The sequence below is a fragment of the Micromonospora citrea genome (genome assembly GCF_049629545.1).
Classification (GTDB): domain Bacteria; phylum Actinomycetota; class Actinomycetes; order Mycobacteriales; family Micromonosporaceae; genus Micromonospora; species Micromonospora citrea_A.
In genome coordinates this window covers 1-56,800 of the sequence record NZ_JBNADX010000028.1, presented here as the reverse complement: position 1 = coordinate 56,800, position 56,800 = coordinate 1, and the positions used below count along the sequence as shown (strand labels likewise).

Genomic DNA, 56,800 nt, shown 5'->3' with positions numbered 1-56,800 from the left:
CGCCGGGCCGGCACGAGCGGCTCTACGCGGCGGCGTTCCCCGGCAGCGAGACCTCCGGCGCCGACACCTGGGTGTTCGACGCCCCGGACCTGCCGACCGCCCTGGCGAAGGAGGGCTACCACACGCTCTGCCTGGGCGGGGTGGGCTTCTTCAACCGGCGCGGCCCGCTCGGGTCGGTGCTGCCGGGCCTGTTCGCCGAGGCGCACTGGGAGCCGGAGTTCGGGGTCACCTCCCCCACCTGCCTGGACGCGCAGCTCGACCGGCTGGCCGAGGTGCTGCCCCGGGTGCCGGCGCGGCAGCCGCTGTTCACCTTCCTCAACGTCGCCGCGCTGCACCAGCCGAACCGGCACCACCTGCCCGGCGCGCAACGCGACGACCGGGCCAGCCACGCCGCCGCCCTGGAGTACGTCGACGGGCGGATCGGTCGGCTGTTCGCCCTGCTCACCGGTCGGGGCCGACCGGTGTTCACGATCATCTGCTCCGACCACGGCACCGCGTACGGCGAGGACGGGCACACCGGCCACCGGATCGGCCACGACGTGGTGTGGACCGTCCCGTACGCCCACTTCACCCTGCACCCGGGAGAATGGTGACCAGCACCGACACGGGCCTCGACGGCTCCCCGTACCAGCAGTACCTGTACGCGTACCCGCACAAGACCTCGTACCGGGCGCTGCGGCCCCGGCCGCCGCTGGCCGACGTGTGGCGGACCGAGGCACGCGAGGCGCTCTTCCTCTACGTGCACCTGCCGTTCTGCGAGATGCGCTGCGGCTTCTGCAACCTGTTCACCCGCGCCCACGCGCCGCAGGAGCAGGTCACCGCGTACCTGCGGCAGCTGCGCCGGCAGGCCGAGCAGGTCACCGACGCCCTCGGCGGCGACGTCGGGTACGCCCGGACGGCCTTCGGCGGTGGCACCCCGACGTACCTGACGGCCGACGAGCTGACCGAGCTGTTCGACATCGCCACCACCACGGTGGGGGCCCGGCTGCCGGGCGTACCCCTGTCGGTGGAGACGTCGCCGGCCACCGCGACGCCGGACCGGCTCGCGGTGCTCGCCGCGCACGGCACGACCCGGGTGAGCATCGGCGTGCAGAGCTTCCTCGACGTCGAAGCGCGCGCCGCCGGCCGCCCGCAGCGCCGGGCGGAGGTGGAGGCGGCGCTCGGCGCGATCCGCGACGCGGCGGTCCCGGTGCTCAACATCGACCTGATCTACGGCATCGACGGGCAGACCGCGCGGACCTGGCGGGCCAGTCTCGACGCGGCGCTGGCCTGGCGACCCGAGGAGCTGTACCTGTACCCGCTGTACGTGCGTCCGCTGACCGGTCTGGGCCGGCGTGCGCACGCCCGGGCCGACTGGGACGCGCAGCGCCTCGCCCTGTACCGGCAGGCCGTGGAGACCCTCGGCGCGGCCGGGTACCGGCAGGAGTCGATGCGGCAGTTCCGCCGCGCCGACGCGCCCACCCCCGACGGGCCGGACTACTGCTGCCAGGACGACGGCATGGTGGGCCTGGGCTGCGGGGCCCGCTCCTACACCACCGCCCTGCACCACTCCTTCGACTACGCCGTCGGGGTGTCCCAGGTGCGGGCGGTGCTCGACGACTACCTGGCCCGGCCCGCCGACGACTTCCGGTACGCCGAGTTCGGCTACCGGCTCGACGACACCGAGCAGCGCCGCCGCTGGCTGCTCAAGTCGCTGCTGCGCGCCGAGGGCGTCGACGCCGCCGCCTACCGGGCCCGCTTCGGCAGCCGGCCCACCGACGACTTCCCTCAGCTCGGTCGGCTCGTCGAGCGGGGCTGGGCGACCGACGGGGGGCTACGGCTGACCGCGGCCGGGCTGGCCCGCTCCGACGCTATCGGTCCGTGGCTGACCTCCGCCGAGGTCCGCGACGCGATGACCGGGTACGTGCCGCGGTGAACCTGGCGATCCTCTACCGCGGGCCGCTGGCGAGCTGCAACTACGACTGCCCGTACTGTCCGTTCGCCAAGCGGCGGGACCCGCCGGAGCTGCTGCGCGCCGACCGGGCCGCGCTGACGCGGTTCACCCGGTGGGTGGCGGAGACCACCGACGTACGGCTGTCGGTGCTGTTCACCCCGTGGGGCGAGGGGCTGACCCGCAGCTGGTACCGGGAGGCGATGGTGTCGCTGTCGCACCTGCCGCACGTGCGGCGGGTGGTCATCCAGACCAACCTCGCCGCCCGGGTGGACTGGCTCGCCGAGGCCGACCGGGGCACGGCGGCGCTGTGGACGACGTACCACCCGGGGCAGGTCACCCGGGAACGGTTCCTGGCCCGCTGTGCCCGCCTGTCGGAGCTGGGCGTCCGGTACTCCGTCGGGGTGGTCGGCCTGCCGGAGCACCTCGACGAGGCGCGGGCGCTGCGCGCGGCGCTGCCGGCGCAGGTGTACCTGTGGGTCAACGCCGCCGAGGGGCGGCGGTACGACGCCGACGAGGAGGCCACCTGGACGCGGCTGGACCCGCTGTTCGGCTTCAGCGTCCGCCCGCACCTGTCCCTCGGGCAGCCCTGCCACGCGGGCGAGACCGCCATCTCGGTGCTCGGTGACGGCACGGTGCGGCGCTGCCACTTCATGCCCGCCCCGATCGGCAACCTGTACGACGGATCGTGGCGCGCCGCCCTGAAGCCCCGGCCGTGCGGCGTCGCGGTCTGCGACTGCCACATCGGCTACGTGCACCTCAAGCCGCTCGGGCTGCGCGACGTCTTCGCCGGCGGGGTGCTGGAACGCATCCCCGCCGCCTGGCCGTACCCGGGCCGGCCCGCCTCCGGAACGCCCTGACGTCCGCGCACGCGGAGGCGGCCCCGAGTCGGCTGTCGGCCGGCTCAGTGGGTGACGCGGATCGTGTCGGTGAACGGCGGGTACTCACACGAATCCTCGCCGCACACTTCGAGACCTCCGGTGACCAGCGTCTCGCCGTTACGGAAGATTTCGCCGCTCTCCTGCGCGGTCACCCGCGCCGTCACCTCCTGGGGCTCGCCCGTACAGTGCACCGGCGCCCAGCCGGACCCGTACGCCAGGCCGCTGCCCGACCGCTGCCTGAGGCTCAGCTCGATGGAGCCGGACGTGCTGGCGGGGCACACCACGGTGACCGTGACGTCCACGGCGACGCCTCGGGCGACCAGGGTGGCGGAGGTGACGTCGACGGTGTTCGCCGCGCTCGCCGGCGTCGGGGCCAGCAGCACGAACAGTGACAGCCCGAGCAGTGCGATGGTGGTCATGATGCGGCGCACGATGGTCCTCCTCCTGGTGCCGGTCGCCTACCTGTGCCCACCATAGACCCTTGTCGACACTCGCAGTGACCAACCGATGACAGAGTCCGGTGTGCGCCGCACAGCGACTCCCGCGCCGCCGGTCGGTGTCCGGGCCCCCGCAGGCCGGTCAGGGACGTCGACCCACGCCCTAATCGGCCAGCCAGGCGCGGATCTCGGCGCCGTGCTCGTCGAGCCGCGGCGGCGGCAGGTCGTGGCGCGGCGGGGTCCGCGAGAAGCCGATGGGGTGCCGGACGCCGGGCACGCCGCCCGCCGTGACCACCGGGTCGAGCCCGAGGTCGCGGGCCAGCGCGACGCCGTCGTCGACGGTGTTGATCGGGGCGCACGGCACACCGGCGGCGGTGAGGTCGGCGAACCACTCGTCGCGGCTCCGCCGCGCCAGCCGGTCGACCAGCAGCGGGCGCAGCACGTCCCGGTTGGCCGTGCGGTCCTGGTTGCGGGCGAACCGGGGGTCGTCGGCCAGGTCGGGCGCCCCGAGTACCTGGCACAGCCGGCGGAACTGGCCGTCGTTGCCGGCGATGACGACGAGGTCGCCGTCGGCGGTGGGCATCGGCTCGTACGGGAAAAGGCTCGGGTGGGCGTTGCCCATCCGGAACGGCACGCTGTCGGCGGCGACGTGGCCGCTGGTCTGGTTGACCAGGCCGGACAGGGCCGAGGAGAGCAGGTTCACCTCGACGTGCTGGCCGACTCCGTGCAGGTCGCGGTGCCGCAGGGCGGCGAGGACACCGACGGCCGCGTGCAGGCCCGCCATCACGTCGAACACCGCCACCCCGGCCTTGTAGGGCGGACCGTCCGGGTCCCCGGTGAGGCTCATCAGGCCGGAGGCCGCCTGGACCATCAGGTCGTACCCGGGCAGGTGCGCGCCCGCGCCGGCGCCGAACCCGCTGATCGAGGCGTACACGACGCGCGGGTTGACGGCGGCGACGCTGTCGTGGTCGAGGCCGAACCGGCGCAGGCCGCCGGGACGGAAGTTCTGGATCATCACGTCGGCGCGGTGGGCGAGACGCCGGGCGACGTCCAGGTCGTCCGGGTCGGTGAGGTCCAACGCGATGGACCGCTTGTTGCGGTTGACGCCCAGGTAGTAGGTGGAGACGCCGTCGCGCACCGGCGGCAGCCACGTCCGGGTGTCGTCCCCGCCGGGTCCCTCGACCTTGACGACGTCCGCGCCCAGGTCGGCCAGGAGCATCGTCGCGTACGGCCCGGCGAGGATCCGCGAGAAGTCGGCCACCAGGACGCCGTCGAGCGGTCCGGACCGCTGCCGATCCATCGGCGCTCCCCTCCCCCGGCGGGCCGGTCGACCGCTCGGGTCGGCGGGGACCGGTCCGGCGAGCATACGATCTGCGGATGGGAACCTTCGACGGCGCCGACGGCACCCGGCTGGCGTACCACTCCAGCGGCGACGGCCCAGCGCTGATCTGTTTGCCGGGCGGCCCGATGCAGGCCTCGGCGTACCTCGGCGACCTGGGCGGGTTGTCCGCACACCGCAGGCTGGTACGGCTGGACCTGCGCGGCACCGGGGAGTCCGCCGCCCCGGTGGACCCGGCGACCTACCGGTGCGACCGGCAGGTCGCCGACGTCGAGGCCCTGCGACGGCACCTCGGCCTGGAGCGCGTCGACCTGGCCGGGCACTGCGCCGGCGCGACCCTGGCCCTGCTGTACGCCGCCCGGCACCCCGACCGGGTCGACCGGCTCGTCCTGCTCAACCCCAGTCCCCGGCCGGTCGGCGTGGAGGTCACCGACCGGGACCGCCGGGAGCTGGCCGAACTGCGCCGGGGGGAGCCGTGGTTCCCGGCGGCGTTCGCCGCGTTCGAGCGGATCTGGGCGGGGCGGGCCACCGCCGACGACTGGGCGGCGATCACCCCGTTCACCTGGGGCCGGTGGGACGACGCCGCCCAAGCCCACCACGAGCGGGAGGCGAGCTGGCGCAACCCGGACGCGGCGGCCGGCTACTACGCCGACGACGCGTTCGACCCGGCGGCCGTCCGGTCCGCCGCCGGCGACCTGCGGGCCCCGGTCCTGCTCGTCGCGGGTGCATACGACGTCGCGCTCCCTGCGACCCGCGCGGCCGAGTACGCCGGCCTGTTCCCGAAGGGCGAACTGGCCGTGCAGCCCGGCGCCGGGCACCAGCCCTGGCTCGACGACCCGCAGTGGTTCGTGGAGACCGTGGCCCGGTTCCTGCGCTGAGCGCTCCCGCTACGGCGCCGGCGGGCACGGCCCCAGGGCGGTCACGCTCTCGTCGGCGACCCGCAGGACCTTCCCGTCGACGTAGTAGAGCGAGACGCCGGCGGCCCCGCCGAGCCGGGACACGCAGGTCGCCGGTGGGGGCAGGTGCGGCGGTGGCGACTGGCCGTCCACGGCGGCGAGCTGGACCCGGGTCACCTGCAGCGCGGGGACGCCCGGCGCCATCAGCAGCCGCACCGGCCGGCCGGCGCGCACGTCGGCGGCGAGGTGGTCGCTCAGCCGGTACGGCAGCAGCAGCAGGCTCACGCCGAGGAAGCCCAGCAGGGCGCCGGCGATCCCGCGCAGCCACAGGCTGGTGTTCCAGCCCAGTTGCACGGCGGGCGGTCGCAGCCACAGGATCAGCCCGGTGCTGACCGCGCCGCAGAGCAGGACGACGGTGACCGGGACGGCGTCGACGTCACCGCCGCGCGAGGTGGTCCACACCGCGAGGCAGAGCGCCGCCAGCCCCGCGACGCCCATGCAGGAGACGACCGTCATGAGCACGATCGCGGCGCGGCTCTGGACGATGTGGACGACGGGTGCGCTGCGCTCGGCCGCCTGCAGGAGGTGCCGGGAGACGACGAAGACGACCAGACCGGTGATGCCGATGAGGAAGGCGCGGATCGCCAGCCAGCCGAAGGTGATGCCGGCGTCCTCCGGGTCGACGCCGAAGGCGCCGAAGAACCGGGCGGTGACCACCCAACCGAAGGCGTACGAGAAGCCGGCGACGCCGGTGACGATCTGCGCCGCCTGCCCGAACCAGTGCGACACCTGCCCGGTGAGCGTGGTGGGTGGCCCATCGGACGACGGGCCGGCGGTGATCACAGCAGCCCCGTGAGCAGCACGACGGCCGCGACGGCGCCGATCACGAACCCGACCGTCACGGCCAACCTGCCCTTCAGCGCGTACGTCCAGGCGGTGCGCGGCAGGGACTGCACCGGCGACACGCTCGGCGTGGTCTGCAGTTCCGGCCCTTCCCCGGTCATCGCGTCGATCACGCCGTCGAGCGTCGTCAGCCACTGCGACAGGCGGGGCCGGGATCCCGACGCGCGCACGGAGGCACGGATCAGCGAGGTCAGCGCGGCGGGCACCTGGCCGCCGAGGGGCTCGTCGGTGTCGGTGCCGGACGGCCGCCAGGACGGCGCGACGAGCACCCGGGCGGCGATCAGGCCGACCGCGTAGACGGTCGAGGCGTGATCCGGTCGGGGCGTGTCGCCGGTCAGCACCCGCGGGTCCGTCCAGTCCGTGCTGGTGAGCAGCGGCTCCTCGACCTCGCTGTCCACCGGCCTGATCGAGTCGCAGTCGAGCAGCAGCACCGCGGGCTGCGGATGCAGCGTCCACAGCAGGTTGTGCGCCGCGAGGTCCTCGTGCACCAGACCGCGCGCCTCGAGCCAGCGCAACGCCTCCACCAGGGCACGGATCAGCCTGAGCTTCTCCCGCAGGCTCGCCGGATCGACGCCGACCCGGGCGGCCCGGGCCTCGTAGAGCAGGTAGTTGAGGTCCCTGACCCGGACCTTCTTGGTCGACAGGTGCGCCTGGTAGGCCATCCCCACCCGGGGGACGAGCACCCCGGCCACCGCGCCGTCGCCACCGGCGACGACCGCCAACGGCCACGCGTACCGACGCCGGACGACGGCAGCCTGGTCGTCGTCGAGACCACGGTAGAGCTGGACGAGCCGGTCGAGGTCGACCTCGGCACGGGGTATCGCGTACTTCTTGTAGAGGACCTTGTCGTCGTGGCCGAACACGTCGAAGACGGTGGACGAGCCGCCCCGGACTCCGGGTCCCCAGGTGCGCAGGGTGCGCTCCGGCACCCGGGGTGGCAGGTCCGGCCAGGCGTCGGCCGCTGGTGGGGTGGGCATGTCGCTCCAGGAGGGCCGGTCAGCGCAGGTCCGCTTCCCCGAGGGGCGGGTACGGCGGTGGAAGGTGCGGTCGGGTGTCGTGGCGGCCGGGCAGCATCACCGATGTGGTCAGCGTGCGGGCGAAGTCGCTCACGACGCCGAAGATCCGGGTGGCGAGCACGTCTTCGTGGTGGTCGTCCCACTCGTACACCGCCACGGGGCGCAGCCGCTGCCAGGTCTCGCTCCCTTCGGCACCGACGTCGATGGCGATCACGACGATCTGGGCCTTGGCGCGGCGGTCGAAGTCCTGGAACGCCCGCTCCCAGTCCCGGTCGACCGGGACGCCGTCGGTGACGAGGAAGACGAAGGGACGCATGACGGACGTGTCCTGGGAGCGCAGGACCCGCAGGTCATGGTCGATCACCCGACCGAGTCGATGGAACAGTGGACCGTAGCGGGTGGCCCCATGGGCGTAGAGGCGCGGCAGGGACGGCAGCGCGGTGAGGTCCGTCAGCGGCAGGACGAGTTCCGCGTGGTCGGCGAAGGCGACGATGCCCACCCGCACCTGGTCGCCGAGGGCGGGACTGGACAGCAGTTCGTCGACGAGTTGGATGAGCGCCTGCTGGACGGCCTCCAGACGATTCCCGGTAGCCGTGGACGCCGAGGTGTCGACCGCCAGGTAGATCGGCAGCACGCGCTGTGGCATGACCTGACCCCCTGGGTGCGCTCGCCGGTCCTGCGGCCGTCGCCCACGAAGTTAACCGGCTCACCGGACCACGTCGAGATCCGCCGTCCGATCTTGACTGTCGGACTTCGGCACCTCGCGCCGGACCGGGGCGGTCCGCTTGTCGGTGCCCCCTATCGTGATGGCGCTGCGGTCCCGGCGGCACGGCGGCGGGCGGCAGACCCCTCGAACAGCACGGACAGGAGGCCCCTTGTGGGAAGCAGGAGGAACGTCGCGACGGCGGCGGCGGTCGCCATCGCCCTCGTGGCGATCACCGGGTGCGGCGACGACGGCGACGCGGAGCGGGAGTACGTCGACAAGCTCAGCCGGGCGGGCTACGAGTCGGTGACGGTCTCCCCCGAGACCAAGACGTCCCTGCGCAAGAACCGCAAGCGCAGGAACACCGTCGCCTACGACTTCACCTGGCAGGTGAACACCGACTCGGATCCGGCCACCTGCGAGGTCACCCTCGAACATCCGGCGTACAACTCGACGGCGCTGCGCGGCGACCACTGGCACGTCGACGAGGTCGACGACGAGGACGTCGAGGGCTGGGGCGGCAACAGCCCCGGCCCCGACACGGTACGGAAGCTGCTGCGCGAGCACTCCTACGACTGCTGACCGCGGTCGCAGGTCCGCCGACGGCAGGGGGTGACCCCGCCACGCCTCGCGCAGGCCGGCGTCGACGGCCAGGAACGGCTCACCCGTTGGTCCACAGCCGACCGACATGGGCCCAGGAGACAGTCACCGGCCCAGTATCGAGGACGGGTGGCCGGCGCGCGCCGGGGCGTGGTCAGCGGGTGGACGGCCGGGCGCTGCGCCGGGTGCCGAAGGACTCCATCGTGGTGGCCTTCTTCGCGGGCGTACGCCCGGCGGTGCCGCGGGCGCGGGCGGGCGTCGCCCTCTTCGCGGGCGCCTTCTTCGCGGGCGCGCGGGTGGCCGGCGCCTTCTTGGCGGCGGCGGCCTTGGCGGTCGGCCTGCGGGTCGGGGCGGCCGTCGCGGCGGTGTCCGTCTTGCGGGCCACCCGCGCCGTCGTCGGGGTGGGCTTGCCGCCCGGCGTCTTGGCCGCGCTCGCCCCGGTGGCCCGCTTCGTGGCCGTCGCGACCTTCTTCGCCGCGGCCTTGCGGTTCATCGGAGCCTTGCGCGCCCCGGTGGCCTTCCGGGCGCCGGTGGGCCTGGCGGCCCCGGTGGTGCTGCGTCGAGCGTCGGCCATCGTCGCTCCTCCTCGGGGTGTGCTGCCGAGACCCGCACCGACGGGGCGGGCCGGGCCGACCGGCCCGCTCGGCGCCGGTGTCTTCCCCCGGCCCCGGCGGGCAAACGTCCCGCGCGGTCGCGGCGCCTACCGTCGGGCAGCCGTCGACCCACGCCGTCGAAAGGCGCGGCGCCCGGTACGGCCACGCGGGCGTCGTGCGTCGACGCTGCGTCACGCCCGGGCCCCGGTCCGCGACGGTCGGGCGCAGGCACCCGTTCGACTATTGACTGTGACCTGGCGCACATCATTAGATGTCGAGGTGGTGCGGTGCCTGGTCGGGCCGGCCACTGGCCGGCCCAGGCGACCGGTCGGGTGGTACGCCACCTCCAGCGATCGACGGGGTGCGGTGGGTGCGGTGGACACCGGGGTGAACGAGCGCCGCCGACGCATGCTGTTCAGCGCCGCGTTGCACGTCGGCTCGCACACCATCGCCGTCGCCTACTGCCTGCTGACCATCGGCGAGCCGAACCGGGGGCCCATGCTCGCGGCGTACGGCTGCGGGGTGGCGACCGGCCTGGTGGGCCTGCGGGCGGCGAAGCGGGTGACCTCGAAGGCCGCGGGGTACCGGATCTCGTTCACGATCCTGGTGATCACGTTGGCCATCGTCGCGTTCTGCGCGTACTGGGACGGCGGCGCCGCGTCACCGGCGGCGCTGGGCTTCGTCAGCACCACCGTCTTCGTGGCGAGCTACACGCCGCACCTGCGCCTGATGGTGGGGCTCGAGGCGCTCACCATCGGGGCCTATCTCGCCGTCGTCGCCGCCGGGCGGCCCACGCCCCCGGGCCACGTCTTCGTCTACGTCGCCGGCATGGTGGGGTTGGTCTCGGTCTGCTCCACCCAGACGCGGGCGCTGGCGCGGCAGCGGTCCCAGCTGCGCGCCCTGGCCGCGCTGGATCCGCTCACCGGCGCGCTGAACCGGCGCGGGCTGGCCGAGTACGCCCGGTACCTGTTCCGCAACGGCTGCCGCCCCGGCCCCTCCGTGCTCTGCCTGGATCTGGACGACTTCAAGCTCGTCAACGACCGCTTCGGGCACGCAGCCGGCGACGAGTTGCTGCGGCGGACCGTGACGGCCGCGCGGGAGGCGCTGCGCGCCGAGGACGCGATCGCCCGCATCGGCGGCGACGAGTTCGTCGTCGTCCTCGTCGACGCCGACGAGGCGACCGCCCGGGCGGTCGCGGACCGGATCGAGGTGGCGGTACGTCGGCACGCCGTCGTCAGCATCGGCACGGCGACCGCCCCCCAGGACGGTGACGCCCTCGACGCCCTGATGCGTACCGCCGACCGGCGGCTGTACCGCACGAAGCAGCAACGCCACCGCACGGCCGACCCCCTCCTGCGCGCCGGCCACGACCTGCTGTCCGGCAGCTCGGACACCTTCCGCGCGCCGTGACCGGGCCGTCGGTGCGCCTGTCGGGCGTCACGCCACCCCGGCCCGCGACGGCCACGGTCCGCAGCGAGCGGCGCGCGGGACGTGACCAACGGCCCCTGTCCGGAGGACCCCGCGTCGGGCATGGTGGTGGCATGACCACCCGCACGCGTGTCAGGCCGGACGCGAAGTGCCCGCTGCGCCCCGGGCAGCCGTGCACCCTGTGCCAGCTCAACGTCACCGGCCCGCAGGACTGCGGCCTGGTCCGCCTGGTGATGGAGGACGACGAGCTGCGCGAAGGGCTGCACCGCTTCCAGTTGGCCGCCCGGCGACGCGAGGGCGTCGACACCGGGGCCTGAGCCGGGCCGGGGCGGGGGCGGCCGGGGCGGCGACCACGCAGGGTGGCGCCGCCGCATACCCCCGGGGGTATGCTGGGGGGAAGAGGGTCGACGGTGAGGGCCACACGACGGCCCTGCCCTCGACCACCCTTCTCAACCCGGGAGGTCCGGTGACCGAAGTCCGGCATCACCAGGTGGTCATCGTCGGCGGCGGCACCGCCGGCATCAGCGTGGCGGCGCGACTGCGCCGCAAGGGCGTGACGGACGTCGCCCTGATCGAGCCCAGCGACAGCCACTACTACCAGCCGCTCTGGACTCTCGTGGGCGCCGGACTGGCCCGCGCCGGCGAGACCGTGCGCGCACAGCGCACGCTCGTCCCGAAGGGCGTGACGTGGCTCCGCGACCGGGCGGTGGACGTCGACCCGGGCAACCGCACCGTGTCGCTCGCCGGCGGCGACGTCGTCGGCTACGACCAGCTCGTCATGGCGCCCGGCCTCCAGCTCGACTTCGACGCCGTGCCCGGCCTCGCCGAATCGGTGGGACGCGACGGGGTGTCGAGCAACTACCGCTACGACCTCGCGCCACGCACCTGGGAGTTCATCCAGCAGGTGCGCGGCGGCACCGCGATCTTCACCATGCCGCCCGGCCCGATCAAGTGCGGCGGCGCCCCGCAGAAGATCGCCTACCTGGCGGCCGACTGGTGGCGGCGGCAGGGGCTGCTGGACGGCATCCGGATCATCCTGGTGCTGCCCACGCCGACCATCTTCAGCCAGCCGGACTGGGCCCGCAGCCTGGAGAAGGTGGCCGCCGGCTACGGCATCGAGGTCCGCTACGAGTCGCAGCTCGTCGAGGTCGCCGGGGACGCCCGGCGGGCGGTGATCCGCGACAACCGCTCCGGCGCCACCGAGACCCTCGACTACGACCTGCTGCACGCCGTACCGCCGCAGAAGGCGCCGGACTGGCTCGCCGCCGGCCCGCTGGCCGACCCGGCCAGCCCGTTCGGCTACCTGGAGGCCGACCGGCACACCCTGCAGAGCCCTCGCTGGCCGGAGGTGTTCACCCTCGGCGACGTGGCGAACCTGCCCACCTCCAAGACGGGGGCGGCCATCCGCAAGCAGGCGCCGGTGGTGGTGGCCAACCTGCTCGCCGCCCGACGGCGCCGGCCCCTGCCGGCCCGCTACGACGGCTACACCTCGTGCCCGCTGGTCACCGCGCACAACCGGATGCTGCTGGCCGAGTTCGACTACGCGCTGAAGCCGAGCCCGAGCTTCCCGCTCATCGACACGATGAAGCCCCGCTACGACATGTGGCTGCTCAAGCGCCACGGCCTGCCGGCGATGTACTGGCACGGCATGTTGCGCGGCCTGACCTGAGCGCGCCGACGAGGTTCGGCGGATCGCCTCCACCGGCCGGCGCCGGCCGGCAGCATGTGTACCTGAGGAGAGCAGACATGAGCTATGCGATGACCGTCCGGCTGCCCGCCGAATTCGCCCCGACCGTCGAGCGGGTCCGGGCCGCGCTGAAGGACCAGGGCTTCGGCGTGCTGACCGAGATCGACATGCGGGCCACGCTGCGCGAGAAGCTCGGCGTGGACCTGGAGGAGTACGTCGTCCTCGGCGCCTGCAACCCGCCGCTGGCCCACCGCGCGTTGGAGGCCGACCGCGGTATCGGCCTGCTCCTGCCGTGCAACGTCGTGGTCCGCGCCGACGGGCCCGACACCACCCTGGTGCAGGCGATGGACCCGCAGGTGATGGTGCGACTGAGCGACTCCGCCGACCTGCGCGAGGTGGCCGACGAGGCGACCCGGCGGCTGCGCGCCGCGTTGGACACGCTGACCGGCTGAGCGGCACCCGGGGTACGGGCTCGGGCCCGTACCCCGGGTGCCGTCGTCGCGGAAGCGCCGCCCGTCCGACTCCGTCGGCAGGTCCCGGCCGGGCCACGTCCCCCAGGTGCGCGGCGGCCGTTCAGAGCGCGACGAGCACCACGGCGAGGACGAGCAACGAGCAGACGATCTCGATCACCCCCACCTGCGCCGGCCGGAGCCGCCGCGCCGGCAGGAGCACGGCCCGGGCCAGCAGCAGCAGGAAGACCGGGGCGAGCAGCAGGTCCAGCCAGACCGCCGCGACCAGGGCGAGCAGGTGGAAGCCGACGGAGAGGCGCAGATAGCCGGCGTCGCCGCGCTCCCGGATCATGGTCTTGACGTACAGGACGGTGCCGACGAGGTACAGCAGCAGGGCCAGGAACGCGGGGGCCACGTCGGCGAGGGGCACCCCGGCGATGGTGGCCACGACGAAGACCAGCAGGCAGCTCTGCGCCACGGAGGCGAGGTCGTTGAGCAGGGCCCGCTCGCGCCGACGCCAGGCGTACCCGGCGTTGACCGCCAGCAGCAGGGCGTAGACCGGGGCGTACCAGAGCACCGCCGGCCGGGCGACCACCACGGCCGCCGCCAGTGGCGCGGTGACGAGGCCGTAGGCCAGCAGCTGGTCGGCGAAGCGGCCGGGCCGGCGGGTCTTGACGGCCTGGAAGACGTAGTACGACAACAGGTAGCCGGCCAGCCAGGCGCCCAGCAGCGGCAGGTGCGGCCAGCGCGGGCCGACCAGCGCGACCCCGACGGTGTACGGCAGCAGCAGCATCGCCCAGGCGCCGTGCTGCGGCGGCACGAAACGGCGCAGCCGGCGACGGGACCCGACCGGGCGCGCGGTCCTGACGGCGGTGGACATGGCGTCACCTCACCTCGAAGATGCCACGGGCGCCACGTTCGGCGTCGACCATGACGTGGCTGACGAAGGGGTAGTGGCCGGGCTCGGGGAAGACCATCTCCACGAAGCCACCGGCGGCCGGACCGAGCCCGAGCACCTGGGCCCCACCCGGGTCGGCCGGCCGGTTCTCCCACCGGCCCTCCCGGTAGACGGTGTCGAACTGGGTGCCGACGACGTGGAAGGAGCTGTCCCTGCTCGGACCGGCGTCGAGCAGCCAGACGCGGACCCGTTCGCCGGCGCGGGCGGGCAGCGGCCGGTGGGCGTACTGGGCGACGTAGCCGTTGAAGACCACGGCGTCGGGGCGCTCCGCCTGCATCTTGGCGAGGTCACCGGGCTCGCCGTCGGGGCCGAGGTACAGCTCGGACTGCACGAGGACGTACTCGCGGTCGACCCGGGGCAGGTCGGGCGGGTCGATGATGACCGCGCCGTACATGCCGTTGCCGATGTGGTGCAGCATCGGCATGGTCGAGCAGTGGTACATCCAGATCCCGGCCCGGGTGGCGGTGAAGCGGTAGGTGAGCCGCTGGCCGGGGTCGATCGGGCGCATCACCTCGTCCGGGGCGACCGCGCCGGCGTGGAAGTCGATGCCGTGGTCCACGGTGCCGTCGTTGACGAGGGTGATCTCGAAGGTGTCGCCGACCCGGCCGCGCAGCACGGGGCCGGGCACGGTGCCGTCGAAGGTCCACAGCCGCTGTCGTACGCCGGGCGCTACCTCCCGCTGGATCTCCTTGACGTGCAGTTCGCGCCGGTGCAGCCGGCCGGTCGGGGTGGCCGGCGCGACGGCGTCCCGGGCCACGAAGCCGTCGCCGGGGACGGCCATCGCGTCGAGCTGCGGCGCCGCCGCGGCGTGGGCGTCGCTCGGGTGGCCCGTCGCCTCCGGCCCCGCCGGGGCGGTCCCCGTCGGGACGATCCGCAGGGTCATGCCGGCCTGCCGGTGGCCGGGCAGTGAGCACCAGCCCTGGGTCTCGGCGCCGACCACGCCCGCGTCGAGCCGGGCGGTGCCGCCCCGCGCGATCGGCGGCGTCTTCGCCCCGGAGTCGAGCACGAGGTCGTGCCGGCGGTGGTCACGGTTGGTCAGCTCGATGACCAGCCGGTCGCCCGGCGGCACCTCGATCCGGTCGGGGTGGAAGCGCATCCCGTCGGCGACCACGGTGACCGTGGTGGTGTGTCCGGTGGGCGCCACGGCGGAGGCGGCGGCCGGGACCGGCGCGCCCTGCGAGACGCGCTGCGCGGCCACCCCGACGAGGACGGCGACGAGGACGAGGGCGAGACCGGCGGCGAACCCGCCGAGCGGACGGGCGGCGGGGGTCTCGGGGTGCGCGGACACGGGTTACCTCCGGGCGGTGAGCAGGACCCGGGCGGCCGGTACGAGGAACTGCACCAGCACGACGAGGACCAACAGTGAGGTGGTGATACGGACGAAGGGCGGGGTGGGCAGGAGGAACACCACCAGGGCGGCGTTGGCCGTCGCGACGCGCTGCGCGCCGTGCCGCTCCAGCAGGGCGGTGCGGCGGCGTACCGGTGCGGGACCGCCACCGAGCACCATGGGCAGCAGGTGGCTCAGCGACCCGACGAGGACCTGCGCGACGAAGCCGACCAGCAGTGGCAGCAGCACGGCGCCGAACCGGTCGGCGGCGGTGGCGGGATCGTCGGCGGACAGCAGCGTCACGGCGTCCGTGCCGAGGGCGACCAGGAGCCAGCCGGAGGCCGCCGCGAGCGACCAGCCGGCGAAGCCGGTCGGGGGCCGGACCCGCGCCACGGCCAGCGCGGGTCGCAGGACGACCAGCGCGGCGAGGGTGAACAGGGCCAGCCCGGCCGCGGCGACGACCCGCCACCAGGCGAGCACGCCGACCCCGAGCAGGGCCAGCCCGGTCGCCGCCAACGGGAGCGCGACGGTGGCGGCGCGGACCGCGCCGTCGGCCATCCGGGCGCGCAGCACGGTGGGCCAGAGGGTCAGCAGCGTGCCGAGGACGGTCAGCGTCACCCAGCCCAGCAGGTTGACGTGTGCGTGGAACAGCGCCAACCGGGGGCGCACGGCGTCGTCGACCACCAGCATCCAGGCGCCGACCGGCACCCCGGCGAGCAGGGCGACGGCCGCCGCCAGGTAGTAGTGGACGGTGACGGTGAAGCGGGCCGGCAGGGCGTGCCGCAGCCGGCGGGCGAGCCCGACGAGGTGGGCGGCCACCGCGGCGAAGACCAGCGCGGCCCCGCCCACGCCCAGCCACGGCCGGTCGGCGGTGCCGGCGACGAGCACCGCCAGCACCCCCACGTTGAGGGTGACGAGCCGGGCGGCCTGGGCGCGGCGGCGGTCCGGGGCGGACGCGCGCAGCACCGCCGCGGCGAAGTGGGCGCTCCACACCACGATGGCGTTGCTGACCGCGCCGAGCAGCAGCAGGTGGATGGCCGCCCAGCGCCAGGTCGGCAGGAAGGGGTGGACGAAGCCGAGCACGACGAGCGCGGCCAGGTAGGCCAGCGGCAGCGCCGCGACCCTGCGGTGCCAGCTCGCCCGCCCGGTGCCCGCCGCGGCCGGGCCGGCGGCCGGGGTGGGAGCGGCGGGTCCGGCCGGGTCCGGGTCGGTGGGGGCCGGCGCGGCGCCGATGGGGGCGGGATCGCCGAGTGTGCGGGCCATCACCGCACCGCCGCCACGGCCGGCGGGACGACCGTCGTGCGGGTGGGCCCCCGGGCCGCGCCGCGCGCGGCGGCGACGGCGCAGCCGACGAAGCCGAGCACCGCGAGGACGTTGCCCAGGCCGGCCCAGCGCCACACGGCCGGCACGCCGAGCGCGTCGCCCACCAGGACCCGGACGGCCAGGGTGGCGTGCAGCAGGGCCAGCGGGGCGTACAGCCAGGGTCGGTAGGGCAGCGGGCGGCGCAGCACCGCCGGCAGGATGACCGGAGCGTGCACGAAGATCATCGACATGGTGAACCCCAGGAAGACCAGGTGCAGGGTGGCGTCGTAGCGCGGGCCGTCGGTGACCGGGCCGGCGCCGGCCCAGAGCAGGCCGGCCAGCCCCAGCCAGACGTACCCGGTGAGCAGCCCGACCGCGACGTAGCGGGGCAGGCCGGTGGCGCGCACCGTGTGACGGGCGACGTCGTTGACCAGCAGCCAGGCCACGACGGCGAGCAGGCCGACCCCGAACAGGTGCGCCCCGACGGACGGCCACAGCGCGGTGGCGGTGACCCCGACGGTCAGCGCCGCGAGTGCGGCGAGGAACCAGCGTTCGCCGTGCCTCGGCAGGCTGAGGTGGGCCAGTTCGAGCCGCTCCCCGGCGATGGTGGCCACCACGAAGGTGGCGAGCCAGGGCACGATCTCCGGCACCCCGAAGCCGGCGAGCCAGAGCAGGGTGGCGGCGTACCAGGCCAGCGCGCCGGTGGCCTGGGCGAGCAGCGCCGGGGCCGGCTGCCGCCGCCACAGCTGCCGGTAGACCATCAGCAGCAGCACCGAGGCGGCCATGAGCAGCAGGCGGGCGGGCAGGCTCGGTCCGGTGAGCACCAGCGCCAGCCCGCCAGCGCCGGAGCAGGCGGGCGCGAGCAGGGCCCAGCGGGCGCCGAGCGCCACCGCCCGTTCCAGCGCCACCAGGGTGCCGACGAAGCCGAGCACCATCAGCGGGCCGTGCACCTGTTCCAGCGGCACGTCCGGCGCGGGCACCGGCAGGCCGAGCAGGAGCAGCGCGGCGTAGAGGCCGGTGACCAGGGCGAACGCGCCGGCGGCGAGGACGGGCAGCCGCCAGCGCACGGGGACCGCCCGGCGGCTCATGCCGGCTCCCCGGTCGTCCGCGGCACGACCAGCCGGACCACGCAGGCGTCGGGCGCGCCGAACGGCTCCAGCACGGCGCCGTTCGGCGGGGCGCCGGCGTGGTCGAGCGCGCCGCGGACCACGCCGACGTGCAGCGCGCAGATCGCGTCGGGGTTGCGGTTGACCAGCTCGAGGAACGGGCAGGTGTGCAGGTGCACCTCGACGGTCCCGTCGGCCGTCTCCTGCCGGCGGGGGCTGAAGCCCAGCCCGCGCAGGACGTCGAGCAGGGTGTCGACCGGGTCCTCGCCTCCGGCGGTGGCGGCGGCGAGGTGGCGTCCCCAGTCGTGGCCGGCGCGGGTGGCCTCGGCCCGGACGTCGCCGGGGTTGCGGCGCGACAGGTGGTCGAGCAGCGCGGCGGCGAGCGCCCGGTACGGCGCCGGGGCGGGGGTCTCCGTCTTGGCCACCCGGTAGCGCCACGCCGGCCGGCCGGGCTGACCGCCGCTGGCCCGCGCCTTGACCAGCAGCCCGGCGTCGACCAGGCGGTCGAGGTGGGCGCGGGCGGTGGAGAGGTGCAGGCCGGTGCGCTCCCCCACCTCGGCGATCGTCATGCCGGCGCCGGCGTCGCGCACCATCTCCAGGATCGAGGCCCGGCTGGCGGTGCCCAGTGCCCGGTGGCGGTGGGAGTCGATGGTCTCACCGGTAGGCCCTGTTCTCGAGGTTTCCACGTTAGATAACGTTACAACGTCGTTCACCCGCAAAACCCTGGAGGGTTCCATGTCCGCCTCACGCTCCCCGGCCGACCAGCAGGCCGCGCAGGCCGTCGTCCGGCACCACGCCCAGCTCGCCGCCGACCTCGACCGGCACGTCGCGGACCTGCTGGACGCGGCCGACCGGGGCGACGCCGCCGGGGCGCTCCGGCACCGCGACGAGCTGCTCGGGTGGCTGCGCGACGAGCTGCTGCCGCACGCGTACGCCGAGGAGGGGTCGCTCTACACCGCCGCCGGTGACCGGCCCGAGGCCGCGCTGCTGGTCCGGGGCATGCTCGACGAGCACCGGGCGATCACCGGCCTGGTCACCGAGCTGGAGACCGCCAACCGGCCGGTACGCCTCGCCGCCGCCGCCCGCGCCCTCGCCGCCCTCTTCGCCGTGCACCTGGCCAAGGAGAACGAGCTGATCGTCCCGGTGCTGGTGGACGCGGCCGACGTATCGCTGGCGACGTTGCTGGACGGTATGCACGATCTGCTCGGCTCCTCGGACGAATCGGGCAAGGGCGGTTGTGGCGGAGGCGGGGGCGGCTGCGGCTGCGGTGGCGATCAGGGCCCCGCCGACGCGCCGGCCGCGACGTTGAGCATCGACCCCCGGCTGGACGTCCGGCTGCTGCCGCACGGCCAGCGCCACGCGCGGGTGCTCGCGGCGCTGGACGCGCTGCCCGCCGGCGGCGCGCTGGTACTGGTCGCCCCGCACGCCCCCCGCCCGCTGCTGGCCGAGGTCGAGGCCCGCTACGGCGGCGGCATGAGCACCGAGTGGCTGCAGGACGGACCGGACGTGTGGCAGATCCGGCTGTCCCGCCAGCCGGTCGCGGTCTGAGCATGCCGGTCGCCGGGACGGCGGGGTCAGGGCCCGCCGTCCCGGCGCGCCGGGACGTTCGGCCCTGCCCGCGGTGGTAACCGCGACGCAGGCTGGAACCGTCACCAGGAGAGGAGGACCCCCGTGTGCAACTACTGCGGCTGTCGTGAGTTCCCGCTGATCGGCCGGCTCTCCGCCGAGCACGAGGCGATCGCGAACGCCGCCGGCCGGCTGCGCACGGCGGTGCAGGGCGGCGCCGCCGACACCCTGGACGCCCTCGACGACCTGCTCGCGCTGCTGATGCCGCACACCGCCACCGAGGAGGGCGGCCTCTTCGCGGAACTGCGCGCCGAGGGCAGCATGGCCGAGGCGGTGCGGCAGCTCTGCGCCGAACACGACGACATCCACGGCGTGCTGGGCGGCGTCGACCGCAGCGCGCCCGACTGGCCGCCGGTGCTGGCCGCCCTCGACCGGCTGCACCGGCACATCGACAACGAGGAGCACGGTCTCTTCCCGGCCGCGGTGATCACGCTGCCGATCCCGGCCTGGGACCGGATCACCCCGACGGCCGGGGCCGCCCGGTGAACCGCCCCGGGCGGTGGGTGCGGCCCGCGCCACCCGGCGACCGCCGCCGGCTGGCCGGCCGCCGCTTCAGCGTGCCGATGAGCGGTACGCACGTCCGCCGCGTCTTCGACGAGTGGTGTCGCCGGAGCTGATCCGGCCGTCTCCCGCGCGGTCCGCGTCCGCGGACCCGACCGGGGTGGCGCCGGCACGCCGGCCTGTCCTGACGGCCGGGCGCCCCTGCGCCGCCCGGCCCCTGTCCCCGGGATCACCATGCTCGACGACGTCCGCGCGGCCTATCGCCGTGACCCCGCCCTGCACGGCCTGCGCGCCGCCGAACTGCTGTTCTACCCCGGCCTGTGGGCGGTGTGGAGCCATCGGGCCGCCCACCGCCTGCACCGCTGCGGCGTACCGCTGCTGCCCCGCGCCCTCAGCCAGCTCACCCGTCTGCTGACCGGCATCGAGATCCACCCCGGCGCCCGCATCGGGCGGCGGCTCTTCATCGACCACGGCGCCGGTGTCGTCATCGGGGAGACCGCGCGCGTCGGCGACGACGTGACCATGTACCACCGGGTCACCCTCGGCGGCCGTGGCTGGTGGGCCGACGGCAAGGGCAGCCGGCGACACCCCACCATCGGCGACCGCGTGGTGCTCGGGGTGGGCGCCTCCGTGCTCGGCCCGGTGCGCGTCGGCGCGGACGCCCGCGTCGGCGCCCACTGCCTGGTCCTGCACGACGTGCCACCCGGCGCCCGGCTGCACAGCCCCCACGCCACGACGGCCCCTCCCGCCGGCCGCGTGCCCACCCTCATCCAGGAGCAGTAGATGATCGTCAAGGATGTGACCGCCCTCATCGGCCGTACCCCGCTGGTGCGGTTGGACCGCTTCGCCGAGCAGGTGCCGGTGACGCTGCTGGCCAAGCTGGAGTCCGCCAACCCCGGCGGCAGCGTCAAGGACCGGCTCGCGCTCGCCGTCGTCGAGGCGGCCGAGCAGAGCGGCGAGCTGCGACCCGGCGGCGCGCTGGTCGAGGCGACCAGCGGCAACACGGGCGTCGGGCTGGCCATGGTCGCCGCCGCGCGTGGCTACCGGGTCACCCTCACCATGCCGGAGAGCATGAGCGTCGAGCGCCGCGCCCTGCTGGCCGCGTACGGGGCACGGATCGTGCTCACCCCGGCGGCCGAGGGCATGGCCGGCGCGGTGCGCCGGGCCTGGGAGATCGCCGACGAGCAGGGCGCCTTCCTGCCCCGGCAGTTCGACAACCCGGTCAACCCGGAGATCCACCGTCGGACGACCGCGGAGGAGATCTGGGCCGACACCGAGGGCGCGGTCGACCTGTTCGTCGCCGGGGTGGGCACGGGCGGCACCGTGACCGGCGTCGGTCAGGTGCTCAAGTCCAAGCAACCGGACCTGCGGGTGGTGGCGGTGGAGCCGGCCGAGTCCCCGGTGCTCTCCGGCGGAACCCCAGGCCCGCACGGCATCCAGGGCATCGGGGCGGGCTTCGTGCCCGAGGTGCTCGATCCAGGCGTGTACGACGAGATCGTCCGGGTGGACGTGGGGCGGGCCCGGGCGGCGGCCCGGCGGGTGGCCCGCCGGGAAGGGCTGCTCGTCGGGGTGTCGAGCGGGGCGGCCCTGCACGCCGCGGTCACGGTGGCCGCCCGGCCGGAGCACGCCGGCGCGACGATCGTGGTGGTGCTGCCCGACACCGGCGAGCGGTACCTGAGCACGCCGCTGTTCACCGAGCCGGACGAGGCCTGACCCGGGTGCGGCGGGGGCGGTGCACGCCTCCGCCGCACCCGGGCCCGCGCCCGCTCATCCGAGGTGCGCCGCCAGGGCGAGGAAGACCAGGCCGACCAGCGCCACCAGCGCGCCGAGGCCGATCACCAGGGCGGTGACCTGCCAGGCCTGGTACGCCCCGAGCAGCGCGCCGCGCAGGGTCTCGCCCATGAACGCGGTCTGCCGCAGCCGCTCCAGCCGCGCGTCGTCGCGTCCGGCCGTCATGCACTCCTGGGCGATCTCGGCGTACGTGCGTCCCCCGGTGGCCTTGGCGACGTGCCCGGCGATCAGGTCGGAGTAGGCGCGGGCCTGGATGCCGGTGCGCACCGGGGCGTCGGCGTAGCGGGCCAGCGGGGCGGGCAGTCCGCCGGGCGGGAAGGCGATCTTCTGGTGGGTCAGTTCCCGGGAGACGTTGTGCCGTCCGAGCAGACCCTGCGCGACCATGACGGGACCGGCGGCGAGGAGGACCACCCCGGCGGCGGTGAGCAGTACCGTGATCATGCTCATCACCCTGCCCGGCCGGCCGGCCGCCGGGGAGAGCACCAGGTCCCGAACCCGAGCAGGTCTCAGGTCACCGTCCGGGTGGTTTCTGCGGGTCGCCCGCCGGGGCCGGAGCGCCGCCCGCCGCGACCGCTCCGGCGGTGAGGTCCACCTCGTGCGAGTACGGGAAGGAGCCGGGCCGGTAGCCGCAGCCGGGCTCCTCGGCGAAGACGTCGCCGGTGGTGGCGTACGCCCGGGCCCTCGACCCGCCGCAGACGGCCCGGAACTCGCAGGCGCCGCAGCGCCCACCGAGGCGGCCCGGGTCGCGCAGGCCGGTGAAGAGCGGGGAGTCACGGTAGAGGTCCACCAGCGACCGCTGCCGGACGTTGCCGGCGGTCACCGGGAGGAACCCGCTGGGGTGCACGTCGCCGCGGTGCGAGACGAAGACGAAGCCGTTGCCGGCGCTGACCCGCAGCGGTGGCCGGCGGGAACGGCTGGCCCGGCCGGTCAGCCCGCGCTCGTCGAGCGACGCGCGCAGCTCGTGGTAGAGCGGGCCCAGCCCGAGCACCGGCACCGGGTCCTCGCCACGCCGGGCCAGCACGTCGCGTTGCAGGCAGACCCGGCGGAAGTGGTGCGCCTCGGTGGTCTTGACCGGCACCGTCTCGCCGAGGTCGTACAGGACGTTGAGGACGTCCTCGGTCTGCGCCGCGTCGAGGCTGCGCAACGCCTGGCCCCGGCCCGTCGGCACGAGGAAGAAGACGCTCCAGAGCATGGCGCCCCGGTCGTGGACCTGCGCCGCGATGTCCGGCAGGTCGCGGACGTTGTCGCGGGTCACCGTGGTGTTGATCTGGACCCGCAGGTCCAGTTCGGTGGCGTCGCGCCAGGCCCGCAGGGTCAGGTCCCGTACCCCGGGCACGCCCCGGAAGCCGTCGTGCCCGGCGGCGGTGGCGGCGTCCAGGCTCAGCGACACCGCCCGGGCGCCGGCGGTGCGCAGCCCGGCGAGCGCCGCCCGGGTGAGGGTGGGCGTGCCCGACGGGGACACCGAGACGGCCAGGCCCAGCTCGGTGCCCCGCCGGACCAGGGTCTCCAGGTCCGGACGCTGGAACGGGTCGCCGCCGGTGATCACGAACAACGGGGCGGGCCGGCCGAAGGCGGCGACCTGCCCCATCAGCGCGACCGCCTCGTCGGTGTCCAGCTCGCCGGTGTCCCGGTCGGGGCGGGCGGAGGCCCGGCAGTGCAGGCAGGCCAGCGGGCAGGCCTGGGTCGCCTCCCAGATGACGATGAAGGGGCGCTCGCCGACGTCCTGCCGGGGCACCCGTACGGATCTTCCGGGCGCCCGCTGGGGCGCACCCGCCTGCTGCGTCACCGCTGTCCTGGTCACACAACGGACGTTCACGGGTCACAATCACCCCGGCAAGGGTCCACGGTCACCACCATGGCAGGACCTCGGTCCCGCCGATCGCGGGCGCGGGGAGCAGCGAAAATACCTGTTGATCTCAGGACCTTCGGCCCGGTTGGCGCAGGTAGTGCGGCGGCAGGCTGGCCGGGACGTCCCGCTCCGGTTGCACTGCGGCGCGACTGCCACGAACGTGGGGCATCACGGCAAAAGCTATCGAAGGAATGAGGCGTATGTCGCGAGCGACCGAGAGTGCGGGGCGGGCGCTGCTGAAGGTGGGTGGCCTGGTACGCCGGGCCGAGGTGTCCGCCGACGGCCGGACGCTGCACCAGATCGGCGGGCGGGAGGCCGACACCTTCTACCGGGACCGCTGGTCCTACGACAAGGTGGTGCGCTCCACGCACGGCGTGAACTGCACCGGATCGTGCTCCTGGAAGGTGTACGTCAAGGACGGCATCATCACCTGGGAGCAGCAGCAGACCGACTACCCGAGCGTGGGACCGGACCGGCCGGAGTACGAGCCGCGCGGCTGCCCCCGGGGCGCCGCCTTCTCCTGGTACACCTACTCCCCCACCCGGGTGCGCTACCCGTACGCCCGGGGCGTGCTGGTGGACATGTACCGGGAGGCCAAGGCCCGGCTCGGGGACCCGGTGGCCGCGTGGGCGGACATCCAGGCCGACCCCGAACGCCGCCGCCGCTACCAGAAGGCGCGCGGCAAGGGCGGCCTGGTGCGGATCTCCTGGGACGAGGCGCAGGAGATGATCGCCGCCGCGCACGTGCACACCATCGGGGAGTACGGCCCGGACCGGGTCGCCGCCTTCTCCCCCATCCCGGCGATGTCGATGGTGTCGCACGCCGTCGGCGCACGGTTCATCTCGCTGCTCGGCGGGTCGATGCTGTCGTTCTACGACTGGTACGCCGACCTGCCGGTGGCCTCCCCGCAGGTCTTCGGCGACCAGACCGACGTGCCCGAGTCCGGGGACTGGTGGGACGCCTCCTACCTCGTCATGTGGGGCTCCAACGTCCCGGTGACCCGTACCCCGGACGCGCACTGGATGGCCGAGGCCCGCTACCGGGGCCAGAAGGTCGTGGTGGTCAGCCCGGACTTCGCCGACAACGTGAAGTTCGCCGACGAGTGGATGCCCGCCCAGCCGGGCACCGACGGCGCCCTCGCCATGGCGATGGGGCACGTCATCCTCAAGGAGTTCTTCGTCCAGCGGCGCACCCCGCACTTCGTCGACTACGTCCGCCGGTTCACCGACCTGCCGTTCCTGGTGACGCTGGAGCCGGGCGCGGACGGGGCGTACCGGCCGGGCAAGTTCCTCACCGCCGAGGACCTGGGCGAGTCCGGCCGGGAGGCGGCCTTCAAGACCGTCCTGTGGGACTCGGCCACCGACGCCGCCGCCGTGCCGCGCGGCAGCCTCGGGCACCGGTGGGGCGAGCAGGCCGGGCAGTGGAACCTCGACCTGGGCGACCTGGAGCCGGCTCTGACCTGCCTCGGCGCGGGTGACGCGGTGCCGGTGGAGCTGCCCCGCTTCGACACCGACACGCCGCAGGTGCTGCGCCGGGGCGTGCCCACCCGTACGGTGGCCGGCCAGCTCGTCACCAGCGTGTTCGACCTGCTGCTGGCCCAGTACGGGGTGGGACGCGAGGGCCTGCCCGGGCAGTGGCCGGCCGGGTACGACGACGTGGAGGTGCCGTACACCCCGGCGTGGCAGGAGCCGATCACCGGCGTGCCGGCGGCCCAGGTGGCCAGGGTGGCCCGGGAGTTCGCCGACAACGCCGAGCGCTCCGGCGGCCGTTCGATGATCCTGCTCGGCGCCGGCACCAACCACTGGTTCCACTCCGACGCCACCTACCGGGCGATCCTCGCGCTGGTCACCCTGACCGGCTGCCAGGGGGTCAACGGCGGCGGCTGGGCGCACTACGTCGGGCAGGAGAAGTGCCGGCCGGTGACCGGCTGGCAGCAGCTCGCCTTCGGCCTGGACTGGGTCCGCCCGCCGCGCCAGATGATCGGCACCGCCTTCTGGTACGTGCACACCGACCAGTGGCGTTACGACACCTACTCCGCCGACGTGGTCTCCTCCCCCACCGGCTCGGGCGCCTTCGCCGGCAAGCACACGATGGACCTGCTGGCCCAGTCGGCGCGGTCGGGTTGGATGCCGTCGATGCCGACCTTCGACCGCAGCCCGCTCGACCTGGCCGACGAGGCCCTCGCGGCGTCCCCGGACGACCCGGGTGGCTGGGTCGCCGAGCAGCTCGGTCAGGGGCGGGTGAAGTTCGCCTGCACCGATCCGGACGCGCCGCAGAACTGGCCGCGGGTGCTCACCGTGTGGCGGGCCAACCTGCTCGGCTCGTCGGCCAAGGGCAACGAGTACTTCCTGCGGCACCTGCTCGGCACCGACGCCAACCTGCGCGCCGACGAGGCGCCGGAGGAGCTACGGCCGAAGGACGTCACCTGGCACGACGAGGCCCCCGAGGGCAAGCTCGATCTGCTGTTGAGCCTCGACTTCCGGATGACCTCCACGACGCTCTTCTCCGACGTCGTGCTGCCGGCCGCCACCTGGTACGAGAAGCACGACCTGAGCAGCACCGACATGCACCCGTTCGTGCACGCGTTCACCCCGGCGATCGACCCGCCCTGGCAGACGCGGACCGACTTCCAGGCGTTCCACGGCATCGCCAAGGCGTTCTCCGCGCTGGCCGGGCCACACCTCGGCGTACGGAAGGACCTCGTGGCGGCGCCGCTGCTGCACGACACGCCCGACGCGATGGCGACCCCGCACGGCCGGGTCGTCGACTGGGCGGCCACCGGCGAGACCCCGGTGCCGGGGCGCACCATGCCGAAGCTGGTGGTGGTCGAGCGGGACTACGGCGCGGTCGCCGACAAGATGGCCGCGCTCGGGCCGCTGATGGACACCCTCGGCACCAGCGGCAAGGGGGTGGCCGTCGATGTCCGCCCGGAGGTGGAGTACCTGCGCCGCAAGAACGGCGAGGTGCGCGGCGGCGCGGCCGACGGCCGGCCGTCGCTGGCGAAGGACGTGCACGCCTGCGAGGCGATCCTCGCGCTGTCCGGGACCACCAACGGCCGGGTCGCCATCGCCGGCTTCGAGGACGTCGAGAAGCGCACCGGGGTACGTCTGGCCGACCTGGCCGCCGAGCACGGGGGCAAGCAGATCACCTTCGCCGACACCCAGGCACGTCCGGTGCCGGTGATCACCAGCCCGGAGTGGTCGGGCAGCGAGCACGGCGGCCGGCGCTACTCGCCGTTCACCATCAACACCGAGCGGCTCAAGCCCTGGCACACGCTGACCGGGCGGCAGCACTTCTTCCTCGACCACGACTGGATGCACGAGGCCGGCGAGGCGCTGCCGATCTTCCGGCCGCCGCTGGACATGCACAAGCTCTTCGGCGAGCCGCGGCTGGGCCGCAACGGGGAACTGGAGATCACCGTCCGGTACCTCACCCCGCACTCGAAGTGGTCGATCCACTCCGAGTACCAGGACAACCTGCTGATGCTGACGTTGTCCCGGGGCGGTCCGACGATGTGGATGAGCGAGGCCGACGCGGCGAAGATCGGCGTGCGGGACAACGACTGGATCGAGGCGGTCAACCGCAACGGCGTCGTGGTCTGCCGGGCCGTGGTCAGCCACAAGATGCCCGAGGGCACCGTCTACATGTACCACGCCCAGGAACGGGTGATCGACGTGCCGAAGGCCGAGGTGAACGGCCGGCGCGGCGGCATCCACAACTCGTTGACCCGGCTGCTGGTCAAGCCCACCCACCTGATCGGCGGGTACGCGCAGCTGTCGTTCGCCTTCAACTACCTCGGCCCCACCGGCAACCAGCGCGACGAGGTCACCGTGATCCGCCGCCGCTCCCAGGAGGTGCAGTACTGATGCGGGTCATGGCACAGATGTCCATGGTGATGAACCTCGACAAGTGCATCGGTTGCCACACCTGCTCGGTGACCTGCAAGCAGGCATGGACCAACCGGTCCGGCGTCGAGTACGTCTGGTTCAACAACGTGGAGACCCGCCCCGGGCAGGGCTACCCGCGCACCTACGAGAACCAGGAACGCTGGCAGGGCGGCTGGACGCGGACCCGCTCCGGCCGGCTGAAGCCGCGCTCCGGCGGGCGGTTGAAGAAGATGCAGCATCTTCGCCAACCCGAAGCTGCCGTCGATGCAGGACTACTACGAGCCGTGGACCTACGACTACGAGCACCTGATCAACGCGCCGGCCGGCGACGACATCCCGGTGGCCCGGCCGAAGTCCCTGCTCACCGGCAAGGACACCAAGGTCACCTGGAGCGCCAACTGGGACGACTCGCTGGCCGGCGGCAACGAGATCGCCGCCGGTGACCCGGTGCTGGCCAAGGTCTCCGGCCAGGTCAAGCAGGAGTTCGAGAAGACGTTCATGTTCTTCCTGCCGCGGATCTGCGAGCACTGCCTCAACCCGTCCTGCGCGGCCGCCTGCCCGTCCGGGGCGATCTACAAGCGGGCCGAGGACGGCATCGTGCTGGTCGACCAGGACCGGTGCCGGGGCTGGCGGATGTGCGTCACCGGCTGCCCGTACAAGAAGGTGTACTTCAACCACCGCACCGGCAAGGCCGAGAAGTGCACCTTCTGCTTCCCGCGCATCGAGATCGGCCAGCCCACCATCTGCTCGGAGACCTGCGTCGGGCGACTGCGCTACCTCGGGCTGATGCTCTACGACGCCGACCGGGTCGCCGAGGCCGCCGCGGTGCGCGACGAGCACGACCTGTACGACGCGCAGCGGTCGGTCTTCCTCGACCCGCACGATCCGGCGGTGGTCGCCGCCGCCCGCGAGGCCGGCATCCCCGACGACTGGATCGATGCGGCCCAGCGCTCCCCGGTCTGGGATCTGATCATGAAGTACGAGGTGGCGCTGCCCCTGCATCCGGAGTACCGGACCATGCCGATGGTCTGGTACATCCCGCCGCTGTCGCCGGTGGCCGACGTGCTGCGCGAGACCGGCCACGACGCGGAGGAGGCCGGGAACCTCTTCGGCGCCATCGACGCGCTGCGCATCCCGGTGGACTACCTGGCCGAACTGTTCACCGCCGGCGACCCGGCGCCGGTGCGCGGGGTGCTGAACCGGCTCGCCGCGATGCGCTCCTACCAGCGCCGGATCAACCTCGGTGAGGCCGCCGACGAGTCGATCGCCGCCGCGGTCGGCATGACGGGCGCGCAGATGGACGAGATGTACCGGCTGCTCGCCATCGCCAAGTACGAACAGCGCTACGTCATCCCCGCCGCGCACGCCGAGGACGCCCACCGGCTGGAGAAGATCGCCACCGAGTGCAGCCTCGACTACGAGGGCGGCCCCGGCATGGGCGGTGGCGGCCCGTACGGCCAGGGGCCCTTCGGGGAGTCGTCCGGCACCCCCGTTCCGGTGCAGGTGGAGACCTTCCACATGCAGCGCGACCGGCAGACCACCGACGCCTTCACCGACCCGGGCGACGAGCCACGTCGGGTCAACCTGCTCAACTGGGACGGCAAGAGCACCCCGAAGGGTCTCTTCCCGCCCCGGCGCACGGAGCCCGAACACACCGACGGGAGCAAGCCGTGAACCAGCCGACCTGGCGGGCGGTGGCCGCCCGTGCCGCGTCCCTGCTGCTGCGCTACCCCGACGAGGAGGTCCTCGCGGCGCTGCCCACCGTGCGGGCCGCGCTCGACGGCCTGCCGGCCGAGGTGGCCGCGCCGCTGCGCGAGGTGGTCGCGCACCGGGAGACGACCGCGCCGGTCGACCTGCGGGCCGCCTACGTGCAGCTGTTCGACTTCCGGCGCCGCTGCTGCCTGCACCTGACCTACTACACCTGCGGCGACACCCGCCGGCGGGGGGAGGCGCTGGTCGGCTTCTCGGCCGCGTACAAGGAGGCGGGCCTGGAGGTCGTCGACGGCGAGTTGCCCGACTTCCTGCCCGCGGTGCTCGACCTGGCCGCCGTCACCGACGGCGGGTGGCGGCTGCTGCGCGACAACCGGGTCGGCCTGGACCTGCTGGTCGAGGCGTTGGGGCGGGAGCGGTCGCCGTACCGGCAGGCCGTCGCGGCCGTGCGCGAGATGCTGCCGGCCGCGCAGCCGGCGGACCTTGCCGCCGCCGCCCGGCTGGCCCGCACCGGTCCGCCGGTCGAGCAGGTCGGCCTGGAACCCTTCGGACTCGTCGACACCACGGGAGGCCGCCGGTGAACACGCTGCTGTGGGTGATCTACCCCTACCTGTCGTTGGTGATCCTCGTGGGAGGGCTCCTCTGGCGCTACCGGTACGACAAGTTCGGCTGGACCACCCGCTCCTCGCAGCTCTACGAGAGCACCATCCTGCGTTGGGGCAGCCCGCTGTTCCACTTCGGGGTGCTGATGGTCCTGATCGGTCACGTCGGCGGTCTGCTGATCCCGAAGGCGTGGACCGAGGCGGTCGGGATCACCGAGCACACGTACCACCTGATGGCCGTGTTCATCGGCACGGTCGCCGGCTTCTGCACTCTGATCGGGATGGGACTGCTCATCGCCCGGCGGCGGCTGACCGGGCCGGTCTTCGCCGCCACCACCCGCAACGACAAGGCCATGTACGTGGTGCTCGCCGCGGTGATCGTGCTCGGTCTGTGGTCCACGGTCCGCGCCAACGTCACCGGGCCCGGCTACGACTACCGGGAGACCATCTCCCCGTGGTTCCGGTCGCTGTTCTACCTCAGCCCGGACCCACGGCTCATGGCCGACGTCCCGGTGGGCTTCCAGATCCACGTCGTGGCGGCCTTCGCGCTCTTCGCCTTCTGGCCGTTCACCCGGCTGGTGCACGCCTTCAGCGCGCCGGTCGGCTACCTCACCCGCCCCTACGTGGTCTACCGCAGCCGCGGTGACCGACCCGGGCTGCGGCCGCACCGGCCCGGCTGGGAGGGCCCGCCGCGGCTGCCCCCCTCGCGCGGGACCCGGACCCGCTCCCGGCGGTGAGCACGGCGGCCGCCCGGGTGCCGTGCCCCGCGACGGGGCACGGCACTCCGGCGGGCCCGCCCACCTGCGGTGATCGTCGTCACGGCCGGTGGCGGGTGACACGTCGAGGTGCCCGTCGACGCGGGACTTCCGGCCCTGACCGGAGCTGATCAACGGGGCGAGGCTCGTAGCGGTAAAGCGGAATCCGCAACTCCCCATAGGGCCGATCCGGCCCAGGCACGACGAACCAACGGAGGGCAGCGATGGCCAACGGCCGCGACAGACAGGCCGGGGACACCACCCCCACACCGGGCGGCACCCCCGGCACCTCGACACCCGAGCGGTCGGGCGCCACGCTCCAGCTGGTCCTGGCGACGCTCGGGTTCCTGGTGAACTTCTGGGCGTGGGCCCTGCTGGGCCCGCTCGGCCCCGGCATCAAGGAGCGCCTCGACCTCAGCTTCGCGGCGCAGTCCCTGCTGGTGGCCGTACCGGTGGTGGTCGGTTCGCTGGGCCGCATCCCGGTCGGCGCCCTCACCGACCGGTACGGCGCACGCGTGGTGTTCCCCCTGGTCACGATCGCCACGATCGTGCCGGTGCTGACCCTGACCACGGTCTCCTCGTACGCCGCGCTGATCGTCACCGGGTTCTTCCTCGGCATCGGCGGCACCGCCTTCGCCGTCGGCGTGCCGCTGGTCTCCGGCTGGTACCCGCCCGCGCGGCGCGGCTTCGCCATCGGCGTGTTCGGCATCGGCATGGGCGGCACGGCGATCGCCAACTTCACCACCGTCCGGCTCGCCGACGCCTACGGCGACAAGGCGCCGTTCCTGCTCGTCGCCGCGATCCTCGCCGCGTACGCGGTCCTGTCGTTCCTGCTGCTGCGCGACGCGCCGGGGCGGACCCGGCCGGCCGGGTCGGCCTGGCAGCGGCTCAGCAAGGTCGGCCGGCTGACCGTCACCTGGCAGCTGTGCTTCCTGTACGCGGTGGGCTTCGGCGGGTTCGTGGCGTTCAGCGTGTACCTGCCCGCCTACCTGCGCACCACCTACGACCTCAGCGCCAACGACGCCGCGATGCGCACCGCCGGGTTCGTGGTCCTCGCCGTGCTCGCCCGCCCGGTCGGCGGCTGGCTCTCCGACCGGTTCCACCCGGTGCCGGTGCTGGTGTGGTGCTTCGCCGGAGTGGCCGCCTTCGCGGTGGTCCAAGCGTTCGAGCCTGCCCTGATGCCGGTGGCGACCGTCGCGCTGCTCGGCATGGCGCTGCTGCTCGGCGCGGCCAGCGGCGCGGTGTTCGCTCTCGTCGGCAAGGTCGCCCCCGCCGACCAGGTGGGTGCGGTCACCGGCCTGGTCGGTGCCGCCGGCGGGCTCGGCGGGTTCGTCCCGCCGCTGATCATGGGCTGGGTGTACGGGTCGCAGGGCTCGTACGCGATCGGCCTGATGCTGCTCTCCGACGTCGCGCTGGCCGCCGCGGTGTTCACCGCGGTGAAGATGGGCGGTCTCGCCCGGCGCGCGGCCTGACCGGACCGGCGCCCCCGGGCCGGGGCGGCGCCGGTCACGCGGCCCGGCGGAGTCCTCCGCCGGGCCGTTCGCCGTCTTGTGCCTGCGGTCAGCCCGGGGCCCTGCGGCTGAGGTGCTCCCAGGCCCGGTACTCCTCGACCCGGGCGGCCTCCATCTGCTGCACGATGTCGTAGGAGCGGTCGCCGACGATCAGGCGCAGCGGCGGGTCGGGCAGGTCCACCAGTTCCATGAGGACCGGCGCGGCGGTGCGGGGATCGGGCCCGGCGTCGTCGCCCCACATCTCGGCCAGCCTCTCCCGCAGCGGCGCGTACGCCGGGTCCGGCTCGGTCATCGTGGTGCCCTGGGTGTACAGCCCGGTGTCGTACCCGCCGGGCTGCACGATGGTCACCTTGATGCCGAAGGGCGCCAGCTCCATGGCCACCGACTGGCTGAGCGCGTCGAGGGCGGCCTTGCCGGCGACGTACACGCCGACCGAGGCGACTCCCGCGCCGCTGCCCATCGAGGTGACCTGGAGGATCCGTCCGCCGCCCTGCGCCCGCAGGTGGGGCACGACAGCCCGGGTGACCCAGACCGCGCCGAAGAAGTTGACGTCGAAGTGCGCCCGGATCTGCTCCTCGGTGGCCTCCTCCAGCATGCCGAGCAGCAGGCCTCCGGCGTTGTTGACCACGACGTCCAGCCGGCCGAAGGTGGCCGCCGCCCGGTCCACCGTCCGGGTGACGGCGGCCGAGTCGGACACGTCCAGCGGCAGGCACAGCAGCCGGTCCGGGTACCGCGCGGCCAGCTCCCGCAGCGGCTCGACGTGGCGCGCCACGGCCGCGACCCGGTCCCCGGCGGCCAGCGCCGCCTCGGTGAACGCCCGGCCCAGTCCACGCGACGCCCCGGTGATGAACCACGCGCGTCCGGTTGTCATCGCACCCTCCCCCGATTGAGCGAGACGATACGGTCCGTCTCGCTTACGTGCCACAGTCTGCCAGCACCAGGGGATGGCTTGTCAAGACGAGACGTACCGTCTCGTTGATCCGCTATGCTCGCCGCATGTCGCCCGAGGTGAAGACCCCCGACCCCGCCCGGCGCAGCGAGCGCTCCCGCCAGGCGATCCTGCGGGCCACCCGGGAGCTGGTCTCCGAGGTGGGCTACGCCAAGCTGTCGATCGAGGCGATCGCGACCCGGGCGGGGGTCGGCAAGCAGACGATCTACCGGTGGTGGCGCTCGAAGGGCGCGGTGGTCTTCGACTCGTTCCTGGCCCTGAGCGAGGGCGCGGACGGGATGGCGCTGCCCGACACGGGCGACATCGAGGCCGACCTCAAGGCGGTGCTGCGCGCGACCGTCGCCGAGTTCGCCGACCCCGCGTTCGAGGCGCCGATCAGGGCGCTCAACCTGGAGATCGCCGGCGATCCCGAGCTGGCCGCCCAGTACCGGGAGAAGTTGGCCGGGCCGGTCGACGAGGCCAAGAAGGAGCGGCTGCGCAGCGCCCAGCGCGCCGGGCAGATCGCCGCCGACGCGGATCTCGACCTCGCGCTCGAACTGCTCTACGCCCCTCTCTACCAGCGGTGGCTGCTGCGCTCGGGCCCCCTCACCGCCGCGTACGCCGACGCCCTGGTCGACCACGCGCTGCGGGCGCTGCGCCCCTGATCACCCCGGCGATGCCCCGCCCCTCACGCCTTGAGGTGGGCCAGGAGCCGTTCGGTCGCCTCGGCGGACAGGTCGTCACGGAACGCCTCGTGCAGTTGCTGGCGTCCCCGCCGGAGCCAGGTCTTGACGGTGTTCTCCGGCACGCCGAGTTCGGCGGCGACCTCACGTACCGGCAGGTCCACGACGTAGTGCAGGACCAGTGCCCGCCGGTGGCGCATCGGCACCGCCCGCAGGGCCTCGACGACGGCGACCGCGTCACTGCGGTCGACCTCGTGTCGCGGCTCCCGGTCGAGGCGCAGCAGGGCGGTGGCCGCGCGCAGCGCCTGGCGGCGGCGGGAGAAGGCGAGGTTGAACGCGACCCGGCGGACCCACGCGTCGGGCGCGTCGTAGGTACTGACCGTGGCCCAGCGGGCCAGCGCCCGGGAAAACGCTTCCTGGACCAGTTCCTCGGCGTCGTGACGGCTACCGGTCAACACGTAGAGTTGTCCCACCAGGCGCCGGTAGGTGGCCAGGTAGAACTCGGTGAACTCCTGGTCGGTCGACATCGGACCTCTCGACACGTGCCACGCCGCGAGTCATGTCCTGCGCCAGCAGAGGACATGCCCGGCGTGACCATCCGACATGGACGAGGCCCCACCACCCGTCGATTCGCGCGTAGGCCACGCTATGTGATCGAGGAATCGGCGTCAAACGGTAGAGTGCCAGGGCGACGAGGCGGGACGAGGAGACAGCGGTGAGCGACGGTGTGCCGGACGAGGGCGTGACCCGGGCCGCGCTGCGCCGGGCGGCGGGCGCTGCCGCAGGCGACGCCCGCCCGCCGGACGTGGCGGATCTGCGGCGCCGGGTCCGTCGTCGCCGCAGCCGTGGGGTGGCCGGGGCGGCGGGCGTGGTGGTCGCCGGTCTCCTGGGGGTGCCGGCGCTCGTCGCCGCCGTCGAGGAGCCACCCGCACGTGGACCGGTGGTCGCCGGGCCGTCCTCGTCCCCTACCGGTCCCGCCTCGGCCTCCCCGGCGCCGTCGTCGGCCGGGCCGTCGGAGGATTCGGAGCCGGTCCAGCCGACCGGTGAGCCGACGACGGGCACCCGGCGGGTGAAGCTCTTCCTGCTCAGGGAGCGGGCCGGGCAGCAGTGTCCGCAGGTGGTGCCGGTCACCCGGGAGCTGCCCGCGCAGGGCGTCGCCAAGCAGGCCCTGCGGGCGTTGCTCGAGGGCCCCACAGAAGCCGAACGGGCCGCCGGGCTGACCAGCGTCTTCGACCGCGACTCACACCGTTTCCAATACCTCAAGCTGGACGGGCCGCGGGCCCGGGCGGACTTCACCGACCTGGACGGGATCCTCGACCCGGACGACTCCTGCGAGAAGACGAAGCTGCTGGAGCCGATGCAGCGCACGTTGGAGCAGTTCAAGTGGATCGAGGAGGCACGCTTCTCCATCCGGGGCGACCAGCGGGCGTTCTACGTCGACGTGCTGCACGACCGGGTGCCGAACTGACGGTACGGGGCGGCGTGTCCGCCGCCCCGTACCGCCTGTTCCTGGTCAGGTCAGGCTGGCCCGCAGGTGGTCGAAGATCTGCGGCGCGTTGTCGCAGAGCTGCCGGAAGCCCTTGGTGAAGTTGACGTCGTCGGTGCCGTCCTTCTCGTAGCCCTTCAGGCCCCCGGTGAGCATGAGCAGGAAGGTGGAACCGTCGGACAGGTCCGGGGTGCCGGTGTCCTTGGTGACGTTGAGGAACTCGCCGAGGCCGGTACGGGGGATGTCGGTGTCGGCGCGGCAGGCGTCGTTGGCCTCGTCGACGAAGCGCTGCCCGGCGGCGCCGATCTCGATCAGCCTGATCCGGTCGGTGGCCCGCTTCGCGGCCTGGTGCAGGTAGTCGCAGGCGGAGACGTCCTTGTTGCAGTTGTACTTGTCGTCGTAGCCGGGGCTGGGGTCGGTCCAGTGGCTGATGATGCGCACCTTGGCCAGGTCGGCCGGGGACTTCTTCTCCAGGTGACAGACCGCGGCGGCGATCTCCGTCATGGGTCCCCAGTTGAGCACGGTGAGCTTGCCGGCGCGGATGGCCGTGACCAGGGACCGGACGGTGGCGGGCGGGTTGTCCACCCAGGGGTTGCCGGCGGTGCAGGTGGTGAAACCCTCCCGGTCGGCGCAGGTCGAGGCGAGGGTGATGTTCGGCAGGTGTGCGCCGAACGAGTCCCGCGCGTAGTCGACGGCGGCGTCACAGTCGATGCGTACGGTGGTGGAGCCCACGACGACCTTGGCGATGTCGAACCGGTCGGCGTAGGTGCTCATCGCCGCCAGGGTGACGATGTCGTCGCGGTCGGTGCCGCCGCCGGGGATGCTCAGGTCGCTGAGCACCCAGACCTTCGGCTTCGCCGGTGCGGCGGCCGGCTGTCCGGTCTCGGCGGAGGCCGACGGCACGATGGACCACAGGCCGGCGACCGCCATCGCCAGCACCGCCACGAAGGCGAAGGGTCCGATTCCGCGTCTGCCACGGATGTTCACGCTGATCTCCCTCCCGGTCCCGCAAGGGGGTGCGAGACCGTGTCGGACAGGGACACTCCGGCGTACCGCGAAAGGTTTCAGCCGGGGTTCACACAGCGTCGGTCACGGCGCGGCACCACGATCGCGTCACCGGCAGCCGGTGACCACGATCCTGTTGCCGGAGCTGTTGCCCCGGTGTTCGGTGTTGCTGGCGGTGCTGCGCACCATGGCGCACTGGCCGCCCTCCACCTTGACGGTCTTGTTGCGCACACCGTCCTGGAACACGTACAGCGGGGCGACCTTCATCCCGGGGTTCGTCCTGCGGATCAGCCCGGCGCCGACGATGCGGATGGTGCGGCTGTCGGCCTTGACGCCGCCGGCCCAGGACACCACGCCCTGGTTGTAGATCTCCTCGGAGTTCGAGATGACGGTGAGGCCGTCGATCGTGAGGGTGCCGGTGCCGTAGTCGCCCCAGCCCATCTGGATGGGTGCGCCGTTGCGGTTGTGCACGATAGTGGTGTTCCGGATGGTCAGGTCGCCGTTGTAGAGCTTCACCGAGTCGTCCCAGGTGTCGATGAAGGTGTTCTCGATGACCGAGTTCGCGCCGCCGCTGAACCCGTCGGAGTTGTTGTTGCCGGCGTCCCGGTCGTCGATGTAGCGCATCCCGGAGACGAGCAGCTGCGCCTTCTTGGCGTGCATGTGGAAGATCCGGGGGTTGCGGGAGGTGTAGGTGGACAGGGTGAGCTTGATCCGCGCCTCGGTGCTGACGCCGGCGAAGCTGTAGTCCTTGACGTGTGGTCCGTTGCCGACCACCTGTGACGTCTCGGCGTTCTCGCCGGCGATCGTCAGCGGCTTCGTGCGGTTGGCCGGGATGAGGAAGTTGCCCTTGAGGGTGACCCCGGCGCCGATGACGATCCGCGACCACGAGTCGGGCACGGTGAACTTGTCGATGGTGCGGCTCGCGGTGAAGGTGGCCACCCCGTCGCGTACCGACGGGTTGGCCGCGTCGACGACGGGCGCGGCGACCGGCGCCGACGTCGCCGATGGCGACGGCGACGTGACCGGCGGGCGCGGTCCGGGGTCGGCAGCGACGTGCCGCACCGCGAACCGCACGGTGCGGCTCGCCGTGCCGGCCGGGCCGACCGCGCGGACGGTGAGGGTGTACGCGCCCTCCTGCACCGTCGCGGGGTTCAGGCCGGGCACCGCGTCACCGACGTTGCCCATGAAGTGGTACGGCGCGGCTCGCTCGGTCCATCGCACCGTGCTGGGTCCGGCCAGGTCGAAGTCCACCCGCTCCACCTGGCCGACGGTGCGGGCCTCGATGCGGGCGATGCCGCTGAGCGTGGTTCCCTCGGCGACGCCCGTCACCGCGGTGATCTGGGGCGCCTCGGCGGCCGACGCCGACGGGACGACCGCCCAGATCCCGCCGGCCGCTGCCACCGCCAGTCCCGCCACAGCCCACCGTCGTCGTGCTCGGGGCATGCCACTCATCCGTCGACTCCCAACTCGTGGCTTCCCGCACCGATCGCGGGAAGACTCACCGGGGACACTCCGCCGACGGTACGGAGGTTTCAGCAGGCGTCGTAGACGTACCGGCGGTTGCCGGGGGCACTGACCCGCACGTCCCGGCGGACCACGGAGAGTGTGTCCCCGACGGTGCGGCACGCCGTGCGGTATGCCTCGTCGGTGTACTCGATGACGATGACGTGGTTGCCGTAGACGTCGGTGTACCGGTCGCATTCGGTCCAGCGGGCGCACTCCTCGGCGACGGCGAAGTCGAGGCCGGCGTTCCTGCCGGCGGCACCGAACTCGACGGTGTTCTTCTGCGCGACGGGCAGCGACATGCGGTCGGCCCGGGCGGTGAGCAGCCGGACGTAGTCGAGCGCCTGGGCCCGGGTGAGACGGTCCCGCGATCGCTGGTACGAGTCCATGTTGTCCGGTTCGACGGCCTGGAAGCCGTCGCGGGCGCACCCGTCGATCCAGCCGCCGACGATGCCGGCGAGCCGGGCCCGCTTGTCCGGGGTGGAGATGTCGAGCAGGATCTCGTTCCACTGGCCGTCGACGACGTAGCGGCCGGCGGCGTCGCGCAGCAGCAGGTCGTCGTGGTTCGCCTTCCACCAGGCGGTCTCCTGGGGTTGGGTCTGGAAGGCGTTGACGTAGCAGATCGTGTAGGCGGCGGCGGGGGCGTCCTCGCGGTCACGGCTGACCACCCGCACCCCGGCGGGCAGTGGGTAGGCGCCGCCGATCTGGTAGTCGAACACGGCGTTCGCCGGGGGCAGCGTCACCGCTGCCGAGGTTGTGGTGACGCCGAGCGCCTGGCGGGCCGGCGGCTCGGGCCGCTGATCGGCGGAGGCGTCCGGCACCACCGACCACGTCGCGGCGGCTACCGTGGCGAGCAGGAGGGCGAGCGTGGCCGGCCGACGCCAGGTCCGGGACAGCGCGATCATCGGTGCTCCTTCGGGTCCGGTCACCGCCGCGACGCGGCGGGGTCACCAACCAACACACCGGCACGGTGGTCGAGGTTTCGTGGGTGCGGCGGGCGGTCCGGGACCGCCCGCCGACCGGGCCGGGCCGCCCGGTGCCGGAGGTCCGGCCGTGGACCACCGGGTCGCACGGCCGGACCTCCTCCCCGCCCGTCCCCTGGCGGGAGTCGAGGCCGGCCTAGTCGCAGGCCACGCCGTTGAGCCGGGTGCCCTCCACCACCGGGGTCGAGGGCTCACCCGAGGCGATGAAGCCGACCGACACCGACGACCCGGGTGCGAGGAGCTCGTTCCAGCTCGGTGCGTCGGCGCGGGCCATGTGCCCGCTCTGGCTGACGGTGGCGTTCCACCCGCTGCCGATGGTGGCGCCACCGGGCATGTGCCAGCCGATCGACCACGGGCGGACGCTGGCCTGCCCGTCGTTGCGGACGGTCAGCGTCGCCTGGAACCCGCCGGGCCACCGCTGGTCCAGCGTCACGCTCGCCGTGCAGCCGGCCTCGGGGTCGGGGCCGGGGCCGCTGCCTCCGCCGTCGCCGTCGAAGACGACGTCGGAGCAGTTGAAGAACGCCTCGGGGCTGTCGGAGCGCTGCCAGATGGAGTAGATGACATGCCGGCCGGTCTTGCCGGCGGGCAGGACACCGTCCCATTCGTAGGCGCCGTTGACGATCCTCGGGTTGGTGACCGTCGAGAAGGGCACGGGCTCCAGGTCCGACCACGCGAGGGGCGTGGTCGGGTCGTAGCCGTCCCGGGTGACGTACAGCTCGAAGGTGCCGGGGTGCGGCGCCCAGGCCGCGTACGTGAACCGGTGGTCGGCGCCCGGGGTCAGCTCGGTGGTCGGCCAGTCCGTCCGCGCGGCGTTGTACGCGGCGTACTTCGCGGTGCCCGCGCCGCAGAGCTGGCCGTCGGGGATGAGCTGCCGGTGCCGGCCGGCGTTGTTGCCGATGAGCACGCCGTACCAGTCGTAGAGCGGCTGGGTGCCGCCCTGGGCGACGGCGTCGCGGCAGGCGTTGGTCAGCGGGCTCTCCGGCCCTTCCAGGTAGCAGGCGTAGGTGCGGGTCGCCGGCGAGGTCATCGCCCCGTGGGCGAGGGCCGGCTGGGGGGCGGCCACCACCGCGGTGGCCGCCGCGACGAGCGTCGCCACCGCCCCGGCGAGTGCGAGGATTCTGCGTTTCACGGTCTGTCCTTCGTGGTTGAGCGGGCCGGTCACGAGGCGGCGCAGGTCAGGTCGGCCGGGGCGGTGCCCGCACCGGCGCCGGTGAAGCCGAAGGTGGTCGCGGCCTCGGGTGCCACCTTGCCGTTGTACGGCTCGTTGGTGACGGTGTTCTTGTCGCCGGAGACGGTCCACTTCCCGTTCCAGACCGACGAGATGCTGGTGCCGCCCGGGTTGGTCCAGGTGACCTTCCAGCTGTTGATCTCCGCGGTGCCGGTGTTGCGTACCTGGATCTGGCCCTGGAACCCGCCCTGCCACGCGTTGCTCACGGTGTACGTCGCGGCACAGCCGCCGTCACCACCGCCGCCCGACGGGGTGGTGACGGTACGCCCCGGCGAGACGGCCGAGACGTTTCCGGCCGCGTCGCGGGCCCGCACCGTGAAGGTGTACGTGGTGTCGCCGGTCAGGTTGCCCACGCGGTGCGTGGTGCCGGAGACGGTGGCGACGACCGTGGCCGGCGCGGTGCCGACGGCGCGCAGCACCTCGTAGGAGGTGACACCGACGTTGTCGCTCGACGCCGCCCAGGTGAGGGTGGCCGCGTTGGCGGTGACGTCGGTGGCCACGGGGCGACCCGGGGCGGTCGGGGCGACGTCGTCGTCCTCGCTGCCGTCGGCGTAGCGCTCGGTCAGGTTGATACCCGTCGTCGACGCGTTGCCGCCGAGGCGCACCTGGTGGTCGAGGCTGACGAACTTGCCGTTGTGCTGCCAGAGCACCGGCTTGAGGATCTGGTTGTACTTGGTCTCGTCCCAGGTCTTCCAGTCGTCCAGCAGCAGGCCGCCGGTGTCGCCGGAGTTCGGGTTGAGGCACCAGAACGTGTGGTGCAGCTTGTACTCGCCCATCAGGTCGCGCAGCGCCTTGAGCCACTTGTCCTGCCGGGCGTCCTGACCGAGCCGGCCGCCCCACTCGCCGATGAGCAGCGGTGCGGTCTTCTCCTCGTGCAGGTAGAGCCAGTTGGGCCGCCACACGTCGTTGGTCAGCGAGGTCTTGTCGAAGTCGCCCTGGAACCACGGCTGCTCGTAGACCAGCGGTCCGTAGTCGTGCGGGGAGTAGACGAGCTGGTCCTGGTTGGCGCCGAGGTCGACCGGGTGGTCCTTGGCGCCGCGCAGGTTGCCGCCCCACCAGTTGTAGAAGTAGTTGGGGCTGCGGTCGGGGTCGGTGTTCGGCGACTCCCAGGTCTCACCGGGGCGCGGGTAGACCTCGATGCCCTCGCAGAGGATCAGCACCTTCGGGTTGATCGCCAGGATCCGCCGACCCGCCGTCTGGCAGGCGTGCTTGAAGTTGTCCTGGTCGGTGCTGGAGTCCCACTTGGCGCGCGGCGGGTTGCCGGGGGTGCCGTGCGGCTCGTTCTTGATGTCCATCGCGACGATGGTGTCGTTGGTCCGGTACCGGGCGGTGACCCATTCCCAGCCCTGGTAGAACTGCTCCGAGGTGATGGTGCCCTTCCACCACACCGGGTAGACGTGGCCGGAGTTGTCCGCCTCGGCGCTGTGCACGTCGAGCATGACCTTCAGGCCGTACCTCTCGCACAGTTCCAGCCAGTGGTCGAAGATCTGCAGGTTGTTCTTGCCGGCCAGCTCGGGGTTGGCCGACAGGTTGACGTTCGGCATCACCGTCTGACCGGCCTTCCACTCCAGCAGCAGCTGGGTGGAGATCGGCACCCGGACGATGTTGATGCCGCGCTCGGCCATCTGGCGGGTGATGGTGTCGATGTTGCCGCTCCACAGGCCGTGGAAGACCCGCTCGGTGGCGTTGAAGCCGAACCAGTTGACGCCGGTGAGCCAAACCTGGTTGCCGGCCTCGTCGACGATCTTGTTGCCTTCGGTGTGCAGCCAGTCGGCGGTCGGTGCCGCGGCGTCGGCTGCCAACGCCGGCGACGCCTGGGGTGAAGCGGCCGTGGCGGCCGTAGCGGTCGCGGAAGCCGACAGACCGACGGCCAAGCAGGCCGCCAGTGCGACGCCGCGCACCGATTTTCTCAGAGACATGCCCTGTCCTTAGATGGTGGTGGAGATCGATGGGAGCGCTTCCAGGCGAAGCATAGGCAGGTCCTTGTCACCTGCCGGACATGCCGTCGACTCATCGAATTCTCGATTCGCGTCGACGGCGGAGGCGAGTGAACGTTCCCACCTGCGGTGACGCCTTCCGTGAGCCCCCTGGTCCGCCCCGCGGTCATCGAGCCCGCCACTGAAACGCCTTTCAGGCGTCGCCGCAGGTCGCCCTCGCATCAGTGGAGAGGGGGTGGCGAGTCGCAGGCGGCGGCATGTTGGCTGTCGCCACCGCATCGGGCGCTCGACCACCGCGGGCCTGCCGGGCAGCGGCATCTCCGACCCACCATCACCGACGTGAGATGCGAAGCGGCCGTCGCCACACCTCGCCCGGACACCACCACCGGGATGCGTCCACCTCGGCGTGGACCCACCCCCTGTTGACCGTAGGAGTCACGAATGGCCCGTACCCTCCGGCTGCCGACCGCACGGTCGGCGTCGGCCGCGACCGTCGTCGCGGTCCTGCTCGCCGCCGCGACGGCACCCGTGCTGCTCGCCCCACCCGCCGCCTCCGCGTCGACGACCTCGTGTGCGGCGGCCTATCGGGTCGTCGGCCAATGGTCCGGCGGATTCCAGGCCGAGGTCACCGTCACCAACACCGGGACCGCCCCCCTCTCGGGCTGGCGGCTGACCTGGTCCTTCTCCAACGGCGAGAAGATCAGCCAGGCGTGGAACGCCACCGTGACCCAGGACGGGTCGACGGTGACCGCGACCAACGCCACCTTCAACGCGGATCTGGCGCCGGCAACGGCGACGACCCTCGGCCTCCTGGGCACTGCCTCGCAGAACGTCCAGCCGGTGACGCTCACCTGCACCGACCCCGCCGGCGCCCCGAGCACCCCCACACCGTCACCGCCGTCGCCCAGCCCGTCCACGCCGCCGGACAGTCCCCCGGACGCCGACTGCGACCACGCGAGCTTCTGCGACGGGTTCGAGACCCAGGAGGGCACCACGCCGGGCGGCGTCTGGACCGTGAGTCGGCCCCACTGCCAGGGATCCGGCACGGCCACGGTCGACTCCACGATCGCCCACTCCGGTTCCAGATCGGTACGGGTGGACGGTCGCGCCGGCTACTGCAACCACGTGTTCGTCCAACCGGTGGCCGACCTCGCCACGGTGGGCAGGGCCTGGCACGTGCGCTTCTGGGTCCGGCACAGCACCCCGCTGCCCGGAGGCCACGTGACCCTCGTCGCGTTGCGGGACGACGCCGACGGCGGTAAGGACCTGCGCCTCGGCGGGCAGAACGGCGCGCTGCAGTGGAACCGCGAATCGGACGACGCCACCGTTCCCGTCCAGAGCCCAGCGGGGGTCGCGCAGAGCACCCCCCTGCCGACCGGGGTGTGGAACTGCGTCTCGTTCACCGTGGACGGGACCTCCGGGACGATGTCCACCAGCGTGGATGGCGTCGTGGTCCCGGGCCTGCTCGTCGACGGTACGCCGACCGCCGAGGTCGATCAGCAGTGGAGCGTACGCGACTGGCGTCCCGCGCTCGCCGATGTGCGGTTCGGCTGGGAGAGCTACGGCGGTGGTGACAACACCCTGTGGTTCGACGACGTCACTGTCTCGGCGCACCCGCTGGGGTGTTGAACGGCACCGTCCGGGCGGTGCGGCCCCTCCGTGTCGGGCCGCACCGCCGGGCGGCGTCGGGAAGCTGCGCACGCCGAGCCGCCTGAAATGCCTTTCACGGACTGGCTCTCCGGGTAGCGGCGTTTCCCGCCGATGCCCGAGGTTCGCGCGGATCGGGTCGGCATCGCCGGGCATGCCGCATGGTCGATGCGTGGGTGGACGTGACCCGGGCGGACAGCGCCCACGGGATGCCGATGGATCGATGACCGTCCGGACGTGACGGTCCTGCACCGGCCGTCACGGCGTGGGGATCCACGGCGCCATCGCCCTTGCCAGGTCGCCGCGGTCGTGCCACGCTTCCGTCGTTCCGGCGGTGTCGGGTCATGCCACACCCCGTCGGGAGCAGAGTCCCCGCGACGAGGGCCGCTTCCTGCTACATCGGCCGGGCTCGTCGCGCTGCGGACGCGCCCGCCTGTCGCCAGGACAGGGTCGACCGCTCGGTACCTGACCTCGAGCCGGAGCATGATGCGCACGCAGCCGACCGTTCAACAGATCGCCGCGGCGGCCAACGTGTCACCGGCCACCGTGTCCCGAGTGCTCACCGGCTCGGTCCGGGTCACAACCGGCGCACGGCAGCGTGTGTACGCGGCGATGAACCAGTTGGGATACGTACGGCGCAGTGTCCGGAAGCCGGAGCGGAACCCGCCGGTGGTGGCCCTGGTGGTGTGCGAGCCGACGGCCCGCGTGTTCGCCGACCCGTTCTTCGCGCGGTTGGCCGCCGGGGCCGAGGCCGAACTGGCGGTACATGGCTCGCCCATGCCCATTCTCACGGTGACGCGCGACAACCTGCCGGCGATCGAGCGCTACCTGCTCACCGGCGGCGCCGACGGCGTTCTCCTGGTCGGCGGGTACGGCCAACAGCAGGTGGCGCGGGCAGTGACCGCCTCCGGTGTGCCGGTGCGCGCCGTCGGCCGACCGGCCGATCTCGTCGACGTCCCCTATGTGGACGTGGACAACCGAGGTGGCGCGCGCACGGCGGTGCGTCACCTGCTGCGCTCAGGACGTCGTAGGGTCGCCATGATCGCCGGGCCGCCCGACATGCCGGCCGCTGCGGATCGCCTCGCGGGATACCGTGAGGCGATGGCGGAGGCCGGCATGGAACCGCGCGCCATCGCGTACGGTGACTTCACTCAGGCGTCGGGTACCCACGCCATGCAATGGTTGATCGGCCGGGTACCGACAGTCGACGCGGTTTTCGTCGCGTCGGATGCGATGGCGGTCGGGGCGCTGCACGCGCTCCGACGAGCCGGTCGCGCCGTACCCGACAGGGTAGCGGTGGTCGGCTTCGACGACGCCCCCGTGGCCGCGCTGGTCCAGCCGGCTCTGACCACCGTCCGCCAACCGGTCGAGCAGTTGGGCAGGATCGCCTGCCGGTTGCTGCTGGCCGACGTCACCGAGGAACAACCCACCAGTGGCACCGTCATCCTTCCCACCGAACTCGTCCGTCGCCGGTCCGCCTGACCGGCACGGGCCCGCTCGCTGGCCGGCCCCCGGCGAGACGCTCGGCGGCCGCTACCGGTTGTCGGACCGTATCGGCGCCGGCGGCATGTCGGTGATCTGGCGGGCGGTCGACCTGGAACTGGACCGCTTCGTCGCGATCAAACTCCCGGGACCGGAGCGGGGGGTGCCGGTGGACCGGGACGCTCTCGCCCGAAACGAGGCACGGACCGTGGCGGCGGTTTCACATCCCGACGCGGTCGTCGTGCACGACGTCGGCCAGGCGAGCGCGCCCGACGGCACGACGGTGACCTACCTCGTCCTGCAGATGGTGACCGGTGAGTCCCTGCTCGACGTCCTGGCCGCCGGCCCGATCGGCTGGCACCGGGCGGCCGGTATCGCCGCCCGGCTGGCCAGGGTGCTGGCCGCCGTCCACGCGCAGGGCGTCGTGCATCGGGACGTCACGCCGGACAACGTGATGGTGGACGACGACGACGTGAAGCTGCTCGACTTCGGAATCGCTGCCCGGATCGGGGAGCGCCCGGTGCGAAGCTGGACGTTCGGTACGCCTCCGTATCTTGCGCCCGAGCGTCTCGCCGACGCTGCCGCCGATCCGGCGGCTGACATCTACTCCCTGGGTGCCCTGCTCGTCGAGATGCTCACCGGGCAGCCTCCGGACGGCCCTGTCAGGCTGCCCGCCGACGTCCCTGCGGAGTTGGCGCAGCTGTGCCGGCGGTGTCTGGATCCGGAGCCGACGCGGCGCCCCTCGGCCGCCGAGGTGGCTGCCGACCTGACGGCCTTGACCGGCGCCTCGCTCTCCACTCCCCCACCGTCCGAGAGGATCCTTCGGGCCACCGCTGCGATCGACGTGGCGGTGACAGCGGCGCCGGAACCAGCCGTCATTGACGATCGGCGGAGGACAGGGCCCTCGATCGTCGTGGCGGCGATGCTGGTCGTGACGGCCCTGGTGGTGACCACGGCCGTCCTCCTGCTCACCCGGCCGCCGTCCCCGCAGCATGCGGCACTCCCACCCGCACCGGCGGTGTCCCGGCCGCCGCTGTCCCCACCGCCACGAATCGCCCCCACGACCGGATCGCCACGGACGGCCGAGCCGAACCGGGGGGTGCGCACGAGGAGCACGAGTGCGCCACCGACCGCCGCGGCGGCCACACCGAGGGCCGCCGCACCCGCCGCCTCTCCCACCCTCTCCCTCACCCGAGCGGCCGACGAGCTACGTGGCCTGCTCCGCCGCGGCGTCGCCGACGGCACCGTCACGGCAGGGGCTGCGCAGAAGATCGGCGCGCAGGTGGACAACGTGGTGAACAACCAGGGCGCCCGGCCCGAGAATCTGGCCCAGCTGCTCTCCGACCTGCGTCGCAGCGTCGCCGACGAGATCCGGGACGGCGGTGTCTCGGCAGCAGCGGCCGGCGCCCTGGATGCTGCCGTCGAGCGCGTCGCCAATGCGGTGAACGGCCTCACCACGGCACCGGGCTGACGCCGACGAGCGCCACCATTCTCATCGCTCGGCGGCGTTCCGCCCGGCCCGGTCCTGCCCGGGCGGAACGCATGGTGCGTGTTGCCGTCAGCGCCGGACGATGTCGAGCAGGTCCAGGTTGAGCAGGTAGTCGCCGTCGCCCTCGAAGGTGAGGGTGAGGCGCTGCTTCGTGCCGGCCTTGAGGTCGACGTCGGTGGTGACGGTACGCCAGGCCGTCCAGGCACCGGTGCCGGCGGCGGTCGTCGTACCGACCTGCGTCTGGCCCTGCTTGACGCTGATCCGGCCGCCTGCCGCCGCCGATGCGTAGCGGAAGGTCACCTGGTGGCGTCCGGTGGCGGTGACGTCCACCTCGTACGTGACCGAGGAGCCGTCGGTGACGTACCCGATGCTGCGCCCGTCGGCGCCGGCGGTGGTCTCGATGCGGATGCCGCCCGTCTGCGAGGTGAAGTCCTCGGCCTGGATCCGGCCGGGGTCGCCTGGCGGGGTGTCGCCGTCCGGCGAGGTCACCTGGTTCACCCCGGTCGTGGTGTGTACGACCTTCTGCAGGCCGCCGTCGGACCGGAAGTGCAGGTAGTCCACCGAGGCGTTGCGGCGGTATCCGGCGCCCGACTGACCGGCGGCGTTGGTGTAGTTGCCCACGTGGTAGAAGTAGTACCACTTACCGGCGTACTCGATGATCGAATGGTGGTCCTGCGCCCCGGCGGGGCGCGGCCCGACCGCGCCCTTGAGCTGGCCGGCACCGCCGAACGGGCCGTAGGGGGAGCTGCCGGTGGCCCAGAAGCCCTGATCGGGGTTGCCCTGCCAGTCGGTGTAGGTGAAGTAGTAGGTGGAGCCCTTCTTGAAGACGAAGATGCCCTCCTTGTGGTTCGTCGCTCCGTAGTTGACCGCACGCGGGCTCTCCGCCAGTTCGGTCATGTTGCTCTTGAGCTTGGCGACGTACGGGATGTGCTTGGTCTGCCCGCCCTCGTTCTTCCAGCCGCTCCAGTACAGGTAGTAGTTGCTGCCGTCCTGCAGGACCATCGGGTCGATCCCGGAGATGTTCGGGATGTGGCTGCCGATGTCCTTGAACGGCCCCGCCGGGCTGTTCGCGGTGGACACCCCGATCCGCCAGACCCCGCTCTTGTCCTTGTGCGGGTAGAACAGGTAGTTCGTGGTGCCCTTGCGGGCCGCGCCCGGCGCCCACATGTAGCCGCGCGAACCCCAGCTGACGTCGCGGGAGTGCAGGATCTCACCGTGGTCTTTCCAGTTCACCATGTCGGTGGAGGAGAAGACGTGGTAGCCGTCCATCCCCGAGTAGTTCGTGGTGGAGTCGATCGGCGGCTGGTCCTGGGAGGTGTACATCCACACCGTGCCGTCCCACACGTGGACGTCCGGATCGGCGCCTCTGATGTCCTTCACGATCGGGTTGCCGGAGGTGACCGCGGCGGCGGTGCTGGTCCTGACGGCCTGCTGCTGATCGGCGTTGGCGGAGGTGATGCCGGCGACCGCCATCCCGAACACGGTGACGGCGCCGACGGCTGCGGCGAGCAGTCTCGTTCTACTGGGCACTACGGAACTCCTTCTGGGGCCACTGGCCTCGCCGACTCGATGAACCGGCATGGCGTCGCTGTTGACAGTGGGGGAACACTCTCCAACCTCGTGGGCGGTTTCATCGCGCGCAGTTTTCCGTCATTCGTGTCCGGCCCGGTCACACGACGGTCGAGCGGGTCCGGCAGCGGCGCCGCGCCGTCCACGCCGGCTGCGGCCAACGCCCAGGAGGAGTGACGGTGGACGGCTTCGCCGCGGCAGCGCTGCATCCGACGTCCCTGCGACGAAACCTGGACCAGGGACGCGGGGTGTCTCTTGTCGATGAGCGCTTCCGCCGACCTGCGGAAGTCGGACGAGTCCTGAGGAGACGCGACGATGTCACGACGATCCTGGCGTCAGTTGGCAATTGCCGGCCTGGTGGTGGCTGCGGGTGGTGGGGCGTGGGCGGTGGCCCCGAGCGCCTCCGCCGACGACGCCCCGCGCATCACGCAGCTCGCCGGTGTCACCGAGGGCGCCACGCTGAGCGGCACGGCCCGGATCGAGGCGCGCACCAGCGGCACGGTCGACCGGGTGGAGTTCTCGCTCTCCGGGGCGCGCACGGCGACCTGGACCGAACGGCAGGCGCCCTACTACTTCCTGGGCAACAACGGCACGATCGTGCCGGGCTGGGACGCGGCCACCGCGCCGGACGGCGCGTACACGCTGGCGGTGCGGGCGATCGGCCCCGGCGGCACCTCCCAGCAGACGGTACGGTTCACGGTCGGCCAGCAGGCCGGCAAGCCGGCGCCGACGCAGGTGCCGACGCCGACGACCGGCGGCGACGCGAGTGCGGCGAACCCGTCGGTCAGCAACGGGGTGGCGACGTTCACCGCCAACAAGACCATCGGCAAGCTCTCCGTACCGGACTCCTGGACGGAGATCGTGATCGGCGCGGGGGTGACCCTGAAGGGCAACTTCTTCATCCCCGCCAACCGCACGAAGGCGTTGACGATCACCGGCCGGGACAAGCAGACGTCCCAGTTGACCGGTGACGGCCCGCACGCCAAGGACTACGCCCGGGCCGGCGTGACGACCGAAGCGAAGATCAAGCTGACCCTGCGCAACTACACCTCGGTCAACCCGCGCTTCTACCACATGTGGGCGAAGAGCGCGCAGGTCGTCATGTCGGGCATGCGGTACATCGACAACCGGGACCTGGGCAGCAACAACTCCGACGGCTTCAGCGGCGGCGACAACTCGCTGATCGAGAACACCTTCATCGACACCTGGGACGACTCCGCCAAGCTCTACACCGGCGACCTCACCATCCGGGACACCACGATCGTGCACAACCGCAACGGCGCGCCGATCCAGATGGCCTGGGGCGACTACGGGCAGGGCACCGCGATCCTGGACGGGTTGACCGTCATCTCCAACTCGTCCAACGGCTACAACCAGGGCGTCTTCTCCTGGGCCGGCGGCACGAAGGCCGACACCCGGACGATCAGGATCGTCGGTGACGGATTCACCCGCAAGGTCAACCCAGGAATGGTCGAGGCGCCGCTCTACGCGTTCAAGGACGGCGTGAAGAACAAGACCATCCGTGTCGAGGGCGGTGACTGCGCGGTGGTGCGCAGCACCTCCGCCAACACCTTCCAGGGCGCCAACACCTCCGGCAACAAGGTTGTCGTCACCGGCTGCAAGTAACGGCATCACCGGGTGCGGAGCCGGGACGTCGCCCGGCTCCGCACCCCGAGTCACCACCACCTTCACCTCACCGTCCCCGCCCTCCGACGCGTACGCCGCATGCGGCTGGACGGGATCTCTCGTTCGTAACTGCCTTCCGTGACCGCGGCGGGCATCGACACAAGCACTGGCAGGAGTGACAGGCATGGCGAAGAGAAGCAGGCGATGGACGACCGCGGCAGGTTTCGCCGCGGCGGCGACCGCGATGGTGGCGGGCATCTGGATACTGGGGCCGCAGGCCTCCGCCGACGAGACCCTCCAGGTGACGGGACTGACCGGAGTCCCCGCGGGCGGGGTGCTCAGCGGAAAGGTGGCGATCGAGGCGAAGGTCGACGGCCGGCCCGACAGCGTCGTGTTCCACCTCGACGGCCCGACGGACCTCACCCGGACCGAACGCGTCGCACCGTACTTCTTCGGTGGCGACAACAACGGGTCACCCTTCGGATGGGACAGCCGGACGGTGTCCGAGGGGAGGTACACCCTGACCGCTGTCGCCAGCAAGGGATCCACCACGGCCAGGCGCAGCGTCACGTTCACCGTCGACCAGGACGGCGGCACGACCCCGGCTCCACCCACCACGCCGGCTCCCACAGACCCGAGCAAGCCGAAGCTGTGGGTGACCTCCGACATGAGCGAGCCGGGCGGCGAGACCGACGCCGACGACATCTCGGCCCTGGCGGCCCTGAGCGTGTACGCCTCGAAGTTCTCGCTGGCCAAGGTCGTGGTCGGCGGTGAGCAGCGGATCACCGACTGCGCCGGGGCGATGACGCACGCGCGGAACGCCTACGGGGCGTACCTGAAGAACCTGGAACTGTCCTCGATCTGCGGTCTCAAGGGCGGCTTCACCACCTGCACCGCCTCCAACCCGTGGGTGAAGAACCCGCCGGCCACCGTCAACGCACTGATCGAGGCCGTGCGTGCCGGCGGCTTGACCGTGCTCAACTGGGGGCCGATGACCGAGTCCGCCGGCGCGGCCTGCTGGCTGGAGCACAACGCCCCGCAGGACCTCGCGAAGCTCTCCATCATCAGCCACTGGACGGTCACCAGTCCGGGCTTCCCGATCGACCCGAACTGCGGGCCCGACCGTTCCGCCTGCGAATACGTACACGAGTTGGCCGCCAAGAACAAGATCAAGCTGATCGAGCTGGGCGCCGCCGGGCAGAAGTTCATCAACACCGCCCGCGGCGCGTGCGACGCCAACGTGACCATCCCGAAGAAGGGCCTGGGCGTCCACCTGAACGCCAAGTACGCCGGCATCACGCCCGACTTCTCCGACTCGATCACCTTCCTGGTGTTCCTGCACGGCGGGATCGCCGACTACGACACCAACGGCAAGGGCGACGCCAACTTCAACAAGGCGTACGACCGGGTCTGCGCCCAGGCACCCGCGATCTTCGACGACCTGCGCGCCGCCGCGAAGTGAACCGCGCGGGCCGGGCCGGCTGGATGCAGCGGCCCGGCCGGTCGACAAGCTGCATCCAGCCAACCGCCCGGCCGACGAGGAACCGTCGGCCGGGCGGGGCCCGTCTTCACTTCAGTGTGTTGATGACTTCCTGAAGACGGCCGGCACTGCGTGAGAAGGCCTTGTCGTTGCGCAGGCGGTGCGGCTGGTACTCCCTGCCGAGCCCGCCGAAGGTCTCGATGGCGCCGTTGTGTCCACGTTCGATCTTCTGACCGTTGGCTACCCGATCGAGCATCATCGTCACGATGTCGGCCGAGATGCCACCGGCTGCGACGACCAACTTTCGGAGGTTCTCGCTCCAGTTGCGGCCGTACTCGTCGTCGATGTGCGCCTCGGCCGCGAAGAACGGGCGGTAGAGCGTCGAGCCGAGTGCCATCGCGGTGTACATCTCGAAGTAGCTGATCGTGCCGTCGCCCGGCAGCAGGCCTTTGCCGCCGTGGTCGATCGAGACCGTGGCCACGATGGAGCTGAGGTGGGTGCGGAGAGCGGCCTTCTGCGTGGCGCTGAGCCCGGGGTGGCCGTTGACGCCCGGCTCCGTGCCGGTGACGATCGCGATGTACCGGTACGCGTGGTTGGCCTCGAACTGTGACAGCCCGGAGACCATGTACAGCCGCCCCTGGGAGGTGTTCTTGCTGGTGACCGGCACCAGTGGGGTCGTGGGTGCCTTGGTCGTCGCGGCGGAATCGGGCCTGCTCGGCGCGTTGGAGGCCGAGGCGCTGCTGGTGCGCTGCGTAGGCGAGGCGCTCGGGACTGTGGCCGAGGCTGACGTGATCGGGTTCGCCGCGGTGGCCGGGGGCTTCGTGGACGGGGCCACGGTGACCCGGGTGTCGCCCGGTTCGCACCCGCCGCTCGCCCCGCTGAGGGCGGCGATCACCATCAGCGCGGCGACCCGCGATCGCCGTCGGACGGTACACGCGACGCCGGTCCTGCTGACGGGGCTGGGCGGCCGGTTCTGATTCTGGCGTTGAAGGTTCACACACATGGCACTCCGCATGCCGGCGCCAGGTTTCACGTCTCGTCCACGCGGGAGGTGGCCGAGCGGGTCGTCAGTCGGGAACCTGATCGTGGAGTATGCCGACGTAGAAGGCTCGCTGGTCGCCGCGGATGGAGAACCGTGCCTGCTCGATCCAGCCGAACTGTTCCAGGGTGCGGCGCATCGGTTCCAGCAGCTTGGTCTTCTCGCAGCTGTCGTCCGGGGCCAGGATGCCGTCGAGATCGGTGAAATCCGCCCGCGCGTTCGTGCCGTCCAGCTTCAGGTAGCGGAAGCGGTGGGCGTCACCGTCGAAGGCGCTGGTCAGGCCCGCCGCGCGATCGGCGGGCGTGGGGCCGTCGAGCAGCGCCCGCAGTGCCTCCTTGGCGACGCTGCGGGCCGGGACCTCCCGGGTCACCGCGACGACCTGCGGGCAGCGCTGGCCGGCCTGCTCACGTAGCAGGAACAGCTTCACCTGGCGGGTGCCGATGGTCGGCTCGGTCGCCGGCTGTATCGGGTCGCCGGTCTCCGTCGTCCGGGCGTTCGCCGACGCGGTGGATGGGACATTCGACGGACCGGGCGGCGAGGGCACCGGCGCCTGCGCGGCGGGGGCCGTCGGTGCGGGAGCGGCGAGCTGCGGCTCGCGCGTCGGTGCGGCCGTCACGCCCACGCCAACGGGAACGGCCACCATCGCCGCGGCGACCAGGCCGGCCGCGGTGACGGAGCGAACGCGGCGACGGCGTGCGCGGTGGCTCAGGTCGCCCAGATCCGGTGGACGTGCGGTGTCGGCGGCAGTCCCGGCCATCCGGCGCAGCGCATCGCGCGTCGCCTCGCCGTCCGGAATTCCGTCAGTCACCGTTGTCCCCCCTGGGCGAAGCCGTCGCCATTCTACCGTTTGACGCTGCCGCATTAATCACATACGGTGCGATCGTTATTTAAGCGGATGAGTACGGCAGCGTCCAGGTCGGATGGTCGCCGCACGGTTAGCGCCGACTCGGGGATGCGCACGTTGCGGCAGGTGTCGAGAGGTCCGATGTCGACAGATCGGGATTTCACCGAGTTCTACCTGGCCACGTACCGTCGGCTGGTGGGTCAGCTGTTCGTGCTGACCGGTAACCGTCATGACGCTGAGGAGCTTGCTCAGGAAGCGTTCTCCCGTGCTCTGCCCCGGTGGGCGAAGATCAGCGGCTACGAGGCGCCGGAGGCGTGGGTCCGGCGGGTCGCCTTCAACCTCGCGTTCTCCCGGCGCCGCAGGGCGCTGCGCGGCGCGGCCGCCCTGCTGCGCCTCGGTGCCGATCGGTTCCACGACGGCGACGGCACTGACGGTGTCGCCGTCACCGAGGCGCTGCGGGCGGTGCCGGTACGGCACCGGCAGGCATTGGTGCTGCACTATGTCGTCGACCTTCCCGTGCGGGACGTGGCTACCGAGCTGGGCGTTCCGGAGAACACCGTCAAGACGTGGCTGCGACGGGGCCGCCAGCAGTTGCACGCGGCGCTGCGGGTGGACGAGGCGACCGGGACCAGCGAACTCCTCGCCCACCTTCGCCCCTGAGCGCAGCGGGTGGGGTGCGGTGTCACCTCCGCACCCCACCCCGCGTTCACGGCAGCGGCTGGCCGTCGATGGTGACGCCGCTGACGGCACCGCTGACGCTGAGCTTTCCGACGGTGCCGGCGTTGGTGGCGGTGACCCGCCTGCCGTCGATGACGAGACCGCTGATCGTCACCCTGGCGATGCGGGTGCCGGGGCGTGCGGAGATCGTGTTGCGGCCGGTGACCGGCCCGTCGACGCGCAGCCCGGCGATGGTGATGTCGCCGATGGTGCCGGTGGCGGAGTCGGTGAGCATCACGTGCAGAGCCTGGGGTACCCCGTAGTCGATACGGACGTCTTCGAAGCGCAGGCCGCTGATGGCGTGGTTCTCGGCGTAGCGCCAGACGACGGCCGCGCCGAGAGCGGGCCGGTCGGCACGCCATTCCGCCCGGACGACGTCGATGCGGCGCCAGGTGTTGGCCGTGGCGGCTCCGGTGGGGATCTTCCATCCGGAGATGGCCACCCCACCGTTGGCGTGCTGCCACACCACGCAGTTCTCCACGAGGGTGTTGCTGCTCATCGTGCGCAGGCTGTCGTCGCCGGCCCGGACGAAGCAGTCGCGTACCCGGGTGCCGTCGCGCAGGTGGATGCCGTCGTTGTTGCCGCTCCAGCCGAAGATCTTCACGCCGGAGATGTCCCAGTCGGCGGCGGTGACGATGTTGAAGTGGGAGGCGTTGACCAGGGTCGGGCCGGAGACCGACTTGGCTTCGGCGGCCTTGCCGAAGCCGGCCCAGATCATCGCCGCGTCGTCGGCGGGGTGCGACTTGCGGGCCGCGTAGCGGAAACCGTCACCGGCGAGCACACCGTGCCCGATCACCCGGCCCCCGGTCACCCCGGCGAGGTCGATCTTGCCGTAGACGTAGGCGCCCCGGTCGAGGTAGACGGTGTCCTTGCCCGGCATGGTGGCCAACGCGAGGATGCCCCGGCCGGCCGGGTCGCCGCCGATCCGGTGTTCGCCCGGACCGAAGTAGACGACGTTCGGGGCGTTCCTGGCGACCTTGAAGTCGGTGGTCAGGTCCACGTTGACGTGGATCGAGTGCAGGTCCGAGCCGGTGCCGTCGCCGAAGTGCACGCTGATCCACTTGTTGCCGCCGGTCACCGGGAACGTCACCGTCTTACGGTCTGCGGACAGGGCCGTCGGCCGGATGCCGTAGCGGTGCGGGCGGATGTCGACGCCGGCCAGTGACGGGAAGGTCCGGCCGTCGGTGAGGCTGACCGACACCTCCGTCGTGTCGGTCGCGCCTTGGGCGTAACCGGTGAAGGACACCGTCCGTAGTGCCCCGGAGGGCGTCGGCGGCCACTTCGCCAGCTGTACGGTCTCGCCGTCGTCGCCGGTGAACCGTGATCCGTCGATCTGATACACCTTCGGGCGTACCGTCTGGTCCGCGGTACGTACCGAGACGCCGTAGTGGGTCGAGGACGGTCCGGCGACCGTGTCCGGCGTGAACTGCACGGTACGGGCCGATACCGCCGAGGAAGGCGGCTCCGGGGCGGGCTCGGCCGGGGCCGGCGTGGACGGGACGGCCGGCCGCGATGGCGAAGCGGCTGCGCTGGGCGTGGCGCCGTCGGCCGGTGCGTCGATCCGCTCGATCAGTATCCGGCTGGCACGGTCGTTGAGCGGGCTGCCGCAGAAGTCCTCGTCCTTGGTCAGCACCACCAGCGGGTCGGCGGAGTCGGTTCGGTCGAAGACCGACACCCGGAACCCCGCGGCGACCCGAACACCGCTGACATCGTCGTCGGGCGCCCGCCCGGCGAGGTCGTGGTCGCCGATGTCGAGCGGGACCGGACGCCACTGGTCACCGGCGGCGAAGCCGCAGCGGTCGGTCAACTCCACCGGTGCCGCGACGTCGTCGTCGGCGTGCACCGTCGCCACCCCGGCCAGCGCCATTCCCACGGCGACCGCGGCGGCAGCGACAGCTCCTACTGTTCGTCGTGAACTGCGTGACATTCGTACTCCTCGGCTGACCGGTCTGGGGTGGGGTGGAACAGGTCCAGCCAGGAACACTCCGCACCCGTCCCTGGCGTTTCACCCCGTCGCCGGGAACTGCACGACCGTCGTGGGGCGGTGGACGTACCACGAACAGTTCGCGCCGGTGGTGGGTGAACGGCACCCACCACCGGCGCGACCGACGGGACTGGCGAGGTCAGCTCACGGTGAAGCTGTCGACGTCGAGGAGGAAGCCGGTGCCGCCGGTGAAGACCAGGTGCAGCGGCCCGGTCCCGGTGCCCGACAGCGTCGTCGAGACGGTCGTGTAGGTCGTCCAGCCGCCGGTGGCGGGCACGTCGACCGTGCCGAGCAGCGCACCCGTGGGCGAGCCGGAACGCACCTCGATGGTGCCGCCCGAGGTGCCGGAGGCCACCCGGGCGGAGAACTGCGTCCGGCCGACCGTGGACACCTGGGCGTAGCCGGCCCAGTCACCGTCGTTCACATAACCCGCCGTGGCGCCGCCCTGCGCCGGGGCGTGGAAGGCCACCTGCACCCCCGAGTTCGACGTGAACGACTCACCCTGCACGGTCTGCGGCGACGTTCCACCTCCGGACGCGGTGAGGAAGGTGCGCAGCTTGTTGGCGTTGCCGGAGTCGTCGCCGGTGATCAGGTAGTACATCATTCCGGCGTCGGAGACGTCGCCCTTCTTGTTCATGATGTTGTTGACCACGTCGTGCGCGTAGCGCAGCCGCTGGTCGGAGTTGTCGGCCATCCAGGCCCACTTCTCCTCACCGCCACCGGTGCCCAGACCGGCGTTCTGATCCGGGATCCTCTTGTACTTGACCTGCGGGAAGTCGCGGCGGATGTCGGCGAGGTTCCACCGGTTGTCATCGTCGTCGTGATTGTTGTTCCAGTCCGAGTGCGAGATCAGCGTGACGTGCTGACGCGCCGCGCTGTTCGAGCCCTGCAACGCCCGGTACACCACCCCCATCGGGCCGGCGCCGACCAGGCACAGCCGGTTGGTAGCGGTGGACGCGTCGACCGCCGAACGCAGGTGGGTCACCGCGGCGTCCAGATTCGTCTGGCTGTTGCGGAAGATGCCGGCCACGTCGTAGCCGAACCGCCCGCCGACGCCCTCGGTGGCGGTGACCATGTCCCGCTCCCAGCTCGCCGTCGAGCTGCCCAGGTGCGAGTTGTAGTCCCAGTGCACCAGCCGCGACTGCTGCCCCCGCTCGGCGAGCAACGCCAACGCCATCGCCGACGCGCCGATGTCGTCGCGATCGTGGTAGTTACCGTCCGAACTCCAGGCGATCCGCTCACAACCAAAATCGAGAGCCGGCGGCGCGGCCTGCGCAGGCTGCCCGGTCAACGCGACGACAGCGCCGAGCCCGAGGGCACAGGCCGCAGCCGCGAGACCGGGACGGGAGATCCGTGACATCAGAGGTCCTTCCGGTACGAGGG

50 protein-coding genes and 2 pseudogenes (1 of these 52 cut by a window edge) are annotated in these 56,800 nt (G+C 72.6%); 27 read left to right on the top strand and 25 right to left on the bottom strand.

The window, feature by feature from the left end; genetic code table 11:
* The 3 genes in view from ACPFP2_RS24990 to ACPFP2_RS24980 are tightly spaced (each overlapping or abutting the next) and all read left to right on the top strand, a layout consistent with a single transcriptional unit that may run on beyond the window.
* A protein-coding gene (locus tag ACPFP2_RS24990; RefSeq protein WP_424091960.1) for an STM4013/SEN3800 family hydrolase crosses the window boundary here: on the top strand, positions 1–593 show its 3' portion. It extends 211 nt beyond the left edge of the window; 593 of the gene's 804 nt are visible here — the last part of the coding sequence; the start codon falls outside the window, past its left edge; the stop codon is at positions 591–593.
* Positions 590–1,915 (top strand): STM4012 family radical SAM protein, encoded by a 1,326-nt coding sequence (locus ACPFP2_RS24985; RefSeq protein WP_424091959.1) that lies wholly within the window; start codon positions 590–592, stop codon positions 1,913–1,915. Before ACPFP2_RS24990 ends, ACPFP2_RS24985 begins: the two co-directional genes overlap by 4 nt.
* Positions 1,912–2,790: an STM4011 family radical SAM protein gene (locus ACPFP2_RS24980; RefSeq protein ID WP_424091957.1), complete on the top strand. Its 879-nt coding sequence runs from the start codon at positions 1,912–1,914 to the stop codon at positions 2,788–2,790. The genes ACPFP2_RS24985 and ACPFP2_RS24980 overlap by 4 nt, the downstream gene beginning before the upstream one ends.
* 44 nt (positions 2,791–2,834) lie before the next feature.
* Here ACPFP2_RS24980 and ACPFP2_RS24975 read toward each other — a convergent pair whose 3' ends face one another.
* Together ACPFP2_RS24975 and ACPFP2_RS24970 are read right to left on the bottom strand one after the other, a co-directional pair.
* Positions 2,835–3,242 carry a hypothetical protein gene (locus ACPFP2_RS24975; protein WP_424091955.1) on the bottom strand — a complete coding sequence of 136 codons (408 nt, stop codon included), beginning with the start codon at positions 3,240–3,242 and terminating at the stop codon, positions 2,835–2,837.
* 169 nt (positions 3,243–3,411) lie between these two features.
* Complete coding sequence (locus tag ACPFP2_RS24970) at positions 3,412–4,548, bottom strand: CaiB/BaiF CoA transferase family protein (protein WP_424091954.1); 1,137 nt, start codon at positions 4,546–4,548, stop codon at positions 3,412–3,414.
* Between the two features lie 77 nt (positions 4,549–4,625).
* Between ACPFP2_RS24970 and ACPFP2_RS24965 the strand changes: the two genes are divergently transcribed.
* On the top strand, positions 4,626–5,465 hold the full coding sequence (locus ACPFP2_RS24965; protein WP_424091952.1) for an alpha/beta fold hydrolase: 840 nt from the start codon (positions 4,626–4,628) through the stop codon (positions 5,463–5,465).
* Between the two features lie 9 nt (positions 5,466–5,474).
* Here the strand turns inward: ACPFP2_RS24965 and ACPFP2_RS24960 are convergent, their stop codons facing one another.
* The 3 genes from ACPFP2_RS24960 to ACPFP2_RS24950 are packed head-to-tail and all read right to left on the bottom strand — an operon-like array spanning position 5,475 to position 8,048.
* Positions 5,475–6,272, bottom strand: a complete 798-nt coding sequence (locus ACPFP2_RS24960; protein ID WP_424091950.1) for a hypothetical protein — start codon at positions 6,270–6,272, stop codon at positions 5,475–5,477.
* 50 nt (positions 6,273–6,322) lie between these two features.
* On the bottom strand, positions 6,323–7,363 hold the full coding sequence (locus tag ACPFP2_RS24955; protein WP_424091948.1) for a hypothetical protein: 1,041 nt from the start codon (positions 7,361–7,363) through the stop codon (positions 6,323–6,325).
* A 19-nt stretch (positions 7,364–7,382) separates the two neighbouring features.
* Positions 7,383–8,048, bottom strand: a complete 666-nt coding sequence (locus ACPFP2_RS24950) for a vWA domain-containing protein (RefSeq protein ID WP_424091946.1) — start codon at positions 8,046–8,048, stop codon at positions 7,383–7,385.
* A 231-nt stretch (positions 8,049–8,279) separates the two neighbouring features.
* Between ACPFP2_RS24950 and ACPFP2_RS24945 the strand changes: the two genes are divergently transcribed.
* Entirely contained in the window at positions 8,280–8,687 is a 408-nt protein-coding gene (locus ACPFP2_RS24945) for a hypothetical protein (protein ID WP_424091944.1), read from the top strand.
* Between the two features lie 172 nt (positions 8,688–8,859).
* Here ACPFP2_RS24945 and ACPFP2_RS24940 read toward each other — a convergent pair whose 3' ends face one another.
* Positions 8,860–9,279: a hypothetical protein gene (locus ACPFP2_RS24940; RefSeq protein ID WP_424091942.1), complete on the bottom strand. Its 420-nt coding sequence runs from the start codon at positions 9,277–9,279 to the stop codon at positions 8,860–8,862.
* A 394-nt stretch (positions 9,280–9,673) separates the two neighbouring features.
* Here ACPFP2_RS24940 and ACPFP2_RS24935 point away from each other — a divergent pair, with 394 nt between their 5' ends.
* From ACPFP2_RS24935 to ACPFP2_RS24920, 4 genes are all read left to right on the top strand, one after another.
* Complete coding sequence (locus ACPFP2_RS24935) at positions 9,674–10,708, top strand: GGDEF domain-containing protein (protein WP_424091941.1); 1,035 nt, start codon at positions 9,674–9,676, stop codon at positions 10,706–10,708.
* A 131-nt stretch (positions 10,709–10,839) separates the two neighbouring features.
* Positions 10,840–11,043, top strand: a complete 204-nt coding sequence (locus ACPFP2_RS24930; RefSeq protein ID WP_424091939.1) for a DUF6767 domain-containing protein — start codon at positions 10,840–10,842, stop codon at positions 11,041–11,043.
* A 149-nt stretch (positions 11,044–11,192) separates the two neighbouring features.
* Positions 11,193–12,395 carry an FAD-dependent oxidoreductase gene (locus tag ACPFP2_RS24925; RefSeq protein ID WP_424091937.1) on the top strand — a complete coding sequence of 401 codons (1,203 nt, stop codon included), beginning with the start codon at positions 11,193–11,195 and terminating at the stop codon, positions 12,393–12,395.
* Positions 12,396–12,472: 77 nt separating this feature from the next.
* Positions 12,473–12,865, top strand: coding sequence for a DUF302 domain-containing protein (locus ACPFP2_RS24920; protein WP_424091935.1), 393 nt, complete (start codon positions 12,473–12,475; stop codon positions 12,863–12,865).
* 121 nt (positions 12,866–12,986) lie between these two features.
* Here ACPFP2_RS24920 and ACPFP2_RS24915 read toward each other — a convergent pair whose 3' ends face one another.
* Genes ACPFP2_RS24915 through ACPFP2_RS24895 form a run of 5 tightly spaced genes read right to left on the bottom strand, consistent with a single transcriptional unit; the run spans position 12,987 to position 18,292 of the window.
* Complete coding sequence (locus tag ACPFP2_RS24915; protein WP_424091933.1) at positions 12,987–13,742, bottom strand: YwiC-like family protein; 756 nt, start codon at positions 13,740–13,742, stop codon at positions 12,987–12,989.
* Positions 13,743–13,746: 4 nt separating this feature from the next.
* The gene (locus ACPFP2_RS24910; protein WP_424091931.1) at positions 13,747–15,108 is read right to left on the bottom strand and encodes a multicopper oxidase domain-containing protein; all 1,362 of its coding nucleotides are present in this window, start codon (positions 15,106–15,108) and stop codon (positions 13,747–13,749) included.
* 3 nt (positions 15,109–15,111) lie between these two features.
* Entirely contained in the window at positions 15,112–16,410 is a 1,299-nt protein-coding gene (locus tag ACPFP2_RS24905; RefSeq protein WP_424091929.1) for a hypothetical protein, read from the bottom strand.
* On the bottom strand, positions 16,410–17,537 hold the full coding sequence (locus tag ACPFP2_RS24900; protein ID WP_424091927.1) for a hypothetical protein: 1,128 nt from the start codon (positions 17,535–17,537) through the stop codon (positions 16,410–16,412). Before ACPFP2_RS24900 ends, ACPFP2_RS24905 begins: the two co-directional genes overlap by 1 nt.
* Complete coding sequence (locus tag ACPFP2_RS24895; protein ID WP_424091925.1) at positions 17,534–18,292, bottom strand: helix-turn-helix transcriptional regulator; 759 nt, start codon at positions 18,290–18,292, stop codon at positions 17,534–17,536. The genes ACPFP2_RS24900 and ACPFP2_RS24895 overlap by 4 nt, the downstream gene beginning before the upstream one ends.
* Between ACPFP2_RS24895 and ACPFP2_RS24890 the strand changes: the two genes are divergently transcribed.
* The 4 genes from ACPFP2_RS24890 (at position 18,291) to cysK (ending at position 21,395) form a co-directional block, all read left to right on the top strand.
* On the top strand, positions 18,291–19,103 hold the full coding sequence (locus tag ACPFP2_RS24890) for a DUF2249 domain-containing protein (protein ID WP_424091924.1): 813 nt from the start codon (positions 18,291–18,293) through the stop codon (positions 19,101–19,103). The two genes, ACPFP2_RS24895 and ACPFP2_RS24890, sit on opposite strands and share 2 nt — an antisense overlap.
* A 123-nt stretch (positions 19,104–19,226) precedes the next feature.
* On the top strand, positions 19,227–19,667 hold the full coding sequence (locus ACPFP2_RS24885) for a hemerythrin domain-containing protein (protein WP_424091922.1): 441 nt from the start codon (positions 19,227–19,229) through the stop codon (positions 19,665–19,667).
* 249 nt (positions 19,668–19,916) lie between these two features.
* A complete protein-coding gene (epsC, locus tag ACPFP2_RS24880) occupies positions 19,917–20,465 on the top strand; it encodes a serine O-acetyltransferase EpsC (RefSeq protein WP_424091920.1) in 549 nt (182 codons plus the stop codon).
* Entirely contained in the window at positions 20,466–21,395 is a 930-nt protein-coding gene (cysK, locus tag ACPFP2_RS24875) for a cysteine synthase A (RefSeq protein WP_424091918.1), read from the top strand. It begins immediately after the preceding gene.
* 54 nt (positions 21,396–21,449) lie between these two features.
* On the opposite strand, the gene ACPFP2_RS24870 is transcribed toward cysK, so the two are convergent.
* On the bottom strand, positions 21,450–21,914 hold the full coding sequence (locus tag ACPFP2_RS24870) for a hypothetical protein (RefSeq protein WP_424091917.1): 465 nt from the start codon (positions 21,912–21,914) through the stop codon (positions 21,450–21,452).
* Between the two features lie 142 nt (positions 21,915–22,056).
* Positions 22,057–23,274 (bottom strand): annotated as a pseudogene (locus tag ACPFP2_RS24865) (TIGR04053 family radical SAM/SPASM domain-containing protein); the annotation flags it as partial.
* A gap of 248 nt (positions 23,275–23,522) precedes the next feature.
* Here ACPFP2_RS24865 and ACPFP2_RS24860 point away from each other — a divergent pair.
* From ACPFP2_RS24860 to ACPFP2_RS24840, 5 genes and pseudogenes are all read left to right on the top strand, one after another.
* Entirely contained in the window at positions 23,523–27,188 is a 3,666-nt protein-coding gene (locus ACPFP2_RS24860; protein WP_424091915.1) for a nitrate reductase subunit alpha, read from the top strand.
* Positions 27,188–28,883, top strand: a pseudogene (gene narH / locus ACPFP2_RS24855) (nitrate reductase subunit beta). The gene ACPFP2_RS24860 and the pseudogene narH overlap by 1 nt, the downstream one beginning before the upstream one ends.
* Positions 28,880–29,500: a nitrate reductase molybdenum cofactor assembly chaperone gene (gene narJ / locus ACPFP2_RS24850; RefSeq protein WP_424091914.1), complete on the top strand. Its 621-nt coding sequence runs from the start codon at positions 28,880–28,882 to the stop codon at positions 29,498–29,500. The pseudogene narH and the gene narJ overlap by 4 nt, the downstream one beginning before the upstream one ends.
* Complete coding sequence (narI, locus tag ACPFP2_RS24845) at positions 29,497–30,258, top strand: respiratory nitrate reductase subunit gamma (protein ID WP_424091913.1); 762 nt, start codon at positions 29,497–29,499, stop codon at positions 30,256–30,258. The genes narJ and narI overlap by 4 nt, the downstream gene beginning before the upstream one ends.
* Positions 30,259–30,500: 242 nt before the next feature.
* On the top strand, positions 30,501–31,748 hold the full coding sequence (locus ACPFP2_RS24840; protein ID WP_424091911.1) for an MFS transporter: 1,248 nt from the start codon (positions 30,501–30,503) through the stop codon (positions 31,746–31,748).
* Positions 31,749–31,836: 88 nt separating this feature from the next.
* On the opposite strand, the gene ACPFP2_RS24835 is transcribed toward ACPFP2_RS24840, so the two are convergent.
* Positions 31,837–32,658: an SDR family NAD(P)-dependent oxidoreductase gene (locus tag ACPFP2_RS24835; RefSeq protein WP_424091909.1), complete on the bottom strand. Its 822-nt coding sequence runs from the start codon at positions 32,656–32,658 to the stop codon at positions 31,837–31,839.
* Positions 32,659–32,783: 125 nt separating this feature from the next.
* Here ACPFP2_RS24835 and ACPFP2_RS24830 point away from each other — a divergent pair, with 125 nt between their 5' ends.
* Positions 32,784–33,380 carry a TetR/AcrR family transcriptional regulator gene (locus ACPFP2_RS24830; protein WP_424091907.1) on the top strand — a complete coding sequence of 199 codons (597 nt, stop codon included), beginning with the start codon at positions 32,784–32,786 and terminating at the stop codon, positions 33,378–33,380.
* A 23-nt stretch (positions 33,381–33,403) separates the two neighbouring features.
* Here ACPFP2_RS24830 and ACPFP2_RS24825 read toward each other — a convergent pair whose 3' ends face one another.
* The gene (locus ACPFP2_RS24825) at positions 33,404–33,925 is read right to left on the bottom strand and encodes a sigma-70 family RNA polymerase sigma factor (protein WP_424091906.1); all 522 of its coding nucleotides are present in this window, start codon (positions 33,923–33,925) and stop codon (positions 33,404–33,406) included.
* A 188-nt stretch (positions 33,926–34,113) separates the two neighbouring features.
* Here ACPFP2_RS24825 and ACPFP2_RS24820 point away from each other — a divergent pair, with 188 nt between their 5' ends.
* Positions 34,114–34,866, top strand: coding sequence for a GerMN domain-containing protein (locus ACPFP2_RS24820; RefSeq protein ID WP_424091904.1), 753 nt, complete (start codon positions 34,114–34,116; stop codon positions 34,864–34,866).
* Between the two features lie 45 nt (positions 34,867–34,911).
* Here ACPFP2_RS24820 and ACPFP2_RS24815 read toward each other — a convergent pair whose 3' ends face one another.
* The 5 genes from ACPFP2_RS24815 to ACPFP2_RS24795 all read right to left on the bottom strand — a co-directional run bounded on the left by ACPFP2_RS24815 (position 34,912) and on the right by ACPFP2_RS24795 (position 41,522).
* Entirely contained in the window at positions 34,912–35,871 is a 960-nt protein-coding gene (locus tag ACPFP2_RS24815; RefSeq protein WP_424091903.1) for a hypothetical protein, read from the bottom strand.
* 126 nt (positions 35,872–35,997) lie between these two features.
* A complete protein-coding gene (locus tag ACPFP2_RS24810; RefSeq protein ID WP_424091902.1) occupies positions 35,998–37,305 on the bottom strand; it encodes a hypothetical protein in 1,308 nt (435 codons plus the stop codon).
* 116 nt (positions 37,306–37,421) lie between these two features.
* A complete protein-coding gene (locus ACPFP2_RS24805; protein ID WP_424091901.1) occupies positions 37,422–38,297 on the bottom strand; it encodes an endo alpha-1,4 polygalactosaminidase in 876 nt (291 codons plus the stop codon).
* Between the two features lie 214 nt (positions 38,298–38,511).
* A complete protein-coding gene (locus ACPFP2_RS24800; protein ID WP_424091899.1) occupies positions 38,512–39,504 on the bottom strand; it encodes a lytic polysaccharide monooxygenase in 993 nt (330 codons plus the stop codon).
* A 29-nt stretch (positions 39,505–39,533) separates the two neighbouring features.
* Positions 39,534–41,522: a cellulase family glycosylhydrolase gene (locus tag ACPFP2_RS24795; RefSeq protein WP_424091897.1), complete on the bottom strand. Its 1,989-nt coding sequence runs from the start codon at positions 41,520–41,522 to the stop codon at positions 39,534–39,536.
* 459 nt (positions 41,523–41,981) lie between these two features.
* Between ACPFP2_RS24795 and ACPFP2_RS24790 the strand changes: the two genes are divergently transcribed.
* The 3 genes from ACPFP2_RS24790 to ACPFP2_RS24780 all read left to right on the top strand — a co-directional run bounded on the left by ACPFP2_RS24790 (position 41,982) and on the right by ACPFP2_RS24780 (position 46,140).
* On the top strand, positions 41,982–43,169 hold the full coding sequence (locus ACPFP2_RS24790; RefSeq protein WP_424091896.1) for a cellulose binding domain-containing protein: 1,188 nt from the start codon (positions 41,982–41,984) through the stop codon (positions 43,167–43,169).
* A 501-nt stretch (positions 43,170–43,670) separates the two neighbouring features.
* Entirely contained in the window at positions 43,671–44,669 is a 999-nt protein-coding gene (locus ACPFP2_RS24785; protein ID WP_424091894.1) for a LacI family DNA-binding transcriptional regulator, read from the top strand.
* The gene (locus tag ACPFP2_RS24780; protein ID WP_424091892.1) at positions 44,620–46,140 is read left to right on the top strand and encodes a protein kinase domain-containing protein; all 1,521 of its coding nucleotides are present in this window, start codon (positions 44,620–44,622) and stop codon (positions 46,138–46,140) included. Before ACPFP2_RS24785 ends, ACPFP2_RS24780 begins: the two co-directional genes overlap by 50 nt.
* Positions 46,141–46,227: 87 nt before the next feature.
* Here ACPFP2_RS24780 and ACPFP2_RS24775 read toward each other — a convergent pair whose 3' ends face one another.
* Positions 46,228–47,688, bottom strand: coding sequence for a family 43 glycosylhydrolase (locus ACPFP2_RS24775; RefSeq protein ID WP_424091890.1), 1,461 nt, complete (start codon positions 47,686–47,688; stop codon positions 46,228–46,230).
* Positions 47,689–48,042: 354 nt separating this feature from the next.
* On the opposite strand from ACPFP2_RS24775, the gene ACPFP2_RS24770 reads away from it, so the two are divergent.
* Together ACPFP2_RS24770 and ACPFP2_RS24765 are read left to right on the top strand one after the other, a co-directional pair.
* A complete protein-coding gene (locus ACPFP2_RS24770; protein WP_424091888.1) occupies positions 48,043–49,353 on the top strand; it encodes a hypothetical protein in 1,311 nt (436 codons plus the stop codon).
* A 184-nt stretch (positions 49,354–49,537) separates the two neighbouring features.
* Positions 49,538–50,815: a hypothetical protein gene (locus ACPFP2_RS24765; RefSeq protein WP_424091886.1), complete on the top strand. Its 1,278-nt coding sequence runs from the start codon at positions 49,538–49,540 to the stop codon at positions 50,813–50,815.
* Between the two features lie 106 nt (positions 50,816–50,921).
* Here ACPFP2_RS24765 and ACPFP2_RS24760 read toward each other — a convergent pair whose 3' ends face one another.
* Entirely contained in the window at positions 50,922–51,500 is a 579-nt protein-coding gene (locus ACPFP2_RS24760) for a hypothetical protein (protein ID WP_424091884.1), read from the bottom strand.
* Between ACPFP2_RS24760 and ACPFP2_RS24755 the strand changes: the two genes are divergently transcribed.
* Complete coding sequence (locus ACPFP2_RS24755) at positions 51,490–51,810, top strand: hypothetical protein (RefSeq protein ID WP_424091882.1); 321 nt, start codon at positions 51,490–51,492, stop codon at positions 51,808–51,810. The genes ACPFP2_RS24760 and ACPFP2_RS24755 overlap by 11 nt on opposite strands.
* A gap of 90 nt (positions 51,811–51,900) precedes the next feature.
* On the opposite strand, the gene ACPFP2_RS24750 is transcribed toward ACPFP2_RS24755, so the two are convergent.
* A complete protein-coding gene (locus ACPFP2_RS24750; RefSeq protein ID WP_424091880.1) occupies positions 51,901–52,629 on the bottom strand; it encodes a GerMN domain-containing protein in 729 nt (242 codons plus the stop codon).
* Positions 52,630–52,857: 228 nt separating this feature from the next.
* Between ACPFP2_RS24750 and ACPFP2_RS24745 the strand changes: the two genes are divergently transcribed.
* A complete protein-coding gene (locus ACPFP2_RS24745) occupies positions 52,858–53,376 on the top strand; it encodes a sigma factor-like helix-turn-helix DNA-binding protein (protein WP_424091878.1) in 519 nt (172 codons plus the stop codon).
* Between the two features lie 46 nt (positions 53,377–53,422).
* Here ACPFP2_RS24745 and ACPFP2_RS24740 read toward each other — a convergent pair whose 3' ends face one another.
* Together ACPFP2_RS24740 and ACPFP2_RS24735 are read right to left on the bottom strand one after the other, a co-directional pair.
* On the bottom strand, positions 53,423–55,360 hold the full coding sequence (locus ACPFP2_RS24740) for a hypothetical protein (RefSeq protein WP_424091877.1): 1,938 nt from the start codon (positions 55,358–55,360) through the stop codon (positions 53,423–53,425).
* 196 nt (positions 55,361–55,556) lie between these two features.
* On the bottom strand, positions 55,557–56,777 hold the full coding sequence (locus ACPFP2_RS24735; RefSeq protein ID WP_424091875.1) for a carbohydrate-binding protein: 1,221 nt from the start codon (positions 56,775–56,777) through the stop codon (positions 55,557–55,559).
* Positions 56,778–56,800 lie beyond the last annotated feature (23 nt).

Excerpts from the sequence above, each read along its gene's own strand:
- epsC (WP_424091920.1), top strand. The coding sequence starts at position 19,917 with ATGCTCGACGACGTCCGCGCGGCCTATCGCCGTGACCCCGCCCTGCAC.
- ACPFP2_RS24930 (WP_424091939.1), top strand. The coding sequence starts at position 10,840 with ATGACCACCCGCACGCGTGTCAGGCCGGACGCGAAGTGCCCGCTGCGC.
- ACPFP2_RS24750 (WP_424091880.1), bottom strand. The coding sequence starts at position 52,629 with ATGGCCGGGACTGCCGCCGACACCGCACGTCCACCGGATCTGGGCGAC.
- ACPFP2_RS24870 (WP_424091917.1), bottom strand. The coding sequence starts at position 21,914 with ATGATCACGGTACTGCTCACCGCCGCCGGGGTGGTCCTCCTCGCCGCC.
- ACPFP2_RS24835 (WP_424091909.1), bottom strand. The coding sequence starts at position 32,658 with ATGACAACCGGACGCGCGTGGTTCATCACCGGGGCGTCGCGTGGACTG.
- ACPFP2_RS24825 (WP_424091906.1), bottom strand. The coding sequence starts at position 33,925 with ATGTCGACCGACCAGGAGTTCACCGAGTTCTACCTGGCCACCTACCGG.
- ACPFP2_RS24895 (WP_424091925.1), bottom strand. The coding sequence starts at position 18,292 with ATGGAACCCTCCAGGGTTTTGCGGGTGAACGACGTTGTAACGTTATCT.
- ACPFP2_RS24840 (WP_424091911.1), top strand. The coding sequence starts at position 30,501 with ATGGCCAACGGCCGCGACAGACAGGCCGGGGACACCACCCCCACACCG.
- ACPFP2_RS24765 (WP_424091886.1), top strand. The coding sequence starts at position 49,538 with ATGGCGAAGAGAAGCAGGCGATGGACGACCGCGGCAGGTTTCGCCGCG.
- ACPFP2_RS24890 (WP_424091924.1), top strand. The coding sequence starts at position 18,291 with ATGTCCGCCTCACGCTCCCCGGCCGACCAGCAGGCCGCGCAGGCCGTC.
- ACPFP2_RS24785 (WP_424091894.1), top strand. The coding sequence starts at position 43,671 with ATGATGCGCACGCAGCCGACCGTTCAACAGATCGCCGCGGCGGCCAAC.
- ACPFP2_RS24905 (WP_424091929.1), bottom strand. The coding sequence starts at position 16,410 with ATGGCCCGCACACTCGGCGATCCCGCCCCCATCGGCGCCGCGCCGGCC.
- ACPFP2_RS24790 (WP_424091896.1), top strand. The coding sequence starts at position 41,982 with ATGGCCCGTACCCTCCGGCTGCCGACCGCACGGTCGGCGTCGGCCGCG.
- ACPFP2_RS24830 (WP_424091907.1), top strand. The coding sequence starts at position 32,784 with ATGTCGCCCGAGGTGAAGACCCCCGACCCCGCCCGGCGCAGCGAGCGC.
- ACPFP2_RS24920 (WP_424091935.1), top strand. The coding sequence starts at position 12,473 with ATGAGCTATGCGATGACCGTCCGGCTGCCCGCCGAATTCGCCCCGACC.
- ACPFP2_RS24735 (WP_424091875.1), bottom strand. The coding sequence starts at position 56,777 with ATGTCACGGATCTCCCGTCCCGGTCTCGCGGCTGCGGCCTGTGCCCTC.
- ACPFP2_RS24965 (WP_424091952.1), top strand. The coding sequence starts at position 4,626 with ATGGGAACCTTCGACGGCGCCGACGGCACCCGGCTGGCGTACCACTCC.
- cysK (WP_424091918.1), top strand. The coding sequence starts at position 20,466 with ATGATCGTCAAGGATGTGACCGCCCTCATCGGCCGTACCCCGCTGGTG.
- ACPFP2_RS24915 (WP_424091933.1), bottom strand. The coding sequence starts at position 13,742 with ATGTCCACCGCCGTCAGGACCGCGCGCCCGGTCGGGTCCCGTCGCCGG.
- ACPFP2_RS24795 (WP_424091897.1), bottom strand. The coding sequence starts at position 41,522 with ATGTCTCTGAGAAAATCGGTGCGCGGCGTCGCACTGGCGGCCTGCTTG.
- ACPFP2_RS24745 (WP_424091878.1), top strand. The coding sequence starts at position 52,858 with ATGTCGACAGATCGGGATTTCACCGAGTTCTACCTGGCCACGTACCGT.
- ACPFP2_RS24805 (WP_424091901.1), bottom strand. The coding sequence starts at position 38,297 with ATGATCGCGCTGTCCCGGACCTGGCGTCGGCCGGCCACGCTCGCCCTC.
- ACPFP2_RS24900 (WP_424091927.1), bottom strand. The coding sequence starts at position 17,537 with ATGAGCCGCCGGGCGGTCCCCGTGCGCTGGCGGCTGCCCGTCCTCGCC.
- ACPFP2_RS24740 (WP_424091877.1), bottom strand. The coding sequence starts at position 55,360 with ATGTCACGCAGTTCACGACGAACAGTAGGAGCTGTCGCTGCCGCCGCG.
- ACPFP2_RS24970 (WP_424091954.1), bottom strand. The coding sequence starts at position 4,548 with ATGGATCGGCAGCGGTCCGGACCGCTCGACGGCGTCCTGGTGGCCGAC.
- ACPFP2_RS24770 (WP_424091888.1), top strand. The coding sequence starts at position 48,043 with ATGTCACGACGATCCTGGCGTCAGTTGGCAATTGCCGGCCTGGTGGTG.
- ACPFP2_RS24860 (WP_424091915.1), top strand. The coding sequence starts at position 23,523 with ATGTCGCGAGCGACCGAGAGTGCGGGGCGGGCGCTGCTGAAGGTGGGT.
- ACPFP2_RS24940 (WP_424091942.1), bottom strand. The coding sequence starts at position 9,279 with ATGGCCGACGCTCGACGCAGCACCACCGGGGCCGCCAGGCCCACCGGC.
- ACPFP2_RS24950 (WP_424091946.1), bottom strand. The coding sequence starts at position 8,048 with ATGCCACAGCGCGTGCTGCCGATCTACCTGGCGGTCGACACCTCGGCG.
- ACPFP2_RS24955 (WP_424091948.1), bottom strand. The coding sequence starts at position 7,363 with ATGCCCACCCCACCAGCGGCCGACGCCTGGCCGGACCTGCCACCCCGG.